Annotated in this window: 42 protein-coding genes; 2 read left to right on the forward strand and 40 right to left on the reverse strand. The window is 43.9% G+C overall.

Annotation, left to right across the window (positions count from 1 at the left end):
- Nucleotides 1–106: 106 nt before the first annotated feature.
- The 8 genes from LG34_RS07910 to rsxC all read right to left on the reverse strand — a co-directional run bounded on the left by LG34_RS07910 (nucleotide 107) and on the right by rsxC (nucleotide 6625).
- Nucleotides 107–334: a DUF896 domain-containing protein gene (locus LG34_RS07910; RefSeq protein WP_330427475.1), complete on the reverse strand. Its 228-nt coding sequence runs from the start codon at nucleotides 332–334 to the stop codon at nucleotides 107–109.
- 132 nt (nucleotides 335–466) lie between these two features.
- Complete coding sequence (gene proB, locus LG34_RS07915) at nucleotides 467–1300, reverse strand: glutamate 5-kinase (RefSeq protein WP_109215593.1); 834 nt, start codon at nucleotides 1298–1300, stop codon at nucleotides 467–469.
- A 263-nt stretch (nucleotides 1301–1563) separates the two neighbouring features.
- Complete coding sequence (gene rnfB, locus LG34_RS07920; protein ID WP_109215594.1) at nucleotides 1564–2373, reverse strand: RnfABCDGE type electron transport complex subunit B; 810 nt, start codon at nucleotides 2371–2373, stop codon at nucleotides 1564–1566.
- 12 nt (nucleotides 2374–2385) lie between these two features.
- Complete coding sequence (gene rsxA / locus LG34_RS07925) at nucleotides 2386–2961, reverse strand: electron transport complex subunit RsxA (RefSeq protein WP_109215595.1); 576 nt, start codon at nucleotides 2959–2961, stop codon at nucleotides 2386–2388.
- Between the two features lie 15 nt (nucleotides 2962–2976).
- Complete coding sequence (gene rsxE / locus LG34_RS07930; RefSeq protein WP_109215596.1) at nucleotides 2977–3711, reverse strand: electron transport complex subunit RsxE; 735 nt, start codon at nucleotides 3709–3711, stop codon at nucleotides 2977–2979.
- 18 nt (nucleotides 3712–3729) lie between these two features.
- Complete coding sequence (locus LG34_RS07935) at nucleotides 3730–4332, reverse strand: RnfABCDGE type electron transport complex subunit G (RefSeq protein ID WP_109215597.1); 603 nt, start codon at nucleotides 4330–4332, stop codon at nucleotides 3730–3732.
- Nucleotides 4332–5273, reverse strand: coding sequence for an RnfABCDGE type electron transport complex subunit D (locus LG34_RS07940; protein ID WP_109215598.1), 942 nt, complete (start codon nucleotides 5271–5273; stop codon nucleotides 4332–4334). The genes LG34_RS07935 and LG34_RS07940 overlap by 1 nt, the downstream gene beginning before the upstream one ends.
- Nucleotides 5274–5299: 26 nt before the next feature.
- Nucleotides 5300–6625 (reverse strand): electron transport complex subunit RsxC, encoded by a 1326-nt coding sequence (gene rsxC / locus LG34_RS07945; protein WP_109215631.1) that lies wholly within the window; start codon nucleotides 6623–6625, stop codon nucleotides 5300–5302.
- Nucleotides 6626–6816: 191 nt separating this feature from the next.
- Here rsxC and LG34_RS07950 point away from each other — a divergent pair, with 191 nt between their 5' ends.
- A complete protein-coding gene (locus tag LG34_RS07950; RefSeq protein WP_109215599.1) occupies nucleotides 6817–7953 on the forward strand; it encodes a ribonuclease H-like domain-containing protein in 1137 nt (378 codons plus the stop codon).
- A 205-nt stretch (nucleotides 7954–8158) separates the two neighbouring features.
- Here LG34_RS07950 and rpsA read toward each other — a convergent pair whose 3' ends face one another.
- From rpsA to LG34_RS08000, 10 genes are all read right to left on the reverse strand, one after another.
- The gene (rpsA, locus tag LG34_RS07955) at nucleotides 8159–9241 is read right to left on the reverse strand and encodes a 30S ribosomal protein S1 (protein WP_109215600.1); all 1083 of its coding nucleotides are present in this window, start codon (nucleotides 9239–9241) and stop codon (nucleotides 8159–8161) included.
- Nucleotides 9222–10103 carry a 4-hydroxy-3-methylbut-2-enyl diphosphate reductase gene (gene ispH, locus LG34_RS07960; RefSeq protein WP_109215601.1) on the reverse strand — a complete coding sequence of 294 codons (882 nt, stop codon included), beginning with the start codon at nucleotides 10101–10103 and terminating at the stop codon, nucleotides 9222–9224. Before ispH ends, rpsA begins: the two co-directional genes overlap by 20 nt.
- Entirely contained in the window at nucleotides 10100–10774 is a 675-nt protein-coding gene (cmk, locus tag LG34_RS07965; protein ID WP_109215602.1) for a (d)CMP kinase, read from the reverse strand. The genes ispH and cmk overlap by 4 nt, the downstream gene beginning before the upstream one ends.
- Nucleotides 10775–10915: 141 nt before the next feature.
- The gene (locus LG34_RS07970) at nucleotides 10916–12163 is read right to left on the reverse strand and encodes an NAD(P)/FAD-dependent oxidoreductase (RefSeq protein ID WP_109215603.1); all 1248 of its coding nucleotides are present in this window, start codon (nucleotides 12161–12163) and stop codon (nucleotides 10916–10918) included.
- Between the two features lie 70 nt (nucleotides 12164–12233).
- Nucleotides 12234–13181 (reverse strand): MurR/RpiR family transcriptional regulator, encoded by a 948-nt coding sequence (locus LG34_RS07975; protein ID WP_109215604.1) that lies wholly within the window; start codon nucleotides 13179–13181, stop codon nucleotides 12234–12236.
- 111 nt (nucleotides 13182–13292) lie between these two features.
- Nucleotides 13293–14513 carry a D-alanyl-D-alanine carboxypeptidase family protein gene (locus tag LG34_RS07980; RefSeq protein WP_158582199.1) on the reverse strand — a complete coding sequence of 407 codons (1221 nt, stop codon included), beginning with the start codon at nucleotides 14511–14513 and terminating at the stop codon, nucleotides 13293–13295.
- A gap of 270 nt (nucleotides 14514–14783) precedes the next feature.
- Entirely contained in the window at nucleotides 14784–16517 is a 1734-nt protein-coding gene (locus LG34_RS07985) for an NADH-dependent [FeFe] hydrogenase, group A6 (protein ID WP_109215606.1), read from the reverse strand.
- Nucleotides 16511–18343 carry an NAD(P)-binding protein gene (locus tag LG34_RS07990; protein ID WP_109215607.1) on the reverse strand — a complete coding sequence of 611 codons (1833 nt, stop codon included), beginning with the start codon at nucleotides 18341–18343 and terminating at the stop codon, nucleotides 16511–16513. Before LG34_RS07990 ends, LG34_RS07985 begins: the two co-directional genes overlap by 7 nt.
- A gap of 368 nt (nucleotides 18344–18711) precedes the next feature.
- Nucleotides 18712–19281 carry an SMC-Scp complex subunit ScpB gene (scpB, locus tag LG34_RS07995; protein WP_109215608.1) on the reverse strand — a complete coding sequence of 190 codons (570 nt, stop codon included), beginning with the start codon at nucleotides 19279–19281 and terminating at the stop codon, nucleotides 18712–18714.
- Nucleotides 19282–19287: 6 nt separating this feature from the next.
- On the reverse strand, nucleotides 19288–20055 hold the full coding sequence (locus LG34_RS08000; protein WP_109215609.1) for a segregation and condensation protein A: 768 nt from the start codon (nucleotides 20053–20055) through the stop codon (nucleotides 19288–19290).
- A gap of 160 nt (nucleotides 20056–20215) precedes the next feature.
- Between LG34_RS08000 and LG34_RS08005 the strand changes: the two genes are divergently transcribed.
- Nucleotides 20216–21484 carry a D-alanyl-D-alanine carboxypeptidase family protein gene (locus LG34_RS08005; RefSeq protein WP_109215610.1) on the forward strand — a complete coding sequence of 423 codons (1269 nt, stop codon included), beginning with the start codon at nucleotides 20216–20218 and terminating at the stop codon, nucleotides 21482–21484.
- Nucleotides 21485–21554: 70 nt separating this feature from the next.
- Here LG34_RS08005 and LG34_RS08010 read toward each other — a convergent pair whose 3' ends face one another.
- The 22 genes from LG34_RS08010 to LG34_RS08115 form a co-directional block, all read right to left on the reverse strand.
- Complete coding sequence (locus tag LG34_RS08010; protein ID WP_109215611.1) at nucleotides 21555–22439, reverse strand: S8 family peptidase; 885 nt, start codon at nucleotides 22437–22439, stop codon at nucleotides 21555–21557.
- 121 nt (nucleotides 22440–22560) lie between these two features.
- Nucleotides 22561–24645, reverse strand: coding sequence for a polyribonucleotide nucleotidyltransferase (locus tag LG34_RS08015; RefSeq protein WP_109215612.1), 2085 nt, complete (start codon nucleotides 24643–24645; stop codon nucleotides 22561–22563).
- Between the two features lie 194 nt (nucleotides 24646–24839).
- Nucleotides 24840–25106 carry a 30S ribosomal protein S15 gene (gene rpsO / locus LG34_RS08020; RefSeq protein ID WP_022036754.1) on the reverse strand — a complete coding sequence of 89 codons (267 nt, stop codon included), beginning with the start codon at nucleotides 25104–25106 and terminating at the stop codon, nucleotides 24840–24842.
- 193 nt (nucleotides 25107–25299) lie between these two features.
- Complete coding sequence (locus LG34_RS08025) at nucleotides 25300–26226, reverse strand: bifunctional riboflavin kinase/FAD synthetase (RefSeq protein WP_109215613.1); 927 nt, start codon at nucleotides 26224–26226, stop codon at nucleotides 25300–25302.
- Nucleotides 26227–26235: 9 nt separating this feature from the next.
- Nucleotides 26236–27141: a tRNA pseudouridine(55) synthase TruB gene (gene truB / locus LG34_RS08030; protein WP_109215614.1), complete on the reverse strand. Its 906-nt coding sequence runs from the start codon at nucleotides 27139–27141 to the stop codon at nucleotides 26236–26238.
- Nucleotides 27123–28112, reverse strand: coding sequence for a DHH family phosphoesterase (locus LG34_RS08035; RefSeq protein ID WP_109215632.1), 990 nt, complete (start codon nucleotides 28110–28112; stop codon nucleotides 27123–27125). Before LG34_RS08035 ends, truB begins: the two co-directional genes overlap by 19 nt.
- Nucleotides 28113–28122: 10 nt before the next feature.
- On the reverse strand, nucleotides 28123–28491 hold the full coding sequence (rbfA, locus tag LG34_RS08040; RefSeq protein WP_109215615.1) for a 30S ribosome-binding factor RbfA: 369 nt from the start codon (nucleotides 28489–28491) through the stop codon (nucleotides 28123–28125).
- Between the two features lie 17 nt (nucleotides 28492–28508).
- Nucleotides 28509–31148 (reverse strand): translation initiation factor IF-2, encoded by a 2640-nt coding sequence (infB, locus tag LG34_RS08045; RefSeq protein WP_109215616.1) that lies wholly within the window; start codon nucleotides 31146–31148, stop codon nucleotides 28509–28511.
- A 12-nt stretch (nucleotides 31149–31160) separates the two neighbouring features.
- Nucleotides 31161–31481 carry a L7Ae/L30e/S12e/Gadd45 family ribosomal protein gene (locus LG34_RS08050; protein ID WP_109215617.1) on the reverse strand — a complete coding sequence of 107 codons (321 nt, stop codon included), beginning with the start codon at nucleotides 31479–31481 and terminating at the stop codon, nucleotides 31161–31163.
- Nucleotides 31471–31740, reverse strand: coding sequence for an RNase P modulator RnpM (gene rnpM, locus LG34_RS08055; protein WP_109215618.1), 270 nt, complete (start codon nucleotides 31738–31740; stop codon nucleotides 31471–31473). Before rnpM ends, LG34_RS08050 begins: the two co-directional genes overlap by 11 nt.
- Nucleotides 31733–32962 carry a transcription termination factor NusA gene (gene nusA / locus LG34_RS08060; protein ID WP_109215619.1) on the reverse strand — a complete coding sequence of 410 codons (1230 nt, stop codon included), beginning with the start codon at nucleotides 32960–32962 and terminating at the stop codon, nucleotides 31733–31735. The genes rnpM and nusA overlap by 8 nt, the downstream gene beginning before the upstream one ends.
- Before the next feature lie 21 nt (nucleotides 32963–32983).
- The gene (gene rimP / locus LG34_RS08065; RefSeq protein ID WP_109215620.1) at nucleotides 32984–33451 is read right to left on the reverse strand and encodes a ribosome maturation factor RimP; all 468 of its coding nucleotides are present in this window, start codon (nucleotides 33449–33451) and stop codon (nucleotides 32984–32986) included.
- A gap of 127 nt (nucleotides 33452–33578) precedes the next feature.
- Nucleotides 33579–34022: a transcriptional repressor gene (locus LG34_RS08070; RefSeq protein ID WP_242979833.1), complete on the reverse strand. Its 444-nt coding sequence runs from the start codon at nucleotides 34020–34022 to the stop codon at nucleotides 33579–33581.
- 222 nt (nucleotides 34023–34244) lie between these two features.
- Nucleotides 34245–34460, reverse strand: a complete 216-nt coding sequence (locus tag LG34_RS08075) for a hypothetical protein (protein WP_109215621.1) — start codon at nucleotides 34458–34460, stop codon at nucleotides 34245–34247.
- A complete protein-coding gene (locus LG34_RS08080; protein WP_109215622.1) occupies nucleotides 34447–35388 on the reverse strand; it encodes a nitrilase-related carbon-nitrogen hydrolase in 942 nt (313 codons plus the stop codon). The genes LG34_RS08075 and LG34_RS08080 overlap by 14 nt, the downstream gene beginning before the upstream one ends.
- A 105-nt stretch (nucleotides 35389–35493) precedes the next feature.
- A complete protein-coding gene (codB, locus tag LG34_RS08085) occupies nucleotides 35494–36735 on the reverse strand; it encodes a cytosine permease (protein WP_109215623.1) in 1242 nt (413 codons plus the stop codon).
- A 175-nt stretch (nucleotides 36736–36910) separates the two neighbouring features.
- Nucleotides 36911–38302: an alanine/glycine:cation symporter family protein gene (locus LG34_RS08090; RefSeq protein ID WP_109215624.1), complete on the reverse strand. Its 1392-nt coding sequence runs from the start codon at nucleotides 38300–38302 to the stop codon at nucleotides 36911–36913.
- A 443-nt stretch (nucleotides 38303–38745) separates the two neighbouring features.
- Nucleotides 38746–39696, reverse strand: a complete 951-nt coding sequence (locus tag LG34_RS08095; RefSeq protein ID WP_109215625.1) for an ATP-dependent 6-phosphofructokinase — start codon at nucleotides 39694–39696, stop codon at nucleotides 38746–38748.
- Between the two features lie 130 nt (nucleotides 39697–39826).
- Nucleotides 39827–41140 carry an acetyl-CoA hydrolase/transferase family protein gene (locus LG34_RS08100; protein ID WP_109215626.1) on the reverse strand — a complete coding sequence of 438 codons (1314 nt, stop codon included), beginning with the start codon at nucleotides 41138–41140 and terminating at the stop codon, nucleotides 39827–39829.
- 38 nt (nucleotides 41141–41178) lie between these two features.
- On the reverse strand, nucleotides 41179–42291 hold the full coding sequence (locus tag LG34_RS08105; RefSeq protein WP_109215627.1) for a 4-hydroxybutyrate dehydrogenase: 1113 nt from the start codon (nucleotides 42289–42291) through the stop codon (nucleotides 41179–41181).
- A 29-nt stretch (nucleotides 42292–42320) separates the two neighbouring features.
- Nucleotides 42321–43286, reverse strand: a complete 966-nt coding sequence (locus LG34_RS08110) for a transketolase family protein (RefSeq protein ID WP_109215628.1) — start codon at nucleotides 43284–43286, stop codon at nucleotides 42321–42323.
- Between the two features lie 14 nt (nucleotides 43287–43300).
- Complete coding sequence (locus LG34_RS08115) at nucleotides 43301–44152, reverse strand: transketolase (protein WP_109215629.1); 852 nt, start codon at nucleotides 44150–44152, stop codon at nucleotides 43301–43303.
- Between the last annotated feature and the right edge of the window lie 375 nt (nucleotides 44153–44527).

Consider the following 44527-nt stretch of genomic DNA (forward strand, 5'->3'; position numbering starts at 1 on the left):
GAGAAATACTTGTTACTACTCACCACTTGCAGAAGTGGGAGTCTCAACTCAGACTGAGATAAAACTCTAAATATTCTTCTTAATTTGTACTATCGCATCCAAATCCTTATTTAATGACTTTCTTACCGTATTTCTCACCCAGATTTTCAATTGAACCATCTTCATTCTGGATATTGATCTGATCTAACTGACTGCGCAGATTTCTACGGAAAGAAGCTACATATTCCTCGCGTAATACGGCCTGCTCCTTTTTCTCAGCTTCTGTCAAACCTTCTGCTTTTGCTTTATGATATAATTCATTAATTCTTTTTACTTTTTCATCTGTCATAGACATAGTTATGTTCCTCCTTTTCTATCGTAATAAATATAAGTTTTCTGGTTAATAAACTGATAAGATGCCAATTCGCAACAACTATTCCAGCTCCATGAAATCTGACTTCACACAGCACCTTATCTCCTAATTTTCCTATAAATAGGTATGAATATCAAAGGTTTCGTCATTCTGCGCTCTGAATAAAGTACCTCTGAAATCTCCGCTGATAATCTGATGAATAATTCCCACATCTTTACCGTTGGCAATAATCATATCAGTGCCGGATGCCGTCGCAATTCGTGCTGCTGTCAGCTTTGTTGCCATTCCACCGGTTCCCACATCGCTTCCGGTAGACTGTTTTGCCATAGAATCATAATGCTCATTCATCTTTTCTACGCATTCAACTAAAGTTGCTTCCGGATTTTTTCGTGGATCATCGGTATACAATCCATCGATATCGGACAACAGGATCAGCAGATCTGCGCCAACCAGAGATGATACAATGGCAGAAAGTGTATCATTATCACCAAAATGCATCTCGTAAGTAGATACGGTATCGTTTTCATTGACAACCGGAATAATGCCTAAACGGAACATTTCCTCAAAGGTATTGTGCGCATTCTGACGGGACTCATCCTCCAGAATGGTATCCTTTGTCATCAGGATCTGTCCTGCGGTCTGATTATATTCTGCAAACATTCTCTGATATGTCATCATCAGTCGTGCCTGTCCAACTGCCGCACATGCCTGTTTGGTAGAAATATCCTGCGGGCGGCTCTGCAAACCGATTGCCTGACGTCCTACCGCGATTGCTCCGGAACTTACCAGGCAGACATCCATGCCCTGATTTCTCAGATCACAGAGTTCCCGCACCAGTTTTTCTATCTTCATCAGATTCATACTTCCAGTCTGTGGATGCTGCAGAGAAGACGATCCAATTTTGACAACTACTCTCTTTTTATATTTGAAATAATCGTTTACGTTCATTTGTACACTCCTTTTGTCATATCCTCGCAAAACAATTGTTGTTCCACTTTCAGGTGCTTTTTCAGCTTTGACACTCTTGTGTTCTATGATACATCGGTAAAGTTCTTTCTGTCAATACTCATATCTTCCAGTCCTTATGTGTTGCTTATCTGCTATTTAACAAATCCCTTAGAATATCTGTATCAGATCATCAACGTACAAAAATACTGCCCTGAAAACTCAGGGCAGCATTTGCATTTTTACTATTATGAAGTTTGATCCAATTAAGCAGTAACTTTTCTGCCTGTGATGATCTTCTTCGGACACTTCTCAGCACATGCGCCGCATCCGGTACATTTTGTCTGATCAATATGTGCGATATTGTTCTCAACAGTAACAGCGCCTGACTCGCAGACTCTCTCACACATTTTACATCCGATACAACCAACTTTACAAGCAGTCATAACCTGTTTACCTTTATCCTGAGAACTACACTGTACGGCATGTTTTGCATCATACGGTACAAGCTCGATTAAGTTCTTCGGACAAGCTTTGATACATTTTCCACAGGCTTTACACTGCTCTTTGTCAACTACAGCAACGCCGTTTTTGATGTGGATTGCATCAAACGGACAAGCTTTCACACACTCACCAAATCCAAGACATCCAAAATTACATTTTTTCGGACCACCGTTTGGTACGAAAGCCATCATGGAGCAATCCTCTACTCCATAGTATTCATAATCTGTATTTGCATTTTCACATGTTCCTGCACATTTTACAAATGCAACTTCACGAACAGATTCGCCAACTTCCTGACCCATGATCGCACCGATCTTAGCTGCTACCGGAGCACCGCCAACCGGACAGGAACCAACCTCTGCTTCACCTTTTGCAATTGCTGCAGCCAGACCGGAACATCCGGCAAAACCACAGCCACCACAGTTATTTCCCGGAAGAGCTGCTAATACTTCTTCCTCTTTCGGGTCTACTTCTACTTTGAATTTCTCACCGGCAATCCCAAGGATAATACCAATGACAATACCTGTTCCGCCGACTACAACAGCGGCAAGAATAATTGCTGAAACACTCATCTGTATACCCTCCTAAATGACACCGGAAAATCCCATAAATGCAATTGACATCAGACCTGCTGTTACCAGCACGATTGCGGAACCTTTGAAAGGTGTCGGGATATCATTGTACTCGATTTTCTCACGAATACCTGCCATGATGACAATTGAAATGGTAAATCCAACTGCTGTTGCGAAACCGTTGATTGTACTTACACCAATACCATAACCATACTGTACGTTGTTCAGGGCAACACCGAGAACGGCACAGTTTGTTGTGATCAGTGGTAAGAAAATACCAAGTGCGTTGTACAGTGGCGGCATTGATTTTTTCATAAACATCTCTACGAACTGAACCAATGCAGCGATAACTAAAATAAATACAATTGTTCTTAAATATGTGATATCAAACTGCTGCAGGATAATTTTATCCAGCACGCTTGTGATAAAGGATGCAATTGTAATAACGAAGATAACTGCGGCACCCATTCCGGCTGCAGTATTTACCTTTTTGGATACACCGAAAAACGGACATAAGCCAAGGAACTGGCTCAGGACAACGTTATTTACAATGGCAGAGCCGATTGCGATAAGTAATACTTCTTTCATCTGAACCTTTCCTCCTTATTCTTTCTCATCTGTTCCTGCAGTGAACACTTTGCCTTCACAGCTTCCGCTTGTACAAGCTGCGCAGTCTCCGTCGAAGCATCCGCTTCTCTCTTTCACTGCAATACCCTTTTTACGTTTTGCTTCACGGAATGCATTCTGGATTGCGATCAGCATAGCTAATACGAAGAATGCACCAGGAGCAAGCACGAAAATTGTAAGTGGTGTATAACCTGCTTTTCCTGCAGCTGCATCAGCTAACGGAAGAAGCTGGAAACCAAAAATCTGTCCGGATCCCAGAATCTCACGAACTGCACCGATACATGTCAGACCAACAGTAAATCCAAGTCCCATACCGATACCATCAAAGATAGACGGAAGAACCGGATTCTTTGAAGCATAGCTCTCGGCACGGCCAAGGATGATACAGTTTACTACGATCAGAGGGATATAGATACCCAGTGATGCATACAGAGATGGTACATAACCCTGCAGTAAGAACTGAACAATAGTTACCAGAGATGCAACGACAACGATGAATGCCGGTACACGTGCACTGTCCGGAATAATCTTACGAAGCAGTGAAATTAAAAGGTTTGAAAATACAAGTACGAGTGTCGTGGAAAGTCCCATACCTATACCGTTAATAGCTGATGTTGTAACAGCCAGGGTCGGGCACATACCGATCAACATAACGAAGGTAGGGTTCTCTTTCACGATACCGTTTACAATACGTTCTATACACTTATTCATTTAAAAGTTCCCCTCCTGTTATTGTGCAAGTGTTCTGTAATAAGCCAGTCCAGCATTTACAGCACTTGTAACAGCGCTTGATGTGATTGTAGCACCACTGATTGCATCGATCTGGTTATCAGATGTTGCACCTGTCTTTGTAACTTCAAATGATTCTACCTGTTTTCCTGCAAACTGAGAAGAGAAAGAATCTTCTTTTGCTTTCATACCAAGTCCGGCAGTATCATTGATGGTTGTGATGGAATATCCGTTTAATGTACCATCATCGGTAACACCGATAGATAAGGTAACGTCTCCACCATAACTGTTCGGATCTGTTACAGAAATAACATAACCAAGTTCAGCACCGCTTGCGTCTACAGCAACAACACAGTTTTCAATCGTGTCATCTGCGTATCCTGCTGCGGCAGCTGCTTCTGTTGCTTTTGCGGAATCAAATCCGTCCATATCCTCGAAAGAAGCTGCATCCGGGAATACAGTACGATAAGCATTCTGCTGAATGTTATAATTTGCTTTTTCAATCGGGACCTTTGTAATGCCATATACAGCACCCAGACCAAGACCTGCGATAACTGTGATCAGGAAAAGGATCAGGGCGTCTTTAATGATTTTTCCGTTCATTATTTTTCCCCTCCTTTACCAAATGGTTTCGGGATTGTAAATCTCTCGATCAGCGGTACCAGCATGTTTGCAAAGATGATGGAGTAAGAACATCCCTCAGCTGATGCACCAAACATACGGAAGATACCAAGGAGACATCCGCAGATGATACCGTAAATAATTTTTCCCTTCGGAGTGATCGGAGAAGTAACATAATCTGTTGCCATGAAGAATGCACCGAGGATCAGACCACCACCGCATACTTCCTGAACAACGAACTGTCCAAGATCACCACTTGTAAGGTGTCCGCCGAACAGTACGATAAATACTACAAATGTTAAAATATATGTACCCGGGATTCTCAGATCGATAACACCCATCAGGATCAGGAAGATTGCACCGATCAGAAGAGCGATCACGGAAGTCTCACCGATTGTACCTGCGATACGTCCGGTAAACATAGCCATTGTATCACTGTAAAGCTCGCCACCTTTGATCACTGCCAGCGGAGTAGCGCTTGACACACCGTCAAATGTGAAGCTTGTCATCGGGCCTGTAAATGCAAGAAGCAGGAAGCATCGTGCACCAAGTGCCGGGTTCATAAAGTTCTGTCCAAGTCCGCCAAAAATCATTTTTACAACAACGATCGCGAAAGCGCCACCGATGATCGGGATGAAAAACGGAACGGTATGTGACAGGTTCAGACCAAGAAGTAAACCGGTAACAACACAGCTTAAATCACATACGGTCTGTTTCTTGTGTGCAATTTTGTTATATAAGTATTCGGATACCAGACAGCTTGCGATAGAAACAACAACAACTGCCAGTGCACGCGGTCCGAAATTGATAATACCAAATACAGTAGCCGGAAGTAATGCAATGATTACATACAGCATGATTCTCTGTGTACTGTCTTTGGCTCTTATATGTGGTGATGATGTAACATTGTATAACTCACTCACAATAATCCACCTCTTTCTAACGTTTTTTATTTTTTCCGTCTGTTTGCAAGAATTGTTTTTCTCATGGATTTAATCGACTGTGCAAGATTTCTCTTTGCAGGACATGTGAAGCTACAGCTTCCACATTCTACACACTCCATGCCGTGCCACTGTTCAAATGGCTCTTCCAGATGATTTTCTGCAAAATCAGCAAGTCTGGAAGGAACAATTCTGGATGGACATGCTTCTACACAACGACCACAGTTAATACATGCTGTTGCATTCTGGCTTGCATCCTCAACGGCATCCTCTGTCAGACATAACAGAGCAGATGTTGTCTTGGTTGTCGGAACGTCAAGTCCGAACATTGCAAATCCCATCATAGGACCACCGGAGATGATCTTCTTCGGCTGAGTCTTGAATCCGCCTGCTGCTTCTACTAACTCTGCATAGTTTGTTCCGATACAGACATAGAAGTTTCTCGGATCAGCGATTGCATCACCTGTAATCGTAACGATACGATGCATCAGCGGTCTGCCAAGTTTTACTGCATGATAAATTGCAACGATTGTATCAACGTTATCTACGATACAGCCTGCATCTGCAGGAAGCATGGTAGAGTTGATAGCTCTGCCTGTTGTTGCGAAAATCAACTGACGCTCAGAACCCTGCGGATATTTTGTCTTTAATGCTTTGACTTCCATTCTCGGCTCATTTTTTGTCAGCTCTGTCAGTTTTGCAATACAATCCGGTTTGTTATCCTCGATACCGAAGATACCTTTTGCATTATCAAACAGAGAAAGAATGATTCTCATTCCCTCAATTAATTTCTCCGGCTCCTCGATCATTCTTCTGTAATCGGAAGTCAGATACGGCTCACACTCTGCACAGTTTGCAATAATGTAGTCGATTTTTTCCGGCTCCTTCGGTGAGAGTTTTACATGTGTCGGGAATCCCGCACCACCCATACCTACGATACCGGCATTCTGGATCTTTTTGATGATCTCTTCTTTGCTCAGAGACGCTACATCGTCTACCGGTGTAAACTCCAGAGATTTAAACTCCCCGTCATTCTCGACCACGATAGAGTTCACCATGTCTCCTACTGCAACACGACGTGGCTCAATTGCCTTAACCGTGCCGGAAACTGTTGCATAAATCGGTGCAGATACGAAACCGCCTGCCTCAGCGATCATCTGTCCCTTCAATACAGCATCACCTACTGCAACCACTGGCTTTGCCGGTGCACCAATGTGCTGTGATAACGGATAAACCAGATCACCCTTTGGTAAATATTCCTGAATCGGTTTATCTTTCGACAAGTCCTTTCCATCGTATGGATGGACACCGCCCTTAAAAGTACATAAGCCCATAACCTGTGCCCCACTTTCTCTATATAGTTTCTTACAGGAAATCATATAATATATCCTGCAAAATATCTTAAATATTATAGCACAGAAGATTAAAAATGTATTAATTTCACCAAAAAAAAAGTTTTGTATTGAAAAAAATACCACGTGAATTATAATAAATACAAGAATCGTCAGTCAACAAAGGATTATTTATGAAAGATACTTTACATTTCAAAGCACTAACTCAGAAAAACTGTTACGCTGTTTCTTCTCTGACCGAAGATACACTTTTCGTCGACATCGAAACCACTGGTCTCTCCGCCGAAAAAAATCACATTTATTGCATCGGTTGTTCCTATCTAACCGGCGATCAGATCGCGGTAAGGCTCCTTTTCGCTGAAAATAAAGAGGAAGAAATTCTGATCCTTCAGACATTTGCAGATTTATGCAGCGGCTTTGACAAATTGATTACTTTTAACGGCACCACCTTTGATGTCCCATTTCTCCGGCATCGGTTCGAACACTTCCAGATTCCCAGTCCGTTGGAGGCACTTTCCCACACAGATCTCTATCAGGAGATTCGGCATTTAAAGAAGCTACTGCCACTGACCAGTTATAAGCAAAAATCCATCGAACTGTTTCTTGGCATCAACCGGGAAGACCAGTATACCGGAAAAGAATTAATTAAACTGTACAAATCTTACGCCAAAGATCCTGAGGATGAAGCATTACAACTTCTGCTATTACATAATAAAGAAGATGTCTTTGGCATGTATGACCTTCTGGAAATATTATCCTATACATATTTTTTACAGGGGCATTTTCAACTTTCTGATATGGAAATCCAATCTGTTTCCGGCGATCTGTTTTTCAATATCACATTGATGCCAGATATTTTATTGCCGCAGACAGTTCATTGTATACAGGAACATGCCACCCTTGTCATGCATCCGAACAAAGTACTGCTGTCCTTTCCGGTCTTTCACGGCGCACTCCGGCATTATTTTCCGGATTATAAAAACTATTATTATCTGCCAGAGGAACATACGATCATCCATAAAAGTCTTGGCACCTATATCGATCCGGATCATCGCCAAAAAGCCACGAAGGAAAACTGTTATCTGGAAAAGAGCTGTTATTATCTAACTTTGCCATATGCATCTTCTGATCATTACTTGAAGCAGGATCTGGCAGACAAATCGACCTATCTGGAACTGCCGGGCACAGATGATGCCTTTCCGAAAGGGTACCGACTTCCGCCAGAACAATTTTCAACTTTAGAAGATTTCGTACATCTTTATTGTCAAACTATACTTTCCGGTAAAGATAGTATTTCAAAAAGTAAATAATGCTTAAGTCAAAAAATCCCCTGTCCGATATTTGTATTGTCTCCAAAAATTAGTTCAAAAAAATCTAACAATTGGATGTCAGTGCATGGACCGGGGATTTTCTTTCTATTAAAAGTTTACAAAAAAGGAACCGCGCACTAATCACTTAGCGCAACGGTCCCTTTCTGTTTGTTCAATCTGTTATTTAATGTTCAATAAGAAGTTCTTACTCCTCTTCAGCTGCCTCAGCCTCTGTGTTCTGAGCGAGTGCTTTCATGCTCAGGCTGATCTTTCTGTCTGCCTCGTCGAAATCAACGATCTTAGCTTCGATTTCCTGTCCGATGCTTAATACATCAGCTGGTTTCTCAACGTGATCTCTGGAGATCTGGGAAACATGAAGTAAAGCGTCAACACCCGGTGCAAGCTCTACGAATGCGCCGAAGTCTGTCATACGTGCAACTTTACCTGTTACAACGTTTCCAACTGCATATTTCTCAGCAGCATTGTTCCAAGGATTCTCCTCCGGGAATTTTACGCTGAGTGCGATCTTTGTATCTTTGATATCTTTGATAAATACTTTTACAGTATCGCCAACTTTGTAGATTTTTTTCGGGTTGTCTACACGGCCCCAGGACATCTCAGAGATATGAAGAAGTCCGTCTGCTCCGCCAAGGTCGATGAATGCACCGAAGTCTGTGATGTTTTTAACAGTTCCTTCGATAACATCGCCAATGTTGATCTTCTCTAATAACTCTTTCTGTTTACGCTCTTTCTCAGCAACCAGAAGCTGTTTTCTGTCACCGATGATACGTCTTCTTCTCGGGTTGAACTCAGTTAATACGAACTGAATCTCCTGATCTTTGTATTTGCCAAGATCTCTCTCATAAGTATCAGATACAAGGCTTGCCGGAATGAAGATTCTTGTCTCATCCAGAACAACACTTAAACCACCGTCTAATACCTGGCTTACTGTACCTGTTAATACTTCGCCGTTCTCGAAAGCCTCTTTCAGACGCTCGCTGCCTTTCTCAGCTGCAAGACGTTTGTATGTAAGGAGAACCTGTCCCTCACCGTCGTTTACTTTCAGAACTTTTGCTTCCATGGTATCGCCAACGGAAACAACAGTAGTAAGGTCTACATTATTGTCGTTTGTGTATTCGTTTCTGGTAATAATTCCGTCTGATTTATAGCCAATATTCAGGATAATTTCATCCGGTTTCACATCTATAACAGTGCCTTCGACTACCTCTCCATTTCTGATTGTTTTTAAAGATTCTTCCAACATTTGTTCAAAACTCATTTCTGACATATTTTTGAACCTCCTCAATAATATTATTTGGGGTTGAAGCCCCTGCTGTAATACCTACGTAGTCGAAACGCGAAAAGTCAGAATTCTCTAGATCTTCTTTCGTTTGTATAAAGTAAGTATTTCTACATTTTTCAGAGCAGATTTCATACAACTTTCTTGTATTGGAGCTGCTTATCCCTCCGATTACTAACATTGCATCCACTCTGCCAGAAAGTTCTCTTGCCGCTTCCTGACGTTCCTTGGTGGCATTGCATATCGTATTGTGAACAACAAATTTTTTATCCTTGTCCACCGTACTCTCACTATCATACCCTTTTTTTTGAATAATTTCAATAAGTTCTTGAAATTTATTGTAATTAAATGTTGTTTGTGCGACAATACAGACCTTTTTCCACGGTTTCAGATCCAGATTCTGTGCTTCATCGACCGTAGAGATCACCGAAGTACGTGTTTCATCCGACCATCCGACGATTCCCTGCACCTCCGGATGATCCCCGCTTCCGATGATCACCACATAATATCCTTTTTCCGAATACTCCTGTACCAGCTTATGAATCTTTTTTACAAACGGACAGGTGGCATCCACCACGCGCAGTCCATCCGCGGTCAGTTCTTCCTGTTCCCGGCGGGTGACACCATGGGAACGGATCACGATCGTACCCTCGGTAAGTTCTTTGGCTTCCTCCAGGGAATGAATGACCTGCACACCTTTTTTCTCCAGATCATCGATCACCGTCTCATTGTGAATGATTGGTCCATACGTATAAACCGGCGAAAACTGTTTGGCTTCCTCATACACGGTATCCACTGCCCGGTTTACGCCAAAACAAAATCCTGCCATCTTTGCAAGTTCTACTTTCATGCGTCCAGTCCTGCCTTTTTTGCCTGTTCATAAATCGCTTCCACAACTTCATCAATATTGAGATCAGAAGAATCCAGCATTACCGCATCTTCTGCTGCTTTTAATGGTGCGATCTCACGGTGCATGTCACGGTAATCACGCTCACTGATATCTTTTTCAATCTCTGCCAGATCACACTGTTCTCCTTTTGCCACCAGCTCATCATACCGGCGTTTTGCACGTACCTCTACGCTTGCTGTCAGGAAAATTTTTAACTGAGCATTCGGAAGGACACAGGTTCCGATATCTCTACCATCCATAATGACATTGTGCTGTGCTGCCATATCCTGCTGCAGACTCAGCAGTTTTGCACGGACAAAACCGTAACCGCTGGTAGCGGATGCCATATTGCCGACTTCCTCCTGACGGATTTTATCGGAAATATCTTCGCCGTTTAACAACACTTTCTGCACACCATTTTCATAGGCAAGTGCAACAGAAATATCGTCACAGACTTCCTTTATTTTTTCTTCTTCCTCTGCCTTGATGCCATGCTGTAAAAAATAATATCCCATGGCACGGTACATGGCACCGGTATCTACATAAATAAAGGATATTTTTTTTGCCAGTTTTTTCGCAATGGTACTTTTGCCGGCGCCTGCCGGTCCATCGATCGCAATGTTAAAACTCATATGTTCCAAACCTCTCTTGTTTCTATTTATCTTTCTTTTATTCACAAATCTTTGTAAATTGTATAGGATTCTTTAAACTACTTTTCCTTATCCCTTAACTCATTTTAGAAATATCATGATCAAGCGTATTCTTTCAAAATGCTACTCAATGCTGATACCTGCCAGATAGCCTGTAGACCACGCGATCTGCAGATTAAACCCGCCGGTCACCGCATCCACATCCAGCATCTCGCCGCACAGGTACAATCCCTGTACCAGCTTTGACTCCATCGTGGACGGATTTACTTCCTTGACTTTAATGCCGCCTCTTGTAACAATCGCCTCTTCCATTTTTCCAAGACCTGTGATAGTGCCCGGAAAATGCTTCAGCAGCGTCAGGAGGTGATGCCGTTCTTCTCTGGTGACAGAATGCACTTTTTTCTCCGGATCAATGCCGGACAGTCCGATCAACACCGGCATCAGTTTTGCAGGAACCAGTCCATGCAGGGCATTCTTAAACTGCCGATTCACATTTTCTGCAAAATCACGCTGTAAGCGTTTGTCTAACGGTTCTTCCTCCAGCGCCGGTTTCAGATCAATCTCAAATGCCAGCTCCTGCTTCATATATTTGTCAGGGATGCAGCTGCTTGCTGTCAGGACTAACGGTCCGCTGATGCCCTGATGGGTAAAAAGCATTTCTCCGAATTCAGAATATAACGTCTTTTTCCCGGATTTTACCGTGAGTGTCACATTTTTCAAGGACAATCCCTGCAACTGCGGGATATACTCTTCTGCAGTTGTCATTCCGATCAGGGAAGGACGTAATTCCGTAACAGTATGTCCCAGTTTTTGACACAGGGTAAAACCACTTCCATCCGAACCTGTCGTCGGATAAGACATGCCGCCACAGGCAACCACCACAGCATCGTACTCTGATACCTGATTTTTCTGATGGGTATCATGACAATCCCATCGAAGTCCCGTCACCTTTGTGCCATCACTTAAAATCTCCTGCACCTTTGTATTCAGGCAGACGCGCACTTTTTTTCTGCGCAATTCCTCTGTCAGCACACGGATCACATCAGACGCATGATCCGACTGCGGAAATACACGGTTTCCGCGCTCAGTCTTCATTTTCAGTCCCAGACGTTCAAAATAATCCATTGTTGCATGATTATCAAAGGTATAGATTGCACTGTATAAAAATTTTTCATTTTTCCTGATCGCTGCAAACAGATCTTCCGTATCACAGGCATTGGTCAGATTACACCGTCCCTTTCCTGTAATATAAATCTTTTTGCCAAGTTTTTCATTCTGTTCATACAGCGTTACCTGATGCCCGTTTCCGGCTGCGGTACACGCTGCCATCATTCCGGCTGCACCGCCGCCGATTACTGCCACATTACTCATTCAATTTCTCCGATTTTCACTCATTTTTCTTATTTTGCAGAATGTCTGAATCTAAAATCCTGCAAAGCAGTTATTCTTTTTTGTCGGGATCCTCCCGGTCTACGTGATCCACTTTGCCGTATCGCATCTTCATATGGTCATCAATATAATTGATCTCATCACTTTCATAGACCTGATATTCGTCCCAGATGTCCTCCAGTGTTTCCAATGTCTCTGCCACTTCATTCTGCTTTCTCATGCACAGAGCCACGACCAGTGCATTGATCACACTCAACGGAGCCACCAGGGAATCCACGATGGATGCCATATCACTCTTTGCGATCAGATTGCAGGAGGAATACAGATTCATCGGGGAATGTACGCTGTCTGTCAGGGTGATCACTTTTGCATTCCGGTTGTTGGCAAATTCCATCGCCTTTAACGTACGCATGGAATACCGCGGGAAACTGATACCGATGATCACATCCTCCTCACTGATGCGCACCATCTGCTCAAAAAGCTCACTGGAGCTGCTGGTATGAAGCAGATGCACATTGTCAAACATCAGATTGAAATAAAATGCCATAAAACTTGCCAGAGATGCACAGCTTCGAATTCCGACAATATAAATATGTTTTGCATTCAAAATGATATCCAGAGCCGCTTCAAAAGCATTCTGATCGATCTGATCTAACGTACTTTTAATTTTCTCTGCATCTGATTGTAATACAGTCTCAAGAATTTTTGACTGGCTGATTCTTCCGTATGTGACTTCCATACGCTGAATGGAATTTAATTTGTTCCGCACCAGTTCCTCCAGTGCTTTCTGAAATTCCGGATACCCGCGATATCCCAGATGTGTTGCAAACCGCACCACGGTAGACTCACTGACACCGACAACTTTCCCCAGTTTTTCCGCTGTCAGAAATACAGCTTTGTCATAGTTATCGGTAATGTATGTGGACAGTAACTTCTGTCCCTTACTCATACTGCTGTACTTTTCATTGATCCTGTTAATCAATTCATTTGAATTATTCATTTCTCTTCTCCATTTTTCAAGAATACAACATGTATTCTTTATAATGCGTGTCAAACGTTGTGCCGCATCACGCTTAGTTACTAGTATACCTCAATTCTTCGCCGGAAACAATTAGAACTTCCACTTTAGCAAAATCTCCCACAGGCACCAGGGATAATCTGATGCAAAAAGCGTTTCATCCGCAAGAATCCTGCGGGTCTGCACCGGCAATCCATTCCACAAAATTTCTTCTGTTGCGACCACATCCCCTTCTGTGACCGGAAATGAAAGTTCCTTTTGTCCCTGGGGATTCATCGTAATTTCATCATTTTCTGAGACAAGTATTTGAAACGCACAGGCTTCTTTTGTCACAGACAGCGTATTTGTAAAATAATAATGGTTTTTTCCGAATGTCTTTACCATAGTCCGGTTCAGGTCTATGGTCTGATGTTCTTCCTCTTTTAAAATCGTCCGGTTTTCATAATGGTCATTTCCGTATGAAATCAGTGCTTTCGAATCTTCCCATTTGTAATTCTTGTGATTTGGCCACCCACATGCCAACAGAGCAAAGGTGTAAGTACGGTCATTTTGACGATATGCCCCCACATAACAATAACCGGCTTTTGCCGTAAAACCGGTTTTGCCAGAGATCACTCCATCCAGCATAGAAAGTAACGCATTATGATTGTTTAATGCTGCCTGAAATGTTCCATCGATACTGCTGATTGTTTTTGAAGCAGTTTCCGTAATTTCCAGAAATTTATCATTTTGGATACAGGCTGCCATGATCAGACTGAGATCATATGCCGTCGTCTGATGTTCACCTTTTTTATCGGAACGGTCCAGTCCGTTCGGGGTTACAAAATGCGTGTTCTGGCATCCAAATTCTGCTGCCCGTTCGTTCATCAAATCTGCAAAAGCTTCCACACTTCCTGCCACATGTTCTGCAATGGCAGCTGCCGTGTCATTGTGGGATTCCAGCATCAGGGAATACAATAAATCTTCCAGTACAAACTGTGTCCCCGTTGGACAACCAAGCCGCACTTTTGGCATGCTGCAGGCGTGTTCCGAAAATGTCACCGTATCCTGTATTTTCCCACTCTCGATCGCCAGCAGACAGGTCATGATCTTCGTTGTACTGGCATTTGCCATCGGCGTGCCGGCATCTTTTCCGTACAAGATCCGCCCGGTATCCGCATCGGTCAATACTGCACTTTTGGCATACAGATTCAGATCCTCCCTGTGAAAATCTGCAAAATTCTGACTGATCTCCTCTGTTGGAAATCTGGTCGCTGCATAGCCGTTTTCTGTGAAAATAGCACATATAAAAATTGCGGTCAAAAATATACGCAAAAATATTCGTCCATGAAATTTACATTCAAAGTTCTGATACATATACTTTTGCTTTTCCTGTTTTTCACTATTTTACGTATTTCCACATTGATTCAGAACGTAAAACAAGTTTACATATTTCTGCATTAATTCAGAACATAAAACACAAAAGTACTCCCTGCCTGCATAACCTGACTTTTCTTTCCCATAACATTGTGTTTTCCCTGTACAACAAAACAGGAGCCAGCTAAAAAGCTAACTCCTGCTATCAGTGATTCCACAACCTATTGATTATCTCTGATTCGGCATTTTCCATGCTTCATGATCCGTATGTAACAGTTCATGAGATTTATGAGATAACGGTTTCTCAAAGAAATCTTCATACGCTTTGATCACAGACGGATTCTCATGAGAGAAACGAAGCGGATTCTTCTTATCCAGATGATACAGATTTCTTCTACGTACATCTGCAAGCTCCACGCCATCGGTGATTGGCTGACCACCGCCGCCAACGCAACCGCCCGGACAAGCCATCACTTCCACGAAATGGTATTCCGCTTCACCGGAACGGATTTTCTCCATCAGTTTTCTGGTATTGCCAAGTCCGTTGACAATAGCTGCTTTGATCTTGATGCCTGCGATCTCAAGCTCTGCTTCACGGATACCGTCCATACCACGTACCATTTTGAACATCTCAGGATCTGGATTTTTGCCATTTAATACATAGTATGCGGTTCTTAAAGCTGCCTCCATAACACCGCCGGTTGCGCCAAAGATGACACCTGCACCGGAGCCAATGCCTAACGGCTGGTCAAACTCTTCCTCCTCTAAGAATGCCGGAGAAACAAGTTCTGCCTTCAATACACGGTCTAACTCTCTGGTTGTCAGAGACAGATCTACATCCGGACCTGCTCCCGCATCATCCATTCCCGGAATTTCACACTCATGTTTTTTTGCCACACAAGGCATAATGGAAACACTGAAAATTCTGGACGGATCTACATCCAGGATCTGTGCATAATAAGATTTTGCTACAGCGCCAAACATCTGCTGCGGAGATTTTGCGGTAGACAGATTTTTTGTCATGTCAGGATACTGAGATTTTACAAAGCGGACCCAACCCGGACAGCAGGACGTAAACATTGGCCATGAATACTGATCTGCATGTGTCATACGCTCCAAAAACTCATTTCCTTCTTCCATAATGGTCAGATCGGCAGAAAAGTTGGTATCAAATACATAGTCAACACCAAGGGCTCGCACCGCTGCTGCCAGTCTCTTCTCTGTTGCCATCTCCCGTGGAAGATCTAAGCCCTCACCCCATGCTGCACGGACAGCAGGTGCGATCTGAACAACCACGATTTTCTCCGGATCATGAACTGCATTCATGAACGGATCAATATCATCACGCTCATACAGCGCACCAACCGGACAGTGGGTGATACACTGTCCACAGACTGCACAGTCGGATTCTGTAATCTTCTTTCTGCCAGATACGCCAACGCTGGTACGTTTTCCAGTATTGATCATATCCCAGATTCCAAGTCCCTGTACTTTCTCACAGATCTGAACACAACGCATACATTTGATACACTTGCTTGCATTACGGATCAGTGGGAAATCCTGCGGCCATTCATTTACTTCATAATGTTCTTCAAACGGAACTTCCCCGATATTCAGTTCATTTGCCACCGTCTGCAGACTGCAATTTCCACTTTTCACACAGGAAGTACAATGTGCATCATGCTCAGACAGAATAAACTGAACGTTCATACGGCGGGCATGCTGCGCTTTATAACTGTTTGTATAGACAACCATTCCTTCTTCTACTACGGTATTACAGGAAGCTACCAATGTCTCTTTGCCCTCTATTTCTACCACACAGATACGGCAGGATGCGATCTCATTTATCTCTTTTAAGTAACACAATGTCGGAATCTTGATGCCCACCTGAGCAGCAGCTGCCAGAATTGTCGTACCCTCCGGCACCTGAACTTTTTTATTGTTAATTGTTAAATTTACCATTCGAACTCTCTGCCTCCTCTCAGTGTGGCGCAACCATAATGATCGCATCGTAAGCAACGGCTTGCTTCCTGCTCTGCTTCTTCGCAGCTCATTGGAAGTTCAATTGCTTCAAAGTTTGTTCTTCTTGCCCATGCCTCTACTTCCTGAAGGTTGACACGTCCACAAGGAACTTTGTCATTCAGCATCGGCTCAGGAATTGCAACATCACAACTGATCGGATGATGACAGCCAAGATATTCGTCAATATTTGCTGCAGCGGCTTTACCTGCTGCGATTGCTTTGATTACTGTGGATGGACCGGATACACAGTCACCGCCTGCATATACGCCAACCATGTTGGCAGCACCACCTTCATTGGCAACGATGCGTCCCCAGTTGGTAGCAAGACCGAAATCAGCAAACGGCTGAGATACGATATCCTGTCCGATGGCAACCAGAACGATATCACATTCCATACGTTCTTCCGGTTTGTTTGCCTTACGCGGGGAAGGTCTGCCTCCTCTTACCGGTCCGATGATCTGCGGCTGTACCCAGAGTGCACATGCGTTTCCTTCTGCATCGGCTTCTACACGAAGCGGTGCTTTTAAGGTAACAAGCTCGATTCCCTCTGCCACAGCACCTTCTACCTCTGCCGGAAGTGCAGTCATATCTTCCTGGCGTCTGCGGTATACGATACTTACAGTCTCTGCATTGGCACGAATTGCAGTTCTCGCACAGTCCATTGCCACGTTTCCGCCACCGACAACAACGACACGTTTGCCGGTGTAATCCGGATATTTTCCATCGCCGATCTCACGCAGCATATCAACCGCAGAGATTACATTTTTGCTGTCCTCGCCTTCCAGACCAAGTTTTTTATCGGTATGTGCACCAATTGCCACATAAGTTGCATCGTAAAATTTATGAATCTCCTTCATTTCTTCTGTACCAATATTTTGATTCATTTTTACTTCTACACCGGTAGCAAGAATTGCATCAATATCCTCCTGCAGACGTTCACGTGGGAAACGGTAGTTTGGAATACCGTAACGAAGCATACCGCCAAGGTGCTGCTTCTCCTCAAATACAGTACAATGATGTCCCATTAACTGCAAGAAATAAGCAGCTGTCAGACCACTCGGACCACCGCCGATAATGGCAATATTTTTGCCTGTTGACGGTGCACATTCCGGAACCGGTACCTGATTGGACGGTGCATTGTCCACGATATATCGTTTGATACCACGGATATTGATGGAATCATCAATGATATTTCTGCGGCATCTTGCCTCACACGGATGCTCACAGATCAGGGCACATGCAGTCGGGAACGGGTTGTCCTTACGGATCAGACGAACCGCATCCTCACAACGTCCCTCTCCTGCCAGTGCGATATATCCCGGGATGTCTACATGTGCCGGACAGAGTGTTACGCAAGGAATCGGTTGCTCGAATGATCCCAGACATCTGTGTTCTGTAATATGGGAAATATAATCTTCTTTGAAACCTTCCAGACCTGCCAGCACCATACGCGCGGATTCAAAACCAATGGCACAATCAGCAGAGTTTTTAATATTTTCTGCTGTCTGCTCAATCAATTTCAAGGTGTCCATGGTCGCTTCATTATCCAGAACCTTCTCCAGAAGATCTTCTAACTGTCCCAGACCGATGCGACATGGAACACATTTTCCACATGTCTGTGCATGACATACTTTTAAGAATGCCAGCTGCATATCTACCGGACAGACTCCCGGTGGATTTGCCACAATTCGCTGTGTAAATTCTTTCATAAGCTGTTCCGTCGTAGAATTTACTTTGTCAGCTGATACTACTGATAATCTGCTCATATCCTATCCTCCTAAACCTTTACCACTGTAAAGTCGGTTGCATCACGATGATTTTATGTAAATTCCAGAACTGCTTTTTGTATATTTTTTACATATTTTCATCCGTTTCGCAACGCCCATGTGTCGTATATTAATATAGGATTGTATTTATTTCAATACTGATAAATGGGTTATCAGGTTTCCGGTTAGTCACTTTAACCTATTTTTACAACCTATTTTTGTGTATTTTGTACAAATCATCACAAAGGATATTAGCACTTGTTTATAATAGTCAATTAATTAACAATGTTTTTAATCGAATTCGTATAATTTTGCCACTTAATTTTGTGAACTTTTTTATTCTGTTTTATTTTGTTTCGTTCTGTTAATTACACTTTCAACTGAAGCTGCACTTCTTCCTCAGCTTCCTGCTTCAATTCCTCGATCTTATCCGGATTCATGTCCGGTAATTCTTCCACAGACTGCACATCAAAACAGCGTAAAAACTCTTCCGTGGTTCCAAACAAGATCGGTCGTCCCGGTGCATCCAGACGTCCTGCCTCCTGAATGAGTCCATAATCCAGAAGTTTATTAATGGCATGTTCACAGGATACCCCGCGGATTTTTTCAATCTCTACTTTTGTTACCGGCTGCTTATACGCAACAATCGATAACGTTTCCAATAATACATCCGTCAGCACCTGTTTGCGTGGCTGCTTTGCGATCCGGATCAGATATTCATACTGGGACGGTTTTGTACAGATCTGATACGCGCCATCCAGTTCCAGGATCTGCAGTCCACAGTTGGATGCCTGATAGCGGTCTGCCAGATTCCGCACGATCAGTTCTGCCTCCCGCTCTCCGACCTGCAGCGCAAACGCCAGTTTTTTCAGTTCTACCGAATCTCCCATTGCAAACAGAATCGCTTCTGCCGCTGCTTCGTATTCTTCAATTTTCATGTTTCTTTACTCCTGTATCTCCAATTCCGTTTTCGGGCATACGGTAATATAGATTTCGTCAAATAAATGTTCCTGTTCGATCTGTATCCGCCCGGTTTTCATCAGTTCCAGAATACCAAGGAAGGTTACAATGATCTCCACCTTACTTCCCTGCCGCTCCAGCAGATCCCGGAAAGAAAAACGTTCATGTTCCATGCAGTAAGTTTCCAGATAGATCATTTTTTCATCCAGTGACACTTCCTCCCGTTCGATTTTTCCAAATCTGGAACGGATCGGATCCATTTTATCAGTCTGTTTTTTCATGACTGATTCAAAAATCGCATGCAGCTTCTTCAGATCGTACCCTTTCGTCAATTCATCCAGATCCAGCGGTTCTTCATAAGAGCGCACTTCCTCCGGAATTGATGGATTTTTGAACAGACGGCGTCCCGCATCAATCTGCCGGTCTTTTAATTCCTGTGACATATATTTAAACAGCTTGTACTGCAGCAGCTGCTCCATCAGTTCCGCACGGGGATCGATTTCTTCTTCCTCCTCAGACTCTTCCTTGGGCAGAAGCCATTTGGACTTGATCTCCAGAAGCGTTGCCGCCATAACCAGAAATTCACTCATAATGTTCAGATCCTGACGCTGCATCTCCCGAATATAATCCAGATATTGGTTCGTAATCTCCACGATCGGAATATCATAAATACTCACCTTGTTTTTATCCAGTAAATGAAGCAGCAGATCCAACGGTCCCTCAAATACTTCCAGTTTTACCTTTAATTCCATAAGACACATTTTCTCCAATCTTACACTATTGTACTGAATCCCCGCAAAAATTCAAGGTCTTTCTCTGGTTTTTCCCTTTCTTCTCCCACTTTCTCCCTGTCAAACGCATAGTTTTTCCCACCGGCACATAAAAATATAGAAAAACATTCCGGGATTCTATATGAAAATAAGATTGAAACGCCACTTTTCTGTTTTTCTCGCGCTCCTGCTGCTGTTGTGCACCCTTCCTGTCACCACTTATGCCACAGAAATCTCTGCATCTGATACAGAAACTGCTGGCTCTGCCCCTTCCGTTACCGCGCCATGCGCCCTCTTAATGGATGCTGCCACCGGTACGATCCTGTATGAAAAAAATTCCACCGAAGAACGCCCGCTGGCAAGCGTCACCAAAATCATGACACTGCTTTTGATTTTTCAGGCACTGGAAGCCGGACAGATTCATCTGGAAGACACGGTAACGATTTCAGAACATGCTGCCGGCATGGGCGGTTCTCAGGTGTACTTAGAGCCAAACGAAACCCAGACGGTGGAAACTCTAATCAAATGTATCACCGTTGCCAGTGCCAATGATGCCTGTGTTGCCATGGCAGAACTGATCAGCGGAAGTGAAGATGCCTTTGTTCAGAAAATGAATGAAACTGCTGCCTCCCTTGGCATGACACATACAAATTTTGTAAACTGCTGCGGACTCGATGCAGACAATCATTATTCCTGCGCCAATGACATCGCCCTGATGTCACGGGAACTTACGGTAAATCATCCGGCAATTTTTGATTATACCAAAATCTGGCAGGAAGATATCATTCACCATACTGCCCGGGGCGATTCTGCCTTTACCCTCAGCAATACGAACCATCTGATCAAGCAGTATCCTTATGCCACCGGACTGAAAACCGGTTTTACCTCCAAAGCCGGTTTCTGTCTCTCCGCAACCGCAACGAAAGATTCGCTCAGTCTGATTGCAGTCGTTATGGGCGCCGCAAGCAGCAAAGAGCGCATTGCAGATGTGAAATCCATGTTCGACTGGGGATTTGTCAACTGCCGCGTGTATACAGATGAAAATCAGGATGTCTTACCGGACATTTTGGTTTCCAGAGGCAGTCAGTCACAGCTTTCACTGCAATATGAATCCGCTTTCCATTATCTTGACACCCAAAATACCAGTGGAGAATTGGAGAAAAAATTAGAGCTCCCGGATCGTGTGGAAGCTCCAATTCAAAAGGGTGACGTGATCGGCAAAGCTGTGTATACACTAAACAGCGAAAATGTGGGATCTGTTAACATTCTTGCTGCCAATAGTATTCCGTTACTTACTTTGAAAGATGCATGGGTACAGATTGTATCCCGGTTCTTCCTGAACAATAGTAACCACAGCTCAAATGGAGAACCTTCCGTTGCTAAGAATTACTGCTCTCATCAATATTTCTAGCGCACAAAACGAACATTCACCATCCGCCTTTACCACTTACTCATGCCCCCAGTTCCTTTGCGATCTATATTTAATATACAGATAGTAATTTTCGAAGATCAATGGTTCCCCAGCATTTTATCCGGCGATCCATCCCGGTACGGTCCGCGCTGCGATACAACTGTAATTTTACCTCATTTGGTGTCAGAGAAGGATCTTTGCTCAAAAGTAACGCAATGATACCAGATACAATTGGCACCGCCATGGAAGTTCCACTCTTTTTCACATAACTTCCCTGACGCGTGCCACAACTGATAATATCCGTTCCCGGCATCACGATCTCCGGTTTTACCACACAGGACGCTGTCGGCCCCCGCCCGGAATACAGGCTCAGTTCCCGTCTGGTTTCACTGCAGCTATCCAAGCTTCCCACCGTAATAATTTTCTTTGAGATCCCGGGACTGGTCACCGTATGTTCTCCCGGCCCATTGTTGCCTGCGGCTGCCAGTACCACAATCCCCTGATCCCAGGCACGTTCTACACATTGCAACAGACGCTTCTGCAATTCCGGCTGTACCCGTTCCAACATACCAACAGAGATATTCATAATTCGTATTTTCTGCGTATGTCTCTGATTGTATGCAACAATATCCTCTACTGCCTGACAGGTATCCTGAATTTTTCCGTTTCCGTTTTTATCCAAAACCTTACAGCTCCACAAATAGCACCCCGGTGCAACTCCATGAATGGCTCCTTTCCCACCGGCTCCTATGATTCCGCTGATATGCGTTCCATGTCCGTTATCATCATAAGGCTGCGGACGCTGTCTGATATAATCCCGAAATCCGGCAATTCTCCCCTGCAGATCGGTATGGGGAGAAATTCCCGTATCCAGCACCGCTACAAGAATACCCTGTCCGAAAATCCCCTGTCTGTATGCAGCAGACGCATGAATATATTTTAAGATTCTTTCCATATAGTAATATATTCTGCCTGGCAGAAAGTGCTTTTGTCCGGGAAAATTTTAACGAAATTTCCAATTTTAGCCAAAACAAAACCGGCAGGCATCTGCCCACCGGTTTTTATTTCATCATTTATTATTTTACATCTTTCATGCTGAAGCTGATTCTTCCCATCTTGTCTTTTCCAAGGCAAACAACGGTAACCTTGTCGCCAAGTGTCAGAACGTCTTCTACACGGTTGATACGCTCTTTGGAAATCTTGGAAATATGAACCATTCCCTCTTTGCCCGGAGCGAACTCGATGAATGCACCAAACTCTTTAATGCTTACGACTTTACCTGTAAGAACCTGACCTGCCTCGAAATCTGTTACGATGATGCGGATCAGCTCTGCTGCACGGTTCATCATGTCTGCGTCTGTACCACAGATAGATACGGAACCGTCATCTGTAATGTCGATTTTAACACCAGTCTGCTCGATGATGGCATTGATGGTCTTTCCTCTCTGACCAACAACATCACCGATCTTCTGCGGATCGATCTGCATGGAGATGATCTTCGGTGCATATTTTCCAACCTGTGCTCTCGGCTCAGCGATCGCCGGTTTCATAACTTCATCCAGAATGTAAAGTCTTGCTTCACGTGTTCTTGCAATAGCTTCCTCTACGATCGGTCTTGTCAGTCCGTGGATCTTGATATCCATCTGGATTGCTGTGATACCGTCATGTGTTCCGGCTACTTTAAAGTCCATATCGCCAAAGAAATCTTCCAGACCCTGGATATCTGTCAGAACGATGTAATCATCATCTGTCTCGCCTGTTACCAGACCACAGGAAATACCTGCAACCGGTTTCTTGATCGGTACACCTGCTGCCATCAGAGACATGGTAGATGCACAGATACTTGCCTGAGAAGTAGATCCATTGGACTCAAATGTCTCAGATACAGTACGGATTGCATACGGGAATTCTTCCTCGCTCGGAAGTACCGGTACTAATGCTTTCTCAGCTAATGCTCCATGTCCGATCTCACGACGTCCCGGTCCTCTGGACGGTTTTGTCTCACCTACAGAGTAGGACGGGAAGTTGTAGTGATGCATGTAACGTTTGCTTGTAATATTCTCATCCAATCCGTCTACTTTCTGAACTTCAGATAACGGAGCCAGAGTTGTGATCGTACAGATCTGTGTCTGTCCACGGGTAAACATTGCAGAACCATGAACTCGCGGAATCAGGTCAACTTCTGCTGCCAGCGGACGGATCTGTGTGATGGCACGACCATCCGGACGTTTGTGATCTTTTAAGATCATCTTACGAACAGTCTTTTTCTGATACTGATATACTGCCTCGCCAAGAACTGCAAGCCACTCTTCGTTCTCTGCAAATGCCTCTTCCAGTTTCTCTGTGATGACACGGATATTCTCCTCACGAACCTGTTTTACATCCGTAAATACAGCTTCTTCCATCTCTTCCGGTGTTACGATCTCGCGCATTGCTGCGAACATTTCTTCCGGAACTGCACAGCTTGTATACTCATGTTTTGGTTTGCCGATCTCAGCAACCATTTTGTTGATAAATTCGATAATTGTCTGGTTGATCTCATGAGCCATATAGATAGCTTCGATCATTTTCTCTTCTTTGATCTCGTTTGCGCCTGCCTCGATCATGATAACTTTCTCGGAAGTAGATGCAACAGTCAACTGAAGATCTCCGTTATCCCAGTCAGCCTGAGACGGGTTTACAACGAATTCGCCGTTTACCATACCGATCTGTGTAGTTGCACACGGTCCGCAGAACGGAATATCGGAAATACTTGTTGCGATAGCAGAACCAAGCATTGCAAGAAGCTCCGGACGGCACTCCGGATCAACGCTCATTACCATGTTATTTAAAGTAACGTCATTTCTGTAATCCTTCGGGAATAACGGACGCATCGGACGGTCGATAACACGTGCTGTTAAAACAGCGTTCTCAGATGCTTTTCCCTCACGTTTGTTAAATCCACCCGGGATTTTTCCTACAGAATACATTTTCTCTTCGAACTCTACGCTTAACGGGAAGAAATCGATTCCCTCACGCGGTTTTTCGGATGCAGTTGCTGTAGATAATACAACTGTATCTCCATAATGCATAAGAGCTGCGCCATTTGCCTGTGCGGCTACACGACCGATATCAACGCTTAATGTTCTTCCGGCCAGTTCCATTGAATAGGTTTTCTTCATTATTTTCTCTCCTTCTTTACTGTGGCAGGAGACCCGAAACTACTGATCTGTACAAAACTTTCCCACATCACACTTGCATCTATCCTTTGTACAAGTGATCCATGGTTTTGCACACATCAGCGGTCTCGGATAAATCCTCCCGCCAATCCAAAATAGAGCGGAAATTCCGCTCTATTCTGACAGCTATCCTGTTATTATTTTCTGATGCCTAATTTTGCGATCAGTGCACGATAACCTTCCAGATCTTTTTTCTGAAGGTAAGCAAGCATACCACGTCTCTGACCAACCATTTTCAGAAGACCTCTTCTGGAATGATGATCCTTCGGGTTCTCTTTCAGATGCTCTGTGAGCTCCTGGATTCTTGCTGTTAAGATTGCAATCTGTACTTCCGGCGATCCTGTATCGTTTGGTGTTCTACCATACTCTGCCATAATCGCTGCTTTTTTTTCTTTTGAAATCATCTTGATTTCCTCCTTTATTTTTTATAATCGCCCAATCACGCGTGTTTACTAAGTACCGGTCGGAGTGTCCGGGTACTGAGTATGGGCTTTTTACTCACGCCTAATCAATATATCATATTCAATCTGACTTGTAAACCACTTTCTGCAAAATCATCCACCGTCAGACTTACCAAAAATCATCTGCTATCTCTTTTTATGCTTCATGCACATTTTTCAGATATTCCTTACAAACCAAAATATCCCGGTCCATCTGTGCCTTTAATTCTGCCAGAGAACCAAATTTCCGCTCCGGGCGGATAAACTTCAGGAAAGACACTTTGATGTCCTTTCCGTACAGATTGCCTGAGTAGTCAAACAAAAATGTCTCTACGCCCATAGGATTGACCCCTTCAATGGTCGGCTTGCATCCCACGTTGCTGATACCGTCATACTGTTTTCCTTCTGCCAGAATCTCCACTGCATACACACCCTTTGGTGGAAGCAGTTTAAATTCTTCCGGGCGCTGATTTGCTGTCGGGATTCCGATGGTCCGTCCGATCTCGTTGCCGTGAAGCACCGGGCCGGTGAGAAAATAAGAATAGCCCAGCAGATAATTGGCTTCTTCCATATTTCCTTCTGCAATCTCCTTACGGATTCTCGTACTGCTGATATCCTCGCCTTTGTACTGTTTTTTCTTAACGATCACTGCCTCATAGCCCAGATCATCCGCATACTGCTGTAATTCCCGAAAGGAACCGGCACGCTGATATCCAAAATGAAAATCCGTGCCTGCCACGATCATTTTTACATTGATCTTCTCTTTCAGCATCTGCAAAAATGCATAGGGAGAAAGCTGACGGAAGTCATCGGTAAACGGGCATTCGATCAGATAATCCACTCCCGCTTCTGCGAAAATATGTGCTTTTTCTTCATTCGTAGATAACACATTGTACGTATCCTTGTGAATCGCTTTCGGTGGAATATCAAAAGTAAAGATCACACATTTGAGCCCCTGCTCCTTGCCTTTCTGCATAGCCTCCATCAGATAACGGTGTCCGCTGTGCAGACCGTCAAACTTGCCCAGAGTGATAACCGAAGGTTCTTCAATTTTAAAATCCAATGTATCTTTTATATATTTCATCCTTACTCGTTAATCCTCCAAAAACATTTTTGACGGACGGAACAGTCCAAGATCTTCCCGATATTCATAAACGGCTGCAAAACGTCCATCCGACATCCGGACACGCACTTTCATTTCCGGTTCCGGTTTTATCGTTTCCTGAAACTGCTGCAGCGCCATCTTATTGCCATTTTTTAACATAATGTCAAATTCCGGCTTTGCTGTCAGCACCGGATACACTTCAAATACATGTTCGATCGGGGTCACCACATCTTTTAATGTGCCAGCTTCTTTATATTCCTGTAAGGTGTCCAACTTATATGCATCTTCCATGCGATATCCTGCTGCCTGAAGACGGACAAGGCTTTTCATAGCCGCACCACAGCCAAGTTTCTGTCCAATGTCATGACACAACGTACGAATGTAAGTACCCTTGGAACAGGAAACCGTCATTGTTACGTACGGAAGTGCTATGTTTTCCACCTGAATCTTATAAATCGTCACCGGACGGGCTTTCCGCTCCACAGTGACACCGGCTCTGGCCAGATCACACAGTTTCTTTCCATTTACTTTCAATGCGGAATACATTGGCGGAACCTGATGGATCTCGCCTTCAAACTGCATCACCGCATCCATAACCTTCTGTTCCATAAGACCGGAAGTATCCACTTTTTTTAAAATGGTTCCCGTCAGATCCTGTGTATCCGTTTCCACGCCAAGCTGCATGACTGCACGATATACCTTATCCGAATCGGTCAGCATATCACAGACTTTCGTTGCTTTTCCAAGGCAGACTGGCAGCACGCCTTCCGCATCCGGATCTAACGTCCCGGTATGACCGATTTTCTTCTGTCCACAGATCCCGCGCATCCGCGCCACTACATCAAAAGAAGTATATCCTTTTTCCTTGTATACATTTATGATTCCGTTGTACATCCATCTTCCTCTTTTGTCTTTAACTGCTTTCTGACTTTTGCAAGTACTTTTTTGAGGATGTCATCCGGTTTTCCCTCGATGGACGCACCGGCTGCCCGGCAATGTCCGCCGCCGCCAAATTCTACGGCGATCGCTGCCACATCCACATAAGAAGCGGAACGAAGACTGACTTTATAAGTATCATTTTCATTCGGATATACAAACACAGCAGCCTCTACGCCCGTGGTAGAACGCAGGGTACTTACAATTCCATCCAGATCTTTTGGTTCCACATGAAATTTTTCCAGCTGTTTGCGCTTGATCACACTGGAAATACACATTCCGTCAAAATGCAGCTCCGCATCCATCAGTGCCTTTCCAAGAATCTGCTGCTGCGCAAAAGTACGGATATAGAATGTCTCGTCTACGATCCGGGAATAATCAATGCCCTTATCCATCAGTTTTCCCGCAATCTCCATCGTCTTCGATGAGGTGCAGGAATATTGAAACACACCTGTATCATGCACGATTCCAAGATAAATACACTCGGCAATCTCTTTTGTGATCTTGCTGCTATCTAAAAGCTGATAAACCAGTTCACAGGTAGAGCTTGCATTTGGGAAAATATAGTTAAAATCAGCAAAAGACTGGTTACTGATATGATGATCTACACAAAATGTGCTTTTTGCCACCTCAAAATACTGTCCTGCCAATCCCAGACGACCTGCATCCCCGCAATCCAGGGCAATAAACAGATCGTATTCTTTTTTACCGTCTGTCTCACGAATATGGCGAATCTTGTTCGCATTTTTCAAAAACAGAAATTTGTCCGGTATTGTCTCCAGATACACATCCGCCATAATGTCCGGATAATTGTCACAAATATAATTATATACTGCCAGGCAGGAGCCCACACAGTCGCCATCCGGCCGGATATGACCGGAAATAGCTACTGTATGGATTCCTTCCAAATATGAATCTAATGAAATCATGTCCATCCTCTTACTCTTCCTCTTTGCTGCCACCTGTTAATGCATCAATCTTCTTTGACATCTCAATGCCATATTCAATGGACTCATCCAGAATAAACCGAAGTTCCGGTGTATTTCTGAGATTCAGGGACTGTGCAAGACAACGTCTCGCATAGCCTGCTGCATTTTTCAATCCCTGAATGGTATCCTCTTTTTCTTTTTTGTCACCCAGTACACTGATATAAACCTTGCAGGTTTTCAGATCCGGAGCAACCTGTACCGCTGACACGGTGGTCAGCGGATGAATACGCGGGTCCTTAATCTCATTGCGGATGATCGTAGATAACTCACGCATTACTTCTTCATTTAAACGGGTATTTTTAATACTGTTTTTTCTCATATTCTGTCATCTCCAGACTATCTTGGTACTTCTACCATCTTATATGCTTCTACGACATCAAACTCTGCAATGTCGTTAAATCCTTCAAATACAAGACCACATTCATATCCGGCTTTTACTTCTTTGACATCGTCTTTGAAACGTTTCAGGGAAGCTAAATCACCCTCGAAGATCTGTTTTCCTTCTCTTGTGATACGAACTTTGCAGTTACGCTCAAATACACCATCCAGAATGTAAGAACCGGCAATGTTGCCGACACCGGAAGCTTTGAAGATCTGGCGAACTTCTGCATGACCGATGACTTTCTCCTCAAAGATCGGATCCAGCATACCTTTCATTGCTGCCTCGATATCCTCAATTGCTTTGTAAATAACGGAGTACAGACGAATGTCTACATGCTCCTGCTCTGCAGTTGCTTTTGCAGTTACATCCGGTTTTACGTTAAATCCAATGATGATCGCATTGGATGCGGAAGCCAGAGAAACATCGGACTCGTTGATGGCACCAACACCGCCATGGATTACTTTTACGACTACTTCCTCGTTGGAAAGTTTGGTCAAACTCTGTTTTACTGCCTCTACAGAACCCTGAACGTCTGCTTTTACGATCAGTTCCAGCTCTTTTAAGTTGCCAGTCTGAATCTGTGAGAACAGATCATCCAGAGACATTCTGGATCTGGTCTCCTCAAGCATTTTCTCTCTGTTCTGGGATACAAAAGTATCTGCAAAGCTTCTTGCGTCCTTATCAGAATCACATGCAACGAATACTTCACCTGCATTCGGAACACTGTTCAGACCAAGGATCTCAACCGGTGTAGAAGGACCTGCCTCTTTGACACGTCTTCCCTTATCATCGATCATGGCACGTACTTTACCATAGCTGCTTCCTGCTGCGATCGGCTCTCCGACTTTTAAGGTACCTTTCTGAACCAGAACGGTTGCAACTGCACCACGTCCTTTATCCAGCTGTGCTTCGATAACAAGACCACGGGCTTTTCTCTTCGGATTTGCTTTCAGCTCAAGAATATCTGCTGTCAGCAGTACCATCTCAAGAAGTTCTGTGATGCCTTCTCCGGTACGTGCAGATACCGGTACACAGATGGTGCTTCCACCCCAGTCTTCCGGGATCAGTCCCTGCTCTGCAAGACCCTGTTTTACATAATCGATATTTGCGCTCTCTTTATCAATCTTGTTGATGGCTACAATGATCTCAATGCCTGCTGCTTTTGCATGGCTGATCGCCTCAATAGTCTGCGGCATGATTCCGTCATCAGCAGCAACTACCAGGATTGCGATATCCGTAGAATTTGCTCCACGCATACGCATAGCTGTAAATGCCTCATGACCCGGTGTATCAAGGAATGTGATCTTCTGTCCGTTGATCTGTACGACAGATGCACCGATATGCTGTGTGATACCACCTGCCTCGCGATCAGTTACATGAGTCTCACGAATGGCATCCAGCAGAGAAGTTTTACCATGGTCAACGTGTCCCATAACACATACAACCGGCGGTCTGGAAACCAGTGTGTTTTCATCCTCTTCTTCCTCTTTCAGAAGTTCAGCGATAACATCTACTTTCTCTTCCGGCTCAGCGATGCAGTTGAACTCCAGTGCGATCTCTTCTGCTTTCTCGTAATCAACTTCCTGGTTTACAGTTGCAAGAATACCCTGCATGAATAATTTTTCTACGACTTTGGAAGCCGGTACATCGATACGCTCTGCCAGCTCACGAACGGTCATAACTTCCGGCAGGGAAATGCTGCGAACTTCATCTGTCTTCTTTTCTGCCTGCGGCTGTGGCTGTGCATTCCGTTTTTTGTGTCCCGTCTTCTTCTCCAGGTTTACGTACTGCTCCTGTTTACGGTTCTTTCTTTCGTAATCCTGTTTGTTTTTCTTTTTATTTACGTGTGTATTCTCTTTTCCGCGCAATTCCTCGATGGACGCCTTGTTGTCACGGTTCATACGTGAAATATCGTGATCTAAGCGTCCTCTCGATTCTCTCGAACGACCTGAATTGTCCTGTCGATTGTTTCGATTACCTCCAAAATTATTACCACCGCCGCGATTACCCTGGAAGCCTTTCTGATTATTGTTGTCTTTTCTTTCATAACGGCCATTTCTATCACCATTTTCCTGTCTTGCCGGTCTGTCACCATATCTTCTCTGTGGACGATCACCGTTTCTTGCCGGACGGTCACCATTTGGGCGCTGGGAACGGTCGCCGTCGTAACGTGGACGATCTCCATTCTGACGCTGTGGTCTGTCACCGTTCTGACGCTGACGATTGTCGTAACGTGGACGGTCACCATCCTGGCGCTGACGGTTCTCTCCGTTTGCACGCTGTGGACGATCTCCATTCTGGCGCTGCGGACGATCCCCGTTTCTGTTTCCGTTATTGGAACGACGATTGCTCATCTTGCTGTTCTGCGGATTGTATACAGCAGAAATGCTTGATTTTTTCTTCGGACGCTCTTTTTTATCTGCGTCTGCCTCGCCACTCTTTCCATATTTTCCTCTGACTAATGCAACCGCATTGTCTTCCAGTGTACTCATATGGCTGCTTACTTCTATATTATGTCCTTCCAGAAAAGTCATTACATCCTTTGCCGGTACATTATATTCTTTTGCAATTTCATGAACTCTGATTTTTGCCATTCTAGTTCCTCCCTATTCAGTTGTTGGTCTGTTATCTAACTGCTTCATGACAGATTTGGCAAAGCCCGGCTGCAGGATCGCTACCATAGAGCGGTACTCCTTGCCGATGCAATGACCAAGATCATCTTTACTTCCATAGATATACAGAGGGGTTTCATAAAAATCTGTCATATTTCTCATTTTCTTCTTTGTATTATCGGAAGCATCTTCTGCCACGATCACAACACACGCCAGACCGCCTTTGACGGCTTTCTCCACCGCAAATTCTCCACTGGCAATGCATCCGGCTTTCTGTGCAAGCCCCAGACCTGATAAAATCCTGTTATTCTGCAATCGTTTTCATCTCCTCTGTCAATTCCGCAATAATTTCTTTTGGTATACTCATTTTGAACGAACGTTCCAATCCGTGATTCTGGACTGCCTGATCCAGACACTCCATCTTTTTGCACAAATATGCTCCGCGGCCGTTTTTGCGACCTGCCGCGTCAATACAAAAGGTATTGTCCTGCATTTTCAAAACACGGATCATTTCTCTTTTTTCCCGCATTTCGTGACATCCCACACACATGCGCATCGGACTTTTCTTATTCATTCTCTCCATCCTCATCTTCGATTTCCGGAATATTAATGAATCCATCGTCATCGGAAGCATCTGTCGGATGATACTCCTCATTCATATCTTCCAGATCGATGTCGTTTAATTCTTCATCCTCGTAATCTTCTTCATAATCCATGAAGTCACCGGCTTCTCTTGCCTGTGTCTCACTCTTGATGTCGATCTTGAATCCGGTCAGGCGGGCTGCCAGACGTGCATTCTGGCCTTCTTTACCGATTGCCAGGGAAAGCTGATAATCCGGAACAACAACTTTTGCCTTGTTCTCCTCTGCATCTGCAATAACGGAGATAACTTTTGCCGGGCTTAATGCATTCTCAATGAGCATAGCCGGGTTCTCATTCCAGTTGATGATATCGATCTTCTCACCGTTTAACTCTTCTACAATGGCATTGACACGGGCACCGTTCATACCAACGCATGCGCCTACCGGATCAACGTCCGGATCATTGGACCATACTGCCATCTTTGTACGGCTTCCTGCCTCACGGGCAATGCTCTTGATCTCAACGATACCGTCACGAACCTCTGCAACCTCTGCCTCAAACAGACGTTTTACCAGTTCCGGATGTGTTCTGGATACAAGTACTTTCGGTCCTTTGGAAGTAGATTTTACATCGATCACATATACTTTGATACGCTCGGTCGGCTCAAATGTCTCGCCCGGGATCATCTCGTTTTCACTGAGGACAGCGTCCACTTTACCAAGGTCAATACTTACATTGTTTCCAATATAACGCTGAACGATACCGGTTACAATATCTTTGGACATTCCATAATACTGATCAAAGATCACTTTGCGCTCTTCCTCACGGATTTTCTGTAAAATAACATTCTTTGCATTCTGTGTTGCGATACGTCCGAAATCTTTGGACTGGATCTCCTCATGGATCACATCGCCAAGTCCATGACCACCGCCGATCATCATTGCCTCTGCAAAGCTGATCTCTGTCAGCGGATCTGTCACTTCCTGTACGACGGTTTTCTCAGCGTAAACATGAAACTCACAAGTCTCCGGATCGATGGTAACTTTGATATTGTCAGCTTTTCCAAAATGGTTTTTACATGCTGTCAGCAGTGAGTTCTCAATTGCTTCCAGTAATGTATCCTTGCTGATATTTTTTTCTTTTTCTAAAATTGTCAATGCTTCCAGTAATTCTCTGCTCTCAGCATTTTTTTTGCTCTTGCTGCTTTTTGCCATTTTTTCCTTTTTCCTCCTGTTCTAAAAATCAAATGCCAGTCTGATCAGTGCGATCTCGTTTTTCTGGAAAGTAAGTGCTTCACCTTCCTCCGGCTGAATCGTTACAGTATCTTCTGTATATCCGGTCAGAATTCCATAAAATTCTTTCTGACGGTTGATTGCACGATAAGTACGGATCTCTAATTCTTTTCCCATACTTCTCACATAATCTTTTTCTTTTTTCAGCGGTCTGCCAAGTCCCGGGGAACTTACCTCGAATACATAAGAATCGGCAATAAAATCCTTCTCATCCAGCAGATCGTTCATTCTGCGGGCAACTGCCTCACAATCATTGACGGTAATACCGCCCTCTTTATCGATGTAGGCGCGTAAATACCAGGTGCTTCCCTCTTTTACATATTCCACATCTACCAGTTCAAAATTCATTTCTTCCATGATCGGAAGTAATAAGGCTTCTGTACGTGCTTCATAATCTTCGCGTTTTGACATCTTTGTCACCTTCTTTCTCAGATTTCACTATACAACAACTAAGAGTGGACTCGCGCCCACTCTTACAACATACTACATATTCTTAATTAATAATTTATCACACTATTTACAAAGATGCAAGTTTTTTTTATACCATGCCTGCTTTTACTGTCCGCACATTCTGTCGGTCAATGTATCCGCACGCCCGCAATCCCCGTTCGATCACGCGCATCCACTCCGGTTCTGTCAGCACACGCACAGAACTGTCATCCAGTTCGATCACATGCTCTTCCCGTTTTGCGCCGGTCTCACAGGTCACCTCATACAGATTCACCCGGCTGATGGCACCGATCTGTTCTAACAGGTTCACCATACGATATACGGTCGCTGTTCCGATCTTCGGATCTAATTTGGATGCTTTATAATAAATCTCTTTGCAGCTGGTGCAGTTTCCACTCAGAATCACATCCAGTAAAATCATGCGCTGTTTTGTGATACGGCATCCGTTCTCTTTTAATCTGTCAACGATCCGATCTTTCTGCATCTGCGTTCTGTAATAGTTTTCCGTCTTTTCTAATTCTGTTGCCTGCATACTAGATTTCCTTTCTCTATCTTTTTTTAGTATAAAGCAACGTGTGTTAGGTGTCAATAATGTTTTTTATTTTTTGCTTATTCAGGGTAACTATGACTCACGTGCAAAAAACTCCCCAAAACCGATACCGTTTTTGATACCCGTTTTGAGGAGTTTCTCAATTTCTCTATTTGCGAAAAGACAGAATCATATCTGTTCTTATCCTTCTGTTATTTATGCCTTCTATGCCCCAAGCAATGCACAGTAAAACTCTGCCGCACAGGAAAATGTCTCCTGACGGATCGGTGCTAGGATCTCCCGTACACTCAGGTACTGATCTGCACCTGCTTTCACGATTTCATCCCCGATCTGTTCCAGAATCTCCTGTTTGCTGATGGGATAGGAAATATCAGCCATCCGCTTGTGCAGTAAATGTAACATTCCTTTAAACTGTGCCATCGTTGTCACCTCGCTTATAAGCTGTGTAATCCGAAGTATCCAGCCCCTTTCCTGCATACGGATGACTGGATGCGCCCCGGTGCGCATAAGAATACATCGGTGCGGAATGAACCGCCTGACTGCGCATTGCATCGATAATGCCCGGATACAGATCCGCCTTGATCATAGATGGTGCTCCGTTTGCGCCCTCACAGATCACGTTTCCGTCCGGTCCCAAGATCATGCTTCGTCCAAAGCAGGAAAAATTCTCATTTTCCGCTGTTCCAGAACAGTTGACTGCCACTACGTACACCTGATTAAAATAAGCACCGGATTTATTGGTGATCTCCCATGCGTTCTGCCACGGATCCATGTAATGGGTCGGACGGATGATCACATTTGCGCCCTGCACGGCTGCTTCCCGCCACATTTCCGGATAATCGCCATCCGCACAGATGATAATGCCAAATTTTGCACCTTTCGGTCCGTCACATACGGTACAGCTGCGTCCCGGAATGGAACCCTCAAAAGGAATCCACGGATTCATTTTATCATAGCGGTGAATGATCTCACCTTTGTCATTGATCACAATGGCGGTATTGGTGTAATTGTTCTGTTCATCCACCCGAAGCAGGAAATCAAACACTCCGTACACTTCCAGTTCCGCACATTTTTTCTGAAACTTCTTAATCTGCGGACTGTCCATGGTAAGCAACGCATTTTCCCATCCAAACTGCGGGAAACCCTGAATGCACGCTTCCGGTGCTACAAACAGATCAAAGCCCGGAAAGCCACCGGAAGCCCGATCCATAAAAGAAAGCAGCGTTTCTGTATTGCGGTCTACGTCTTCCATATTCATGGCACCGATGGGCGCATACTGCGCACCAACAACAGTCAGGCATTCTGTCTCAATTTTTCCATTGATTCCAAATACATTTCCTCTGTTCATATTTTGTACCCCCCTGTCACCCTTCCTGTGTTCAGCTTTATACTCGTATTCATACAATTAGCAGTAATACTTTGATATAGGAAGGTTTATCTGACAAATCATTCTTTATTTTTCTTTATCACAGATTTTGCTTCCAATAAAGTAAATAACGCATGCTGCAACGATGGAATTGATAGAACCGATACCAACCGGTACTTTCAGTCCAACGATAGCACCTGCAACAACGACAATGATTGCATACCATTTTACGGTTTTCATATTTGTTGTGTCATTTTCCTGATAACGTCTCTGATGCATGAAGTAATCAGTGATTACCACACCACCAACCGGAGGGATCGCATATCCCATGAAAGTAAGCCAGGAAGTAAAGTTATAGTATAACCATACAGAAGCTACGATTCCAATGATACCGCTGACTAATACCATTTTCTTTTTGGAGCATCCTGTAATATTGGAAAGTCCAAGTCCACAGGAATATAATCCGTTATCGGCTGTGGTCCAGATATTTAATCCAAGTACAATGATAGCCGGAAGTGCTAATCCCTGTGCAATCATAATATAGAAAATATCTGCCTGTCCTGTTACGGAACCACCTACTGCACCGAATACGAACATCAGGGAGTTTCCTATAAAGAACGCGATAACTGTTGCGATAACTGCGATTTTTCTTGTTTTTGCAAAACGTGTATAGTTCGGGGTTGTTGTACCACCACTGACGAAAGAACCTACAACCAGTGTAATGGCTGTTGCCAGTGTGATCGGATTCTGCGGTTCTGCTGCAAACAGACCACCAAGTCCGCCCATAGAAGAGACACCAAGCCCTACAGAAATGCATCCCAGGATTCCGACTGCCGGAACTGCGATCCAGCTTACGATCTCCAGAGATTTAATACCAAAATAAGCAGAAGCTGTCATAAGACCACCAGACAGAATAACAAGAACTACTACCGGAATACCAGTCAGCTCTGCAACCGGAATGGAAAACATTGCGATACCTACGCCAAACCATCCCATCTGTGTAAATGTAATAATTGCGGAACAAAGCCAGGAACCTTTCTTTCCGAAAGCATGTCTCGCCATCAGATCCAGGGTAAGTCCTGTCTTGCATCCCATGTAACCAAGAATACCGGTATATACGCCAAGAATCGCATTACCGATGAGCAAAGCCCATATAAATTTTGTCATGTTCAGACCAATACCAAGCTGACCGCCGACACTCATGCTGGCGGAGAAAAAGGTAAAGCCCATCATGATCATAAACATTGGCAGAAAACCTTTTCTTGCGCTGTCAGGTACCGCCTGAAGCTCGTAATCCTGCTGTTTCTCATTTGTCTGGTTGTTTTCCATAACATCCTCCTGCTCTTTTTTCTCGCAAAAAAGGTGCCAGGAGTACCTCAACCCAAATACTCTGGCACCTTTGCCGCTCTAAAATATAGCATGGTGGTTATACTATGTCAAAAAAATATCAATCCCTGATGTTATTCTTTTTTCTAATATATAAGGACATATATAATGAAAATGACTACTTATGTTGTCTTGCAAAATAGTCCTTTACCAGCTTCACAACCGTACCCGACAACAGGAACAACGCGATCAGGTTCGGGATCGCCATCAGACCGTTGAATGTCTCTGCAATGCTCCAGAGCATACCAAGGTCCATGGTTGCACCAACGATTGCCACCAGTGCATAAACGACCATAAACGGTTTTACCCATTTTTCAGAAGACAGGTACTCCATACAACGTGAACCGTACAGTCCCCATCCGATAATAGTGGAAAATGCAAAACAGCAAAGTGCGATGGCGGTAAAAATAGATACCCAGTTGCCATATGTAGCGGTAAATCCGGAAATAGTCAGCTCTGCACCTGCATCTGCGCCATATCCAACCGGGATACCACTGCACAGAATAACCATAGCAGTCAGTGTACAGATCAGAATCGTATCAGTAAATACTTCAAAAATACCGAACATACCCTGTTTTACCGGTTCTCCAGTGTCTGCACATGCATGGGCAATGGAACCAGTACCAAGACCTGCCTCGTTGGAGAAAATACCGCGGGCTACACCTTTTTTCATACTCAGGAAAAAGCTTCCTACGATACCACCGGTCACAGAAGCCGGATGGAATGCACCGTCAATAATAGAATGAAATACTCCAGGCACACGGTCGATATTTAAAATAATAACGCCAAACGCAAGTACGATATATAATAATGCCATGAACGGAATCAGACGTTCAGTAACACGACCGATACGTTTTACACCGCCAAGCAGGATCATGGCTACTAAAATGGCAACAATAATACCCATCACCAGATTGACAACTTTTGTAGAACTTTCCGGAATAATATTGAAACTCAGTAACGCGGAATCAATCGCTGTTGTGATTGTATTTACCTGTGTGGCATTACCGGTTCCAAATACGGTTAATACACCAAACAGGGCAAACAAAAACGCAAGCCAGTGCCAGTGTTTTTTCAGTCCGTTCTTAATATAATACATCGGACCGCCAACCCAGTCTCCCACTGCGTTTTTCTCACGAAAATGTACCGCAAGGGTTACCTCGGAAAACTTGGTACACATACCAAGCAACGCGGAAATCCACATCCAGAATACCGCACCCGGACCACCGATAGCGATTGCTCCGGCAACACCGGCGATATTTCCGGTTCCGACGGTTCCCGCCAGCGCCGTACAGACTGCCTGGAACGGAGTCATGGCTCCATCGGAAGCATCCTTTTTATCAAAAATTTTTCCAATGGTCTGTTTCATTGCATATGGAAATTTACGAATCTGTAAGAATTTTGTCCGCACACTGAGCAGAAGACCCACTCCGATAATGCAGATCATGGCAGGCACACCCCAGATGAAATTGTTCACCACGGAGTTCACCGATTTGATAATTTCTAACATTTTTTAACCTCTCAACTCATTTGTATTCTGTCTGTGTCCAGACAGATTTAAAAAGTATAGCACACTTTTTTTACAATGTACAGATTTTAATACAAAAGAGAACTGTATACAATGGATTTCTTATGTGTTTTTCATGTACTTTTGTGAAAGAAAATGATTCCATTTTGTCTCCGCGGCTAACAATCGCCTGCGAAGAAAAAATGGAATCACTTTCTAATCTACATAGTGAAATAACAAGTGTAAAAGGATCAATATGCTGGTAAGATTGATGAGCAGCAAATGTTAAGTATGAACTGCTTTTGTTCCTAATAAAAAATATAAACATTTATAATGTAAAAAGAAGTATCGTATTGTCGTGCGATACTTTTTTTACGAAAGGGTTATATTATATCCATGAGTTATCTGAATTGCTATTTAAAAATCTGCTGTTATGCACGATTCGATCAGATACAACTTAATGTCCGACCTAAATGTGCCAGATATGCGGAACATTCTTTGGTCTGTTTCATACCTTCACTGATTTCTACACCACACAGTTCATCGTGTTTCACACAGACCAGATGATGGTTTTTGCCTTTTTTGATCAAGTCTACCGCATAAGCTCCCATCATACTTCCATAGACACGGTCTTTTGCTGTCGGATTGCCTCCGCGCTGGATAAAAGCAAGTACATTTGCACGGGTATGTACATGTAATTCCCGCTCGATGATCTCTGCCATCGGCTCTGCTTTTCCTGCGCCCTCTGCCAGCACGATTGTTCCGGAAGTAAAATGATATTTTCGTAAATGGTCTACGATCTGTTCTGCCGTTGTATTGCTGTCTGCAAAAATAGCTCTTGCTGATCCTGCAATGCCGCTCCACAGAGCGATAAATCCGGCACGCCGTCCCATTACTTCTACCACGCTGAAACAGGAATGTGCTTCTGAGGTATCTGCGATACGGTCAATGGCTTCCACTGCAATATTGACCGCCGTATCAAAACCAATCGTGTATTCCGTACAACCGATATCCAGATCGATGGTTCCCGGAACACCGACCACGCCGATTCCCTGCTTGGAAAGACAGTAAGCTCCCTGATAAGAACCATCTCCACCGATTACAATGAGATCACTGATCCCATATTTTCGGCAGATGTCTGCAGCTTTCTTCTGCACGGAAAGTTCTTTGAACTCATCACAACGGGCAGTTCCCAGAATCGTTCCGCCTTTTGCAACAATATGCCGCACATCTTCTCTGTGAAGTTTTACGATATCTTCCCGTAACAATCCCGCATATCCATTGCGGATGCCATACAGTTCATATCCCAATTCCTGTGCTCTTCCAAATATGCCATAGATTGCCGCGTTCATGCCCTGTGCATCTCCGCCACTTGTCAAAACTGCAATTTTTTTCATATCAGTTCCCTGCTCTTCCTGCTATTTTCCGTCATACTTCATCTCAATATGAGTTCCATATCTAACTAAACGAAACAATTATCCTATTCTCAGAATCTTCCTATAATAATACAAATATCAATCTCTGTTTTTAAGCGATCTCTAATTTTTCATGGAATCTCTTTTCGTATTCCGCACCCAATGCTTCCCGAAACTCCGGTGCCGCAATATTGATCAGCGCTTTCGCTCTCTCCCGCAATGATTTTCCGTGTAACTGTGCAACGCCGTATTCGGTCACAACATAATCCACATCACACCGGCTTGTAGTAACAGCTGCGCCTTCTGCCAACAGCGGAACAATCTTGGAAATCGTTCCTTTTGCTGCGGTTGCCGGCATTGCCATGATCGTACGACCGCCCTTTGACATATTTGCGCCCCGGACAAAGTCTACCTGACCACCGACACCGGAAATCTGCTTCATTCCTACGGATTCACTTGCCACCTGCCCCATCAGATCTACTTCTACACAAGAGTTTATGGAAACTACATTATCATTCTGGCAGATGACTTTCGGATCATTGACCACATCTACCGGCATCAGATTGACACTCGGATTATCATTTACATAATTATATAAACGATCTGTTCCCATCAGGAAAGTTGCCACGCACTGTCCTTTCTGAATCTGTTTGCGTGCATTTGTGATCACACCTGCTTCGAGCAGCTCTACCACACCATCGGAAAACATTTCACTGTGGATACCAAGATCTTTTTTATCTTTCAAAAACAGTAATACTGCATCCGGGATCGCACCGATTCCAAGTTGCAGGCAGTCACCGTCTTTTACCAGTGAAGCAACGTGTTCACCAATCTTTTTCTGAACTTCCCCGATCTTTGGCGGTGGAAGCTGAATCAGATCACTGCTCTCTGCCACAATGTAATCCAGTTTGCTGACATGAATAAAATTATCTCCGTGCACACGCGGCATTTTCGGATTTACCTGTGCGATTCTTAATTTTGCTGTCTCTGCACATGTCTTTGTATAATCACAGGATACGCCAAAGGAACAGTAACCCTGTGCATCCGGCTCACTTACCTGAATCAACGCTACATCTGGCGGTGCCTGTGTCCGGAAATATTCCGGTGCTTCTGAGAAGAAGATCGGTGTAAAATCCGCTCTGCCTTCTTCAATCGCTTTTCTTGTGGAACCACCGGCAAACAATGCGTTATGCCGAAAATGCTTTGCCATCTCCGGTGCGCAGTAACCTGCTTTTCCCATGGCAACCATATGTACCACTTCGATATCTTTCCAGTTCATCTCATCTGCGATTTCTACCATAGCATCTGTCAGAATGACAGGCTCGCTGCAGGCATGTGCTACAGCGACTCTGTCACCTGATTTGATATGGGATACTGCTTCTTTTGCAGTACAGATGCGATCTTTATATGTAATCTTCCAATCCATCTTTTTTACCCCTGTTTTTATCTATACACAATCCGGCTTTAGAACAGTTCTGTATAAATCTTGCGAATACGGTCTCTGTCTAAGTATACAAAGTTATTTACTAACAGACGCTGCTGGTTTTCGATAACGGAATCCGTAAACTCATCAATCTGAGCCTCTGTCATACCATACTCATGCAACGATTTCTTCTGAATGATCGTATTCAGTAATTTTTCCAGTTCCTCATATACATTTGCTGCATCACATCCAAGGATTCCGGCAATGTAATTATTCAGTTTTTCAATCTCACCGTCTGTCTTGATCTCCATGTAGTTGTTCATAACACCGGTAAACATTGCATAATTTGCTTCTCCGTGCGGTACATGGAAGGTAGCGCCAAGCGGATAACTTAATGCGTGAACTGCTGCACAACCTGCATTTCCGAATGCGATACCAGCATAGTTACTTGCCATAAGGAAATCATTTAATAACGGGATTCTTGCCTCTTTGCCTTCTTTTGCGATCTTCATGTATCCGGTCAGGATCATTTCGATGGCACGGTAACCAAACATTCTGGTTGTCTCATTTCCCTTCGGGGAAAGACTGGACTCGATAGCATGGATCAGGGCATCAATAGAACTTGTTGCGAATACGCCAAACGGAAGTCCTTTTAACAGTTCCGGAATCAGAACTGCCTCATCTGCATACATGTCATCCACTGCCAAACCTTTTTTGGTTCCACGGCTGTTCAATGCCAGAATTGCAATGTTTGTTACCTCACTTCCAGTACCACAGGTAGTCGGTACCAGAACCAGCTCTTTATTTTTCACTGCCGGGATTTCTCCGTCATACAGATCCAGAACCGGTGATACCTGACGGAGTGCAAACAGTTTGGAAATGTCCAGAACTGTTCCACCACCAATGGCGATGACACGTTTGTGCTCACCTTTGATATCGCGGCACATTGCCTCTACCATATCATCGGATGGCTCTCCCATGCCGTATTTTTCCTGGAAAATTACATCACATTTCAGATTCAGACCTCCGAAATACGGATTGTAAATATATTCGTTTGTAACAACTAAATCTCCCTCACCCAACATAAAATCCTCTGCAAACTCTTTTGCAGTATCATAATTATAAATGTCCGGTTTCAACATTAAAGTTTTCATTATACCTATACCTCCGGTCTGGCTTCCCTTTACTTTCTGGAAATAACTTTCTTTACTGCCTCTACGATATCTTCTGCCATCAGATTGTACTCTTTCATCAGGAAATCCTGTGGACCAACCTGACCGAAACGGTCCTGAATACCAACACGCTCCATCGGAACCGGTTTGTTTGCAACCAGAACGTTTGCAACTGCGGAACCAAGTCCGCATCCAACCTGATGATTCTCTGCGGTAACGATGCATCCTGTCTCTTCTGCTGCCTTGCAGATCAGTTCCTCATCGATTGGTTTCCATGTATGCATATCGATCACGCGGGCAGAAATACCTTCTGCGCTTAAAATTTCTTCTGCACGTAATGCTTCATCCAGCATAATTCCGGAAGCAATGATTGTTACATCTTTTCCATCTTTTAAGGTAACGCCTTTTCCGATTTCAAACTCTGAACCATCTGCATAAATGGTTTTGAAATTTTTACGGATCAGACGCATATAGCTTAACTTCGGATACTCTGCCAGTTTCTTTGTCAGAGATTTTGTCTGTACATAATCACAGGAATCAATGACAACCGCGCCTGGAACAGTCATATATAAAGCGCCATCCTCGAACGGCATATGTGTTGCACCGTTGAACGCTGCGGTTACACCCGGATCGGAGCCGATGATATGTACCGGAACCTGAGAATAACCGGCTGCCAGAAACGCCTGGTCAAAGCAACGGCGTGCTGCGAAACATCCAAAGGAATGTACGAATGCTTTCATGCCTGCTGCTGCCATACCGGAAGCAACACCAACAGCATTCTGCTCTGCGATTCCGGCATTGAATACTCTGTCGGGGAATTTCGCCTGAAGTTTTCCTACGTTGATACACCCGCCCAGATCACAGTCTACATGTACGATTGTCGGATCATTTTCCATCAACTCTGTCATTGCAGCGATATAACCATCACGATTTGCTCTTGCATCTTTTTTATGTTCACCTATCAATGTATAACTCATAATCGCTTCCTCCTTTACTGAGCACGTACTGCAGCAAGTCTTTCTTCTGCTGCCTTGATTGCTTCTTCCCATTCCTCTTCCGACGGCTGAGATGAATGTGCTCCGATCGGTTCTGCAAAAGTTGCACCTTTTCCTTTGATCGTATTTAATACGATACAGGTTGGTTTTCCTTCTGTCTCGTATGCTGCCATTACTGCATCGTAAATCTGTGAAACATCATTTCCGTCTGCTACATTGATCACATTCCATCCAAAAGCATCGAATTTTGCGCCAATTCCTTTTGCATGACCCATAACCTGCTCACAGGTACCGTCAAGCTGTCGTTTGTTATCATCGATCAGACAGATCAGATGATCCAATTTATAATGTGCTGCAAACTGTGCACCTTCCCAGATCTGTCCTTCGTCTGCCTCTCCATCACCTACTGTGACGAATACGTGGCTTGTTTTGCCTTTCATTTTATTTGCAAGCGCTGCACCTACTGCCTCGCTCATTCCCTGTCCAAGAGAACCGGTAGTCAGATCAACACCCAGTGTCATACGACGGTCTGTGTGGGATGGGAATCTTGTATGCGGCTGGTTCAGTGTGTATGCATCCTCTACCGGATAAAAACCTTTCAGTCCTAAAGTTGCATACATAACCGGTCCGCCATGTCCCTTTGATAATACAAACCAATCCCTGTCTTCCCAACGCGGTTCTTCCGGACGGACATTCATTACTTCTCCGTACAGAACTGCCATGGCATCTGCCAGTGACATGGAACCGCCTACGTGTCCGAAACCTCTTGAGTGAATGATTTTTAATGTCTCGACGCGAATTTCTTCCGCAAATACTTTTAATTCATGTACTCTTTTTTCTGTCAACATAATGCGCTCCTTTCGTTCGTTCGCTAAATTGTATACCATTTTTGAAATAATATACTTTCTGTTTGTAATATACTTCTGTATATCATATATGTCAATTATATTTATACTATCCACCATTTCTTTGTATAATATACACAATTTTTAGTGGTTACTTTTTTTGCATTTTTTAATATTGCAATCATTTTCACGCATTTTAACATCGATTTTTTTGCATTTTTTCCATTGTTTTTTGCAATTTTGCATTATTTTGGTATACTATTTTGGTATACTATCTTGCTCATTAACAAACTTTTTCATTCTATACTGACAACTGCCGGCAGGTTTTTGTTTATCTCAGTCGAGAAGACTCCCACTTCTGCAAGTGGTGAGTAATAA

Source organism: Eubacterium ramulus (assembly GCF_003122485.1).
Classification (GTDB): domain Bacteria; phylum Bacillota; class Clostridia; order Lachnospirales; family Lachnospiraceae; genus Eubacterium_I; species Eubacterium_I ramulus_A.

Coding starts and splice junctions, on each gene's coding strand:
- rsxC (WP_109215631.1), bottom strand. CDS start 6,625: ATGGGCTTATGTACTTTTAAGGGCGGTGTCCATCCATACGATGGAAAG.
- rpsA (WP_109215600.1), bottom strand. CDS start 9,241: ATGTCAGAAATGAGTTTTGAACAAATGTTGGAAGAATCTTTAAAAACA.
- nusA (WP_109215619.1), bottom strand. CDS start 32,962: ATGGCAAAAAGCAGCAAGAGCAAAAAAAATGCTGAGAGCAGAGAATTA.
- LG34_RS08080 (WP_109215622.1), bottom strand. CDS start 35,388: ATGAACAGAGGAAATGTATTTGGAATCAATGGAAAAATTGAGACAGAA.
- infB (WP_109215616.1), bottom strand. CDS start 31,148: ATGGCAAAAATCAGAGTTCATGAAATTGCAAAAGAATATAATGTACCG.
- LG34_RS08010 (WP_109215611.1), bottom strand. CDS start 22,439: ATGGAAAGAATCTTAAAATATATTCATGCGTCTGCTGCATACAGACAG.
- LG34_RS07985 (WP_109215606.1), bottom strand. CDS start 16,517: ATGGTAAATTTAACAATTAACAATAAAAAAGTTCAGGTGCCGGAGGGT.
- proB (WP_109215593.1), bottom strand. CDS start 1,300: ATGAACGTAAACGATTATTTCAAATATAAAAAGAGAGTAGTTGTCAAA.
- LG34_RS08100 (WP_109215626.1), bottom strand. CDS start 41,140: ATGGATTGGAAGATTACATATAAAGATCGCATCTGTACTGCAAAAGAA.
- rnfB (WP_109215594.1), bottom strand. CDS start 2,373: ATGAGTGTTTCAGCAATTATTCTTGCCGCTGTTGTAGTCGGCGGAACA.
- LG34_RS07975 (WP_109215604.1), bottom strand. CDS start 13,181: ATGAATAATTCAAATGAATTGATTAACAGGATCAATGAAAAGTACAGC.
- LG34_RS08005 (WP_109215610.1), top strand. CDS start 20,216: ATGAAAATAAGATTGAAACGCCACTTTTCTGTTTTTCTCGCGCTCCTG.
- rimP (WP_109215620.1), bottom strand. CDS start 33,451: ATGTCAAAACGCGAAGATTATGAAGCACGTACAGAAGCCTTATTACTT.
- rbfA (WP_109215615.1), bottom strand. CDS start 28,491: ATGAGAAAAAACAGTATTAAAAATACCCGTTTAAATGAAGAAGTAATG.
- codB (WP_109215623.1), bottom strand. CDS start 36,735: ATGGAAAACAACCAGACAAATGAGAAACAGCAGGATTACGAGCTTCAG.
- LG34_RS08110 (WP_109215628.1), bottom strand. CDS start 43,286: ATGAGTTATACATTGATAGGTGAACATAAAAAAGATGCAAGAGCAAAT.
- LG34_RS08000 (WP_109215609.1), bottom strand. CDS start 20,055: ATGGAATTAAAGGTAAAACTGGAAGTATTTGAGGGACCGTTGGATCTG.
- LG34_RS07950 (WP_109215599.1), top strand. CDS start 6,817: ATGAAAGATACTTTACATTTCAAAGCACTAACTCAGAAAAACTGTTAC.
- LG34_RS08095 (WP_109215625.1), bottom strand. CDS start 39,696: ATGAAAAAAATTGCAGTTTTGACAAGTGGCGGAGATGCACAGGGCATG.
- rnpM (WP_109215618.1), bottom strand. CDS start 31,740: ATGAATAAGAAAAGTCCGATGCGCATGTGTGTGGGATGTCACGAAATG.
- LG34_RS08115 (WP_109215629.1), bottom strand. CDS start 44,152: ATGTTGACAGAAAAAAGAGTACATGAATTAAAAGTATTTGCGGAAGAA.
- scpB (WP_109215608.1), bottom strand. CDS start 19,281: ATGAAAATTGAAGAATACGAAGCAGCGGCAGAAGCGATTCTGTTTGCA.
- LG34_RS08015 (WP_109215612.1), bottom strand. CDS start 24,645: ATGAAGAAAACCTATTCAATGGAACTGGCCGGAAGAACATTAAGCGTT.
- LG34_RS07910 (WP_330427475.1), bottom strand. CDS start 334: ATGTCTATGACAGATGAAAAAGTAAAAAGAATTAATGAATTATATCAT.
- rsxE (WP_109215596.1), bottom strand. CDS start 3,711: ATGAATAAGTGTATAGAACGTATTGTAAACGGTATCGTGAAAGAGAAC.
- LG34_RS07990 (WP_109215607.1), bottom strand. CDS start 18,343: ATGAGCAGATTATCAGTAGTATCAGCTGACAAAGTAAATTCTACGACG.
- LG34_RS08025 (WP_109215613.1), bottom strand. CDS start 26,226: ATGAAATATATAAAAGATACATTGGATTTTAAAATTGAAGAACCTTCG.
- LG34_RS07935 (WP_109215597.1), bottom strand. CDS start 4,332: ATGAACGGAAAAATCATTAAAGACGCCCTGATCCTTTTCCTGATCACA.
- LG34_RS08075 (WP_109215621.1), bottom strand. CDS start 34,460: ATGGCACAGTTTAAAGGAATGTTACATTTACTGCACAAGCGGATGGCT.
- ispH (WP_109215601.1), bottom strand. CDS start 10,103: ATGAAAGTAGAACTTGCAAAGATGGCAGGATTTTGTTTTGGCGTAAAC.
- rsxA (WP_109215595.1), bottom strand. CDS start 2,961: ATGAAAGAAGTATTACTTATCGCAATCGGCTCTGCCATTGTAAATAAC.
- LG34_RS08090 (WP_109215624.1), bottom strand. CDS start 38,302: ATGTTAGAAATTATCAAATCGGTGAACTCCGTGGTGAACAATTTCATC.
- LG34_RS08105 (WP_109215627.1), bottom strand. CDS start 42,291: ATGAAAACTTTAATGTTGAAACCGGACATTTATAATTATGATACTGCA.
- LG34_RS08070 (WP_242979833.1), bottom strand. CDS start 34,022: ATGCAGGCAACAGAATTAGAAAAGACGGAAAACTATTACAGAACGCAG.
- cmk (WP_109215602.1), bottom strand. CDS start 10,774: ATGAGTTTTAACATTGCGATCGATGGACCGGCAGGCGCCGGCAAAAGT.
- LG34_RS08035 (WP_109215632.1), bottom strand. CDS start 28,112: ATGATTTCATTAGATTCATATTTGGAAGGAATCCATACAGTAGCTATT.
- rpsO (WP_022036754.1), bottom strand. CDS start 25,106: ATGATTTCAAAAGAAAAAAAAGCAGCGATTATGGCAGAGTATGGTAGA.
- truB (WP_109215614.1), bottom strand. CDS start 27,141: ATGTACAACGGAATCATAAATGTATACAAGGAAAAAGGATATACTTCT.
- LG34_RS07970 (WP_109215603.1), bottom strand. CDS start 12,163: ATGAGTAATGTGGCAGTAATCGGCGGCGGTGCAGCCGGAATGATGGCA.